The sequence below is a fragment of the Pseudomonas vanderleydeniana genome (assembly GCF_014268755.2).
GTDB classification, from domain to species: domain Bacteria; phylum Pseudomonadota; class Gammaproteobacteria; order Pseudomonadales; family Pseudomonadaceae; genus Aquipseudomonas; species Aquipseudomonas vanderleydeniana.
The window spans coordinates 1496112-1553264 of record NZ_CP077093.1 but is presented as its reverse complement, the minus strand read 5'-3'; the positions used below and the strand labels follow the sequence as shown (position 1 = coordinate 1553264).

Below are 57153 nucleotides of genomic sequence, written 5' to 3'. Positions count from 1 at the left end.
CAGGGCCTGGGCCTCGGCGGAATCGTTGAACACCTCCAACTGATGCCGATACTCGGACATGAGCCGCGCCTTCAGCTCGGCAGCCAACGCCGCCTGGGCGGCGTCCGCGGCGCCCGCCGGCTCGACCACTTCCTCGACCTCCAGGGCACGGATCGCCGCCTCGGCCGTGCGCCGCCATGCCTCGCGCACCTCGTGGCGACGGGCATCGTCCGGGCTCTGGGCGACGTCGCGCAGCAGCCACGGCAAGGTGATACAGGCGGCCACCAGCGATAGCAGGATCACCCCGGCCGCGATGAAGATCAGCAGGTCACGCTCGGGAAAATCCGTGCCCGGAGCAATCAGCAACGGCACCGACATCACACCCGCCAGGGTCACCGCTCCGCGCACCCCACCCACCGTCAACAGCCAGCACGAACGCGCCTTGGGCATCGAGGTCAATTCGCTCTTGCCGCGCCAGCGCCGCAGCAGCACCGATAGCCGCCAGATGCTCTGCACCCAGACATAACGCAACACCACCAGCACCAGGAAGATCGCCAGCACATCCAGGCAGCGATACAACAAGGTCGGCCATAGCGAGGTTTCATGACTGGCCACCGCCTTGACGATGTCCGGCAGTTGCAGCCCCAGCAGCAGGAAGATCAGGCCGTTGAAGGCAAACTCCAGGAGCGACCAGACGCTGCGGTTGAGCAGCCGGGTGCTGGTCTGCCGTGGCAACAGGTCGAGCCAGCTCTGCATCATCCCCGCCGCGACAGCCGAGAGGATGCCCGAAACACCCAGGCGCTCGGCCAGGACATAGGCGGCGAACGGCAACAGCAGCATGAACACCACGTGGGTCGCCGGATCGTCCCAACCCCGGGCAATCATCCAGGCACGCATGCGTCCGATCAGCCAGCTCAACACCACCCCAGTGGCCAGGCCGCCCACGGCCACCAACAGGAAGGTCAGGCTCGCATCGGCGAGGGAGAACACCCCGGTCACGGCCGCCGCCAGGGCGAACTTGAAGGTCACCAGACCCGAAGCGTCGTTCATCAACGCTTCACCCTGCAGCATATGCATCAATGGCGTGGGCAGGCGGTTCTGGGCAATCGCCGAGACGGCCACCGCGTCCGTCGGCGACAACACCGCGGCCAGGGCAAAGGCCACCGGCAACGGGATGGTCGGCAACAGCCAATGAATGAAATAGCCGGCACCGACCACGGTGAACAACACCAGCCCGACCGCCAGCGTCAATACTGGACCGCGCAATCGCCAGAACTCGCGCTTGGGGATACGCCAACCATCGGAAAACAGCAGCGGTGGCAGGAACATGAAGAGAAACAACTCAGGGTCCAGGGCGACGTGCAGGCCGAGGGTCGGCCAGGCCAGCGCCGCACCGGCGGCGATCTGCACCAGGGGCAGTGGCAGCGGGATCACCCGCGCCAGCAAACGCGAGACGCCGACCAGCATCAGCAGAATGAGGACGGTGTAAGCGGTTTGCATAAGGCGACTTCCCAATCGTTCAACAACCTATCCGGCAACACTCAGCCGCCAAAGTGCCATATTAACCGCTTAATCTGCCGCGCGGGCGTTGCACCAAGGTCGCAAGGGACAATCTCACGAAACAAACGGGCAGGTGCGGGTTGGCCCCGAACCGACTCGGCCATGGCATAATTACCGACTGTTCATCTCGCACATCTGCAAAAGGGGGCAATTCCCGTGACCGATACGAGCAACACATTGCGCCTTTTCGGAATCAAGGCCTGCGACACCATGAAAAAGGCTCGCACCTGGCTGGAAGAACACGCGATAACCTACGATTTCCATGACTACAAGACCGCCGGCATCGACCGCGAGAACCTGACCCGCTGGTGCAACGAGCACGGCTGGGAAGTGGTACTCAACCGGGCTGGCACCACCTTCCGCAAGCTCGACGACGCCAGCAAGGCCGATCTCGACCAGGCGAAGGCGATCGAGCTGATGCTCGCCCAACCCTCGATGATCAAGCGCCCGGTGCTCGATCTCGGCAACCGAACCCTGATTGGCTTCAAGCCAGATAGCTACGCGGCGGCCCTCAACTGAGCCAGAGTGCTCAAGGCCCCCACTCAATTTCGCAAGAGGTAACTGCATGTCCACCAATCTGTTCAGCCTGGGCTTCGGTGTCGGTACCCAGAATCGTCAAGGTGCCTGGCTGGAAGTGTTCTACGCACAGCCGCTGATCCAGCCGTCGGCCGCACTGGTCGCGGCAGTCGCGCCGGTCCTGGGCTACACCGGCGGCAACCAGGCGATCAGCTTCACCCCGGCGCAAGCCTCGCAACTGGCCGAAGCCCTCAAGGGCATCGACGCCGCGCAAGCCGCCCTGCTGACCCGCCTGGCCGAAAGCCACAAGCCGCTGGTCGCCACCCTGCTGGCCGAAGACGCACAACTGAGCTCGACTCCCGAGGCCTACCTCAAGCTGCACCTGCTGTCCCACCGCCTGGTCAAGCCGCACGGCCTGAGCCTGGCCGGCGTATTCCCGCTGCTGCCGAACGTGGCCTGGACCAGCCAGGGCGCGATCGACCTGGCCGAACTGGCCGAGCACCAGCTCGAAGCCCGCCTGCGTGGCGAGCTGCTGGAAGTGTTCTCGGTGGACAAGTTCCCGAAAATGACCGACTACGTGGTACCGAGCGGCGTCCGTATCGCAGACAGCGCGCGCATTCGCCTGGGCGCCTACATCGGCGAAGGTACCACCGTGATGCACGAAGGCTTCGTCAACTTCAACGCCGGCACCGAAGGTCCGGGCATGATCGAAGGCCGTGTCTCGGCTGGCGTATTCGTTGGCAAGGGCTCCGACCTGGGCGGCGGCTGCTCGACCATGGGTACCCTGTCGGGTGGTGGCAACATCGTGATCAAGGTCGGCGAAGGCTGCCTGATCGGCGCGAACGCCGGTATCGGCATTCCGCTGGGCGACCGCAACACCGTCGAGTCGGGCCTGTACGTCACCGCCGGCACCAAGGTCGCATTGCTCGACGAAAACAACCAGCTGGTCAAGGTGGTCAAGGCCCGCGACCTGGCTGGCCAACCGGACCTGCTGTTCCGTCGCAACTCGGAAACCGGCGCCGTGGAGTGCAAGACCCACAAGTCGGCGATCGAGCTGAACGAAGCGCTGCACGCACACAACTGATAGCGCCCCTCCCCTGTGGGAGCCGGCTTGCTGGCGATAGCCGTATCCCGGTTGTCAGAGAGACTGACTGCCGGACCGCTTTCGCGGGCAAGCCCCGCTCCTGCAAGGAGCCGCTCAACGCCGTACCTTGTAGGAGCAGGGCTTACCCGCGAAGAGGTCCTGACGATCGCCTCGATCACCGCAGGCAAACCGCGCTCCCACCACCAGGGCCCACACCATGCTGATACCCTCTCCCTGGCGCACCGACTTCCCGGCGATCGCTGCCCTGCAACGGCAGGACCAGACCTACCTGGACAGCGCCGCCACCACACAGAAACCACAAGCGCTGCTCGATGCCCTGACGCATTACTACGCCAATGGTGCGGCCAACGTGCACCGTGCCCAGCACCTGCCCGGCGCCCATGCGACCCAGGCCTTCGAGGACAGCCGGTTGAAGATCGGCCAATGGCTGGGTGCCAGCGACAGCGGCCAGGTCATCTTCACCCACGGCGCCACGTCGGCGTTGAATCTCCTGGCCTACGGCCTGGAACACCTTTTCCAGCAGGGCGACGAGCTGGTCATCAGCGCCCTGGAACACCACGCCAACCTGTTGCCGTGGCAACAACTGGCAAAACGGCGCGGGCTCAAGCTGGTGGTCCTGCCGATCAATGCCGCCGGCCTGATCGACCTCGACGCCGCGCTCAACCTGATCGGCGAACGCACCCGCCTGCTGGCCGTCAGCCAACTGTCCAACGTGCTCGGCGCCTGGCAACCACTGCCCCAGCTGCTGGCCCGGGCCAAGGCCTGTGGCGCCCTGACGGTCGTCGATGGTGCGCAAGGTGTCGTACACGGCCGCCATGACGTGCAGGCACTGGGCTGCGACTTCTATGTGTTTTCCAGCCACAAGCTCTACGGCCCCGACGGACTGGGCGTGCTCTATGGTCGCAACGAAGCGCTGCGGCAACTGCGCCACTGGCAGTTCGGTGGCGAGATGGTCCAGGACGCCGACTACCAGCACGCCAGCTTCCGCCCTGCTCCACTGGGGTTCGAAGCCGGGACGCCGCCGATCGCCAGCGTGATCGGCCTCGGCGCGACCCTCGACTACCTCGCCGGGCTGGACCAGCCAGCGGTGCTCGCCCACGAAGCGGCGCTGCATGCTCACCTGCTGCAAGGCCTGAACGTGCGCAATGGCGTTCACCTGCTGGGTGAACCGCAACTGGCGCTGGCCAGCTTCACCGTCGAAGGGGTGCACAGTGCCGACCTCGCCCACCTGCTGACCGAACAGGGCATTGCGGTCCGCGCTGGCCACCATTGCGCGATGCCGCTGATGAAACGGCTGGGGCTGACCGGAGCGATCCGTGTGTCGCTGGCGCTGTACAACGACTCCGATGATCTGGAGCGCTTTTTCGAAGCGCTGGACCAGGCCCTGGAGCTGTTGCGATGAGCTTGCCGAACGAAGCTCAGGCGGCCCTGGACAGCTTCCAGGCCGCAGCCGGCTGGGAACAGCGGGCGCGCCTGCTGATGCAGTGGGGCGAACGTCTGCCCGCGCTAGGCGAAGCCGAAAAAATCGAAGCCAACCGGGTGCATGGCTGTGAGAGCCAGGTCTGGTTGACGGGCAGCCTGCAGGACGGCCGGTGGCGATTCAGCGCCAGCAGCGATGCGCGAATGATTCGCGGGCTGGTGGCGTTGCTGCTGGTACGGGTCAATGGCCTGGGTGCCGAGGAGTTGCAGGGACTCGACCTGCCGGACTGGTTCAACCAGCTCGGACTCTCCCGACAGCTGTCGCCGTCGCGCAGCAACGGCCTGAACGCGGTGCTGCAACGGATGCGCGAACTGACCCGCCAGCCCTGAGCGGCACACGGGTTACTGCGGCCTGGCCCGCTCCGACGGCCGCCGCACACCGGCGACGAGCTTGTCCACCGCCTTGGTCGCCGCGACCATGCCGAACGTCGCCGTGACCATCATCACCGCGCCAAAGCCGCCGGCGCAGTCCAGCTTCACGCCATCACCGACAAAACTCTTCTGCAGGCAGATTCCGCCGTCCGGTTTGGGATAACGCAACTGCTCGGAGGAAAACACGCAGGGCACGCTGTAATGGCGATTGACCGTACGTGAGAAGCCATAGTTGCGGCGCAGGGTCGAACGCACCTTGGAGGCCAGCGGATCGTTGAAGGTACGGTTCAGGTCGCAGACCTGGATCTGCGTCGGATCGATCTGCCCGCCTGCACCACCGGTGGTGATGATCTGGATCTTGCGCCGCTTGCACCAGGCGATCAGTGCCGCCTTGGCGTTGACGCTGTCGATGCAGTCGATCACGCAGTCGATTTGCGGGGTGATGTATTCGGCCATGGTCTCGCGGGTGACGAAGTCCGTCACCGCATGCACCCGGCAATCCGGATTGATGCCCTTGAGCCGTTCGGCCATGACGTCGACCTTGGCCCGGCCTACCGTGCTGTCCAGGGCATGCAGCTGGCGGTTGCTGTTGCTGACGCAGACATCGTCCAGGTCGAACAGGGAAATCTCCCCGACGCCGCAACGGGCAATCGCCTCGGCCGCCCAGGAGCCGACCCCGCCCACTCCGACGATGGCCACGTGAGCCGCCTTCAGCCGTTCCAGCCCTTCAATGCCATACAACCGGGCAACGCCGGCAAACCGTGGATCTTCTGCACTCATGACCAATCACCGGAAAAATCGGCGCGCATTATAGGCCGATCGCGGGGCACAGGCACCTTCCGCCTACGAATGGCCGCTGCCAGGCGGAAAATGACAACATCTTCACAAGAAACCAGCTACAAAGACTTCAGGAAAGAACTTAAACCGGTGGCCACTGCCTAAGCTCCGCAGTGTTCTAGCACGAATCCCACGTGTAGGATGCGCGCCGCGCTGTTCAACGTTCTACTTCGGAACCCGAAATATCTATGTCATCGCGTAAATTTGGACTCAACCTGGTGGTGGTGTTGGCAATCGCCGCGCTGTTCACCGGTTTCTGGGCGTTGATCAACCGTCCGGTCTCGGCCCCCAACTGGCCGGAACACATCTCCGGCTTCTCCTACTCACCGTTCCAGCAAGGTCAGTTCCCACAGAAGGACCAGTACCCGACCGACGATGAGATGCGTCGCGACCTGGAGATCATCAGCAAGCTGACCGACAACATCCGCATCTATTCAGTCGACGGCACGTTGCAGGACATCCCCAAGCTGGCCGAGGAATTCGGCCTGCGAGTGACCCTGGGCATCTGGATCAGTCCGGACCAGGAGCGCAACGAACGGGAGATCACCCGCGCCATCGAACTGGCCAACACTTCGCGCAGCGTGGTTCGCGTGGTCGTGGGCAACGAGGCGATCTTCCGCAAGGAGATCACCGCCAAGGAGCTGGGCGTGCTGCTCGATCGGGTACGCGCGGCCGTGAAGGTACCGGTCACCACCTCCGAACAGTGGCACATCTGGGAACACAACCCGGAACTGGCCAAGCACGTCGACCTGATCGCCGCGCACATCCTGCCGTACTGGGAATTCATCCCGATGGAGAAATCCGAACAGTTCGTGCTCGATCGCGCCCGCGAACTCAAGCGCATGTTCCCGAAAAAGCCACTGCTGCTGTCGGAAGTCGGCTGGCCGAGCAACGGCCGCATGCGCGGTGGGGCCGACGCGACCCAGGCCGACCAGGCGATCTACCTGCGGACACTGGTGAACAGGCTTAACCGCCAGGGTTTCAACTATTTCGTGATCGAGGCCTTCGACCAGCCGTGGAAGGCCAGTGACGAAGGTTCCGTGGGCGCCTACTGGGGCGTGTTCAACGCCGCGCGCCAGCAGAAATTCAACTTCGAGGGCCCAGTGGTCGCCATCCCACAATGGCGTGCCCTGGCCGTCGGCTCGGTGGTGCTGGCCATGCTGTCACTGGCGGTCCTGCTGATCGACGGTTCGGCACTGCGCCAACGTGGTCGGACCTTCCTGACCTTCATCACCTTCCTCTGCGGTTCGGTGCTGGTGTGGATCGGCTACGACTACAGCCAGCAGTACAGCACCTGGTTCAGCCTGACCGTCGGTTTCCTGCTTGCCCTCGGCGCACTGGGCGTGTTCATCGTGCTGCTGACCGAGGCCCACGAACTGGCCGAGGCGGTCTGGACCCACAAGCGCCGCCGGGAATTCCTGCCGGTCGAGGGTGATTCGGACTACCGTCCGAAAGTCTCGATCCACGTGCCGTGCTACAACGAGCCGCCGGAGATGGTCAAACAGACCCTCGACGCCCTGGCGGCCCTCGACTATCCGGACTACGAAGTCCTGATCATCGACAACAACACCAAGGACCCGGCCGTCTGGGAGCCGGTGCAGGCCTATTGCGAAACCCTCGGCCCGCGCTTCCGCTTCTTCCACGTCGCACCCCTGGCCGGCTTCAAGGGCGGTGCGCTGAACTACCTGATCCCGCATACCGCCAAGGATGCCGAAGTCATCGCGGTGATCGACTCGGACTACTGCGTCGACCGCAACTGGCTCAAGCACATGGTGCCGCACTTCGCCGATCCGAAGATCGCCATCGTGCAGTCGCCACAGGATTACCGCGACCAGAACGAAAGCACCTTCAAGAAGCTCTGCTACTCCGAATACAAGGGCTTCTTCCATATCGGCATGGTCACCCGCAACGACCGTGACGCAATCATCCAGCACGGCACCATGACCATGACCCGCCGCTCGGTCCTGGAAGAACTGGGCTGGGCCGACTGGTGCATCTGCGAAGACGCCGAGCTGGGCCTGCGCGTGTTCGAGAAAGGCCTGTCGGCCGCCTATCACCACCACAGCTACGGCAAGGGGTTGATGCCCGACACCTTCATCGACTTCAAGAAGCAGCGTTTCCGCTGGGCCTACGGTGCGATCCAGATCATCAAGCGCCACACCGCGAGCCTGCTGCGCGGCAAGGACACCGAGCTGACCCGCGGCCAGCGCTACCACTTCCTCGCCGGCTGGCTGCCGTGGGTGGCCGACGGCATGAACATCTTCTTCACCGTGGGCGCCCTGCTCTGGTCGTCGGCGATGATCATCGTGCCGAACCGGGTCGACCCGCCACTGATGATCTTCGCGATCCCGCCACTGGCGCTGTTCTTCTTCAAGGTCGGCAAGATCCTGTTCCTCTACCGGCGCGCGGTCGGCGTCAACATGAAGGACGCCTTTGCCGCCGCCCTGGCCGGCCTGGCGTTATCGCACACCATCGCCAAGGCGGTGCTGTACGGCTTCTTCACCAGCAGCATTCCGTTTTTCCGCACGCCGAAGAACGCCGACAAGCACGGCTTCTGGGTAGCAATCTCGGAAGCGCGTGAAGAGCTGTTCATCATGCTGCTGTTGTGGGGCGCGGCGCTGGGGATCTACCTGGTACAGGGCCTGCCGGGCAATGACATGCGCTTCTGGGTTGCCATGCTGCTGGTGCAGTCGCTGCCCTACGTGGCCGCGCTGTTCATGGCCTTCGTTTCCTCGCTGCCGAAACCGGCCGAGGAACCCGAGCAATTGCCAGCCGCGTAAATACGCAGGAGCCGGATACCCGAGGCGACGGCTTCGCGGATAAATCCGGCTCCCACAGCCTTTGGTCGCCGTTTTGCTTTAAGATATCCGCCATTTCGAGCGCCTCTATCTTGTGGGGCCGGCTTGCCGGTTCCCATGAAAAACACCGGAGTTTTCCATGACGGCCCACGCCGAGCTTTCGCCGACCCTGCAACTTGCCTGTGATCTGATCCGCCGCCCCTCGGTGACGCCGGTCGACGCCGACTGCCAGAAGCTGATGATGCAGCGCCTGGGCGATGCGGGCTTCCAACTGGAGCCGATGCGCATCGAGGACGTGGACAATTTCTGGGCCACCCACGGTCGCCATGACGGCCCGGTGCTGTGCTTCGCCGGCCATACCGACGTGGTCCCGACCGGTCCGGTCCAGGCCTGGCAGAACGATCCGTTCGATGCACTGATCGACGAACACGGCATGCTCTGCGGACGTGGCGCCGCCGACATGAAGGGCAGCCTCGCGGCCATGGTCGTGGCGGCCGAGCGTTTTGTCGGCGACTACCCGGACCACAAGGGCTCGGTAGCCTTCCTGATCACCAGCGATGAAGAAGGTCCGGCCCATCACGGTACCAAGGCCGTGGTCGAGCGCCTGGCCGCGCGCAAGGAGCGCCTGGACTGGTGCATCGTCGGTGAACCGTCGAGTACCTCGCTGGTTGGCGACGTGGTGAAGAACGGCCGTCGCGGCTCCCTCGGCGCCAAGCTGACCATTCGCGGCGTACAGGGCCACGTGGCCTACCCGCATCTGGCGAAGAACCCGATCCACCTGGCCGCGCCCGCGCTCGCCGAGCTGGCCGCCGAACACTGGGACAACGGCAACGCGTTCTTCCCGCCCACCAGTTTCCAGATCTCCAACGTCAACTCCGGCACCGGTGCGACCAACGTGATCCCCGGCGAGCTGGTGGCACTGTTCAACTTCCGTTTCTCCACCGAATCGACCGTCGAAGGCCTGCAGCAGCGGGTCGCGGCCATCCTCGACAAGCACCAGTTGGACTGGCACGTAGACTGGGCGCTGTCCGGCCTGCCATTCCTGACCGAACCGGGTGCACTGCTCGACGCGGTGTCGTCCAGCATCCGCGAAATCACCGGACGCGAAACCAAGGCCTCGACCAGCGGCGGCACCTCCGATGGGCGCTTCATCGCGACCCTCGGCAGCCAGGTGGTGGAACTCGGCCCGGTCAACGCGACCATTCACCAGGTCAACGAACGGGTCCTGGCCAGTGATCTCGATGTGCTGACCGAAATCTACTACCAGACCCTGATCAAGTTGCTCGCCTGATGCTCACCTGCCCTCTCTGCAGTGCACCGCTGGGCGCGGTCGACAATGGCGTGGCCTGCCCGGCCGGACATCGTTTCGACCGGGCCCGCCAGGGTTACCTGAACCTGCTGCCGGTGCAGCACAAGAACAGTCGTGACCCGGGCGACAACCAGGCCATGGTCGAGGCCCGGCGCGATTTCCTCAACGCCGGGCACTATGCGCCGGTGGCCCGTCGCCTGGCCGAACTGGCGGCCGAGCGCGCACCGCAACGCTGGGTGGATATCGGCTGTGGCGAGGGCTACTACACCGCGCAGATCGCCGAGGCCCTGCCGGCAGCGGATGGCTATGCCCTGGACATTTCCCGTGAAGCGGTGAAAAGAGCCTGCCGCCGCAACCCGCAACTGACCTGGTTGATCGCCAGCATGGCGCGCATTCCCTTGCCGGACGCCAGTTGCCAGTTTCTCGCCAGTGTCTTCAGCCCGCTGGACTGGCAGGAAGCCAAGCGCCTGCTCAGCCCCGGTGGCGGCCTGATGAAGGTCGGGCCAACCAGCGGGCACCTGATGGAGCTGCGCGAGCAGTTGTATGACGAAGTCCGCGAGTACACCGACGACAAGCACCTGGCCCTGGTACCGCAAGGCATGGCGCTGCAGCACAGCGAAGTCCTCGACTTCAAGCTGCGCCTGGAGCAGCCCGCCGATCGCGCCAACCTGCTGGCCATGACCCCGCACGGCTGGCGCGCCAGCGCCGAACGTCGTGCCCGGGTGATCGAACAGGCCGAACCGTTCGAGGTCAGTGTGTCGATGCGCTACGATTACTTCGTTCTGCAATGAGCCCCATGACCCACCTCGCCAACCCCGGTTGGCGACCGCCAGAATCCGCGAATGGATTTTTCAGCAGCCGCAGCGAGGACATCCATGCGCCAGCCTGATATCGAGATTTACCTGAAAGACGCCGACGTCGACCACAAGGCGATTACCGCCTGGCTGAACGAGGCGCTCGGCCCTTGCACCGAGTGGACCCAGAAAGGCCAGACCTGGAAATGCAAGGCTGGTGGCGTACCGGTGACCTGGCTGCCCAAGGCCGTGGGCAAGTGGAACAGCCTCTACCTGGAAAGCGACCAGACCCCTTGGGACGACGATATCGCCTGTGCCCGCGCCGCCTTTGCCGCGCTGCAGGTGGAGGTGCGTTGTGCGCCAGGCAGTTGGGTCGAGGAGGAAGGCGAGGAAAGCGCCGACCGCTGGATTCGCATCAGCGCCGACGGCGAGGAAGAGATTACCTGGCGTACGGCCTGAATCAGACAAAGCCGGCACTGGCCGGATCTACGCTGGCCAGTACTGCCATGGCCGAACCTTGTGGCGAGCGGGCTTGCCCGCGCTGGGGCGCGAAGCGGCCCCAAGCCCGGCAACTGCGCTCTTACAGACGTATCGCTGCCAGCTGATTTACGGCTGCTGTGCAGCCGAGCGCGGGCAAGCCCGCTCGCCACGAGGTTGGCCCCTCACTCACGGTTACAAGCCCACCACGTCCTCGGCCTGCAGGCCCTTCTGGCCTTCCACCACCGCGTACTCGACCTGCTGACCCTCGGTCAGCGAACGATGGCCCTGGCCACGGATCGCACGATAGTGCACGAACACATCCGCCCCACCTTCACGCTGGATGAAGCCGTAGCCCTTGGCATCGTTGAACCACTTCACATTGCCTGTCTCGCGAGTTGCCATGAATCCGTACTCCATTTTTATTATTGAGTGAACCCCGCTCGTAGGGTTCTCCAAGCCTGGTCGCCAGAACTTGGGATGACATTCGCAGGTCATACCGTCGATGGCGAGTACCGGAGTATATGACAGCCCGGAAAACTCTCAATCAATATTACTTCGTTGCGTTTTTGCCGATTTTCGCCAGATACGGCACACTACGCCCCGCCCGAGCAAACGCTCGGTTCACTCCACCTGAAGCAGAAACCGTATGACCCGTTCGCCGTTCCGTCGCCTTGTGTTTGGCACCCTGCGCCGTCTCCTGTACCTGTGGGTGCGCTCGGAGACGATCAACCAGTCGTCCCTGAGCCTAAACCTCGACCGCAGCCGTCCGGTGTTCTACGTCCTGCAATCGCCATCGCTGAGCGACCTGGCGGTGGTCGACCGTGAATGCACCCGCGCCGGCCTGCCACGCCCGGTACTGCCGGTGTCGGTCGGCCCGCTGATGGAACCGGCGGCATTCTTCTACCTCACCCCGGAACCCGACTGGCTGGGCCGTCATGACAAGCGCGGCGCCCCGCCGACACTGACCCGCCTGGTCGATGCCCTGAGCCAGAACCCCGCCGAAGACGCCCAGGTCATCCCGGTCAGCGTGTTCTGGGGCCAGTCGCCGGACAGCGAATCGAGCCCGTGGAAGCTGCTGTTCGCCGACAGTTGGGCGGTCACCGGCCGCTTGCGGCGCCTGCTGAGCATCCTGATCCTCGGCCGCAAGACCCGCGTGCAGTTCTCCGCGCCGATCCACCTGCGCGAACTGGTGGAGCACAACAAGGGCCACGAGCGCACCGTGCGCATGGCCCAACGCATCCTGCGGGTACACTTCCGCAACCTGAAGACCGCGGTGATCGGTCCCGACCTGTCGCACCGGCGCAACCTGGTCAAGGGCCTGGTCAACGAGCCGCAGGTGCGCCAGGCGATCCTCGAACATGCCCAGCGCGAGAACATCCCGGCGGAGAAAGCCAAGGCCCAGGCCCTGCGCTACGGTAACGAAATCGCCTCGGACTACACCTACACCGCGATCCGCTTCCTCGAGGTGGTACTGAGCTGGTTCTGGAACAAGATCTACGACGGCATCCGCGTCAACCATATCGAAAACGTCCAGGCCGTGGCCCAGGGGCACGAGGTGATCTACGTCCCCTGCCATCGCAGCCACATCGACTACCTGCTGCTGTCCTACCTGCTGTTCCGCAACGGCCTGACCCCACCGCACATCGCCGCCGGGATCAACCTGAATATGCCACTGATCGGTAGCTTGCTGCGCCGTGGCGGTGCGTTCTTCATGCGCCGTACCTTCAAGGGCAACCCGCTCTACACGGCGGTGTTCAACGAATACCTGCACACGCTGTTCACCAAGGGTTTCCCGGTGGAGTACTTCGTCGAGGGCGGACGCTCGCGCACCGGGCGCATGCTGCGCCCCAAGACCGGCATGCTCGCCATCACCCTGCGCAGCTTCCTGCGCTCCTCGCGCATGCCGGTCGTATTCGTGCCAGTCTACATCGGCTATGAGCGGGTACTGGAAGGCCGGACCTATCTCGGTGAACTGCGCGGTGCGAGCAAGAAGAAGGAGTCGATCTTCGACATCTTCAAAGTTATCGGTGCACTCAAGCAACGCTTCGGCCAGGTCGCGGTCAACTTCGGCGAGCCGATCAAGCTGGCCGAGTTCCTCGACCAGGAACAACCGGGCTGGCGCGCTCAGGAACTGGGCCCGCAGTTCAAACCGGACTGGCTCAGCGCAACCACCAACCGCCTGGGCGAACGTGTGGCCCGCAATCTCAACGAAGCCGCGGCGATCAACCCGGTGAACCTCGTAGCCCTGGCCCTGCTGTCCACCAGCCGCCTGGCCCTGGACGACCGCGCCCTGGCCCGGGTGCTCGACCTCTACCTGGCCTTGCTGCGCCAGGTGCCGTACTCGCCACACACCACCCTGCCCGAGGGCGATGGCCGCGCGCTGATCCAGCACGTCAAGGACATGGACCTGCTCGCCGAACAGAAGGACGCGCTGGGCAAGATCCTCTACCTGGACGAACAGAACGCGGTACTGATGACCTACTACCGCAACAACGTCCTGCACATCTTCGCCTTGCCGGCGTTGCTGGCGAGCTTCTTCCAGAGTTCGTCGCGCATGAGCCGCGAACAGTTGCTGCGTTATATCCGGGCACTGTACCCGTACCTGCAGTCGGAGCTATTCATCCGCTGGTCGCTGGACGAACTGGACGATGTCGTCGACCAATGGCTCGCCGCCTTCGTCGAGCAGGGCCTGCTGCGCTTCGAGAACGGGGTCTACCTGCGTCCGGCACCGAGTTCACGCCACTTCGTGCTGCTGACCCTGCTGTCGCGAAGCATCGCCCAGACCCTGCAACGCTTCTACATGGCGATTTCGCTGCTGCTCAACAGCGGCCAGCAGAGCATCAGTGCCGAGGAGCTGGAAGACCTGTGCACGGTCATGGCCCAGCGCCTGTCGATCCTGCATGGCCTCAACGCCCCGGAATTCTTCGACAAGAGCCTGTTCCGCCACTTCATCCAGACCCTGCTCGACCTCGACGTCCTGCGGCGCGACGAAGCCGGCAAGCTCAGTTATCACGAGCTGCTCGGCGAACTGGCCGAAGGCGCGGCCAAGCGGGTATTGCCGGCGGAAATCCGCTTGTCGATCCGCCAGGTGACGCTGCACGACACCGGCCCGGAACAAAACACCGACCCCGCCTGAACCTCACCGGCAACCCCAGGCTGGCGACAGCCTGGGGGGCCACGGCCTAGCCCGCCAGAATCAGACAAACGGCCTGGCTGCGACAGACAATTCGGCAAAGCAACAGCGATCTTTCTTCGCCGAATTTACCCGGCAAACACTCGTATAGACTGGATCTTGCGTCGCCTTTGACGCGTTCGATAAGGACATCGAGATGATTGCGAAAAACGTCGTGACCGCTGTTTTCCACTTTCCGCCGGATTACACCATCCCACCCCGGGCGCAAACCCGGATCACCCTGCGCAACCGTGACACGCATGTCGTGCTCGGCACCTGGAGCAGCACCGAGCTGCCGCCACACAGCCCCTGGCGCTTTGCCTTCGAGCTGCAGCAGGACCCGCGCCACAACAGCAGGGTCGAGATCGAGTTCGACATGAGTGTCGATGGCGCCCCGCTGCTGGCCGACATCCGCTACAGCTTCAGGTGGCGACGGGACAACCAGGAAGAAGTCTTTCACCTGAGCCCACCCGGCTACCTGTACCTGAGTGCCGCGCTGGTGCCGCTGATCGGCACCGACGAAAACACCCTGGCCAGCCTGAAGCTGGTCGCCCTCAACGAACCGGGCCTGCCACCCTACATCCTCTGCGAGGAAATCACCCTGCTCAAAGGGGCGATTCCCCGCTACCTGCGCTACGACCCCAGCCGGGTCAAGCCCGGCCAGCTCTATGAAACCCAGGGCAGCTTCGGCAGCCGGCGCAAATTCACCCTGAAACCCATCCCGCGGACCGTCGTGCTGCTGAAGGAAAAGCCGCAGAACCTGACCCTCAGGGCCTGAAGAGCGGAAGTGCCTTCGATCAGCGCTCGCATCGAACCCGCCGGCCAGCTACTGTTGTCATCAGCGGACCGCCCGGCGTTCGTTTGAACGGCCCTTGCCAGGGCCTTGCGCTGCCTGCCGAGTCCGCCCGGTCATTTTTTCATTCTTCGCATAAGGAAGCTTCCCATGCTCCGTCCTTCCCTCCGTCTGGCCAGCCTCTGTGCCGGCCTGCTGATCTCCGCCAATGCCCTGGCCCTGTCGCTGGGCAGCCTGTCCCAGGGCGAAGCCTCGGGCGGGCTCAAGGACGCCCTGGCCCAGGGGGCCGTCGCCGCCGTCACGACGCTCGGCAAGCCGGGCGGCTTCAGCAATAACCCTGAAGTGAAGATCGAACTGCCGGGCAAACTGGGCAAGGTCGCCAGCAAGATGAAACAGTTCGGCATGGGCGCCCAGGTCGACCAGCTGGAAACCAGCATGAACAAGGCCGCCGAGGCAGCCATGCCACAGGCCCAGGCACTGTTGGTGGACGCGGTTAAAAAGATGACCGTGACCGATGCCAAGAGCATTCTCACCGGCGGCAAGGACTCGGCGACCCAGTACCTGGACAAGACCAGCCGCGAGCAGATCCGCGCCAAGTTCCTGCCGATCGTCAAGCAGGCCACCGACCAGGTCGGCCTGGCCCAGCAATACAACTCGTTCGCCGGGCAGGCAGCGACCCTCGGCGTGATTGACGCCAAGAGTGCCAACATTGAAAGCTATGTGACTGAAAAGGCCCTGGACGGCCTGTTCAAGATGATCGCCCAGAAGGAGGAAGGCATCCGCGCCAACCCGGCGGAAGCCGCCACCAGCCTGGCGAAGAAGGTGTTCGGCGCGCTGTAGGGGCCGAATCGGGGGAGCCCGCGAGCTGGCTCCCCCAACGATTTCATCACTCGGCTGCGGTTTTCTTCACCCGGAACCAGCCGGCATACAACGCCGGCAGGAACAGTAGGGTCAAGGCCGTCGCCACGATCAGGCCACCCATGATCGCCACCGCCATCGGTCCGTAGAACACGCTACGCGACAGTGGGATCATCGCCAGCACCGCTGCCAGCGCCGTCAATACGATCGGTCGGAAACGGCGGACCGTCGCCTCGATGATCGCCTGCCACTGCGACATGCCCGCACGGATGTCCTGTTCGATCTGGTCCACCAGGATCACCGAGTTACGCATGATCATCCCCGACAGGGCGATGGTCCCGAGCATCGCCACGAAACCGAACGGCTGGCGGAACACCAGCAGGAACAGCGTGACGCCGATCAGGCCCAACGGCGCGGTGAGGAACACCATCGCCACACGCGAGAAGCTGCGCAATTGCAGCATCAGCAGGGTCAGCACGACCACGATGAACAGCGGTACACCGGCATTCACCGAGGCCTGGCCACGCTCCGAATCTTCCACCGTTCCGCCCACGTCCAGCAGATAGCCATCCGGCAGCTCGGCGCGGATCGAATCCAGGGTCGGCATGATCTGCCTGACCAGGGTCACGGGTTGCTCCTGGCCGTAGATATCGGCGCGAATGGTCACGTTCGGCAGACGGTTACGGTGCCAGATGACGCCTTCCTCGAAGCCGTACTCCAACGTCGCGATCTGCGACAGCGCAACGCTGGCGCCATTGTCGGTGGGCACCGCCAGGCTCGACAGTGCCGACAGCTCGGTACGTTCATGCACGGTGCCGCGCAGGAGAATCTCGATCAGCTCGTTGTCCTCGCGGTACTGGCTGACGGTCGAACCGGTCAGCGAGCTCTGCAGGAAACGCGACAGGTTCGCCGTGCTCACGCCCAGCGCCCGGGCACGGTCCTGGTCGACGTTGAGGTAGACCACCTTGCTCGGCTCTTCCCAATCCAGGTGCACGTTGACCACATGGGGGTTCTCGCGCACCTTGGCCGCCACCTTGCGAGCCAGGGCCCGTACCACCTCGATATGCTCGCCGGTGACCCGGAACTGCACCGGATAACCCACGGGCGGACCGTTCTCCAGGCGCGTGACCCGCGAACGCAGCTCGGGGAACTGCTCGTTGAGGGTTTCGATCAGCCAGGTCCGCAGTTTCTCGCGGTCCTCGATGGTCTTAGCCAACACCACGAACTGGGCAAAGCTGGCCGCCGGCAACTGCTGATCCAGCGGCAGGTAGAAACGCGGTGAGCCGGTACCGACATAGGCCACGTAGTTATCGATGCCGTCATGCCCCTTGAGCAGAGCCTCCAGGCGCTTGACCTGTTCGGCGGTATTGCTCAGCGACGCGCCTTCGGCCAGCTTCAGGTCGACCATCAGTTCCAGTCGCCCGGAGGCCGGGAAGAACTGCTGGGGCACGAAGCGGAACAGCGCCACCGACGCCACGAACAACAGGATGGTCAGCATGATCACCGTCTTGCGTCGCCGCACGCACCACTCCACCAGGCGGCGTACCCGTTGGTAGAACGGCGTGGCATAAGGGTCCGGCTGGTCGGGGCCGTGCTTGGCGGCATGGATCTTCGCCAGGTCCGGCAACAGCTTTTCCCCCAGGTACGGCACGAACATCACCGCCGCGATCCACGACGCCAGCAGGGCGATGGTCACCACCTGGAAGATCGAGCGAGTGTACTCGCCGGTGCCCGACTGTGCGGTGGCGATCGGCAGGAAGCCCGCAGCGGTGATCAGCGTACCGGTCAGCATCGGGAATGCGGTGCTGGTCCAGGCGTAGCTCGCCGCCTTGAGCCGGTCGAAGCCCTGCTCCATCTTGATCGCCATCATTTCCACGGCAATGATCGCGTCGTCCACCAGCAGGCCCAGCGCCAGAACCAGCGCGCCGAGGGAGATCTTGTGCAGGCCGATCCCCAGGTAGTACATAGTGGCAAACGTCATCGCCAGCACCAGCGGGATCGCCAGCGCCACCACCATGCCGGTCCGCACGCCAAGGGAGAAGAAGCTCACCAGCAGCACGATCGCCAGGGCCTCGACCAGCACCTGGACGAACTCGCCGACCCCGGTCTTGACCGCCGCCGGCTGGTCGGAAACCTTGCTCAGGTGCATGCCCGCCGGCAGGCCTTTCTGGATGCGTGCGAACTCGGCCTCCAGCGCCTTGCCCAGCACCAGGATGTCGCCACCGTCGTTCATCGCCACGGCCAGGCCGATGGCGTCTTCACCCATGAAGCGCATGCGCGGTGCCGGTGGATCGTTGAAACCACGACGCACCTCGGCGATATCGCCGATCCGCAGGGTCCGGTCACCGACCCGGATCGGGAAGTTGCGAATCTCGTCGACGCTCTTGAAGTTGCCACTGACCCGCAGCTGCACACGCTCCGTCGGCGTTTCGAAGAAGCCCGAGGTGGAGACCGCATTCTGCTCCTGCAACGCCTGCTGCACCGCCGCCAATGGCACGCCGAGGGTCGCCAGCTTGACGTTCGACAGTTCGATCCAAACCTTTTCGTCCTGCAACCCGAGCAGGTCGACCTTGCCCACGTCCTTGACCCGTTGCAGCTGGATCTGGATACGATCGGCGTAGTCCTTGAGCACCGCGTAGTCGAAGCCGTCGCCGGTCAGCGCGTAGATGTTGCCGAAGGTGGTACCGAACTCATCGTTGAAGAACGGCCCCTGGATATCCGGCGGCAAGGTCTGGCGGATGTCGCCGATCTTCTTGCGAACCTGGTACCAGAGTTCGGGGATCTGGTCCGAGTGCAGTGAATCGCGGGCCATGAAAGTGACCTGGGACTCACCCGGGCGCGAGAACGACATGATCCGCTCGTACTCGCCGGTTTCCATCAGTTTCTTTTCAATGCGCTCGGTGACCTGCCGCGACACTTCCTGGGCCGTAGCCCCGGGCCAGCGCGTCTGGATCACCATGGCCTTGAAGGTGAACGGCGGGTCTTCGCTCTGGCCGAGCCTGGTGTAGGACATCGCTCCGACCATCGCCAGCAGCAGCATCAGGAACAGGACGATCTGGCGATTGCGCAATGCCCATTCGGAAAGGTTGAAACCCATCGGGGACTACTCCTTGGCCGCCAGGTTGACGACACGATTGGAGCGATCCACCGGACGCACCTGTTCACCTTCGTGCAAGACATGCACCCCGGCCGCGACCACCCAGTCGCTGGCGCTGAGACCCTCGAGCACCGGCACGCTTTTCTCGCCGAAGGCGCCGATCCGTACCGGGGTGCGCTTGAGCGTGTTGTCGGGCTGGACTTTCCAGACATAGGCGGCGCCGTTTTCCGCGGTGAGCGCGGACAACGGCACCGACAGCGGCACCGCACCCGCCGCCTGAACGAAGACCCGGGCACTCTGGCCCAGTTCGGCAGGGGTCTTCCCGGCATTGAAGGCGATGCGTGCGGCGAAGGTCCGGGAGCGCGGATCGGCCGCCGGCGACAGCTCGCGGATATGCCCGTTGAAACGCTGGTCCGGCTGGGACCAGAGCTCCACGGCGACCTCCTGGCCGACCTTGAAGCGTCCGAAAGCCTGCTCCGGGAAACTGATCAGCACTTCACGCTCACCGTCAGCTGCCAGGGTGAAGACGGTCTGCCCGGCCGCCACCACCTGGCCCACCTCGACCTGGCGCTTGGCGATCACCCCATCCTGCGACGCCCGCAGGACCGCATAGCCGGCCTGGTTGCTGGAGACATCGAACTCCGCCTTGATCTGCTTCAGGCGAGCTTCACCGGCACGGTAGGCATTTTCCGCATTGTCGTATTGCGAACGGCTGACCATCTGCCGGTCCAGCAGGGTCTTGTAGCGATCGCGCTCGGAGCGCACCAGGTTCAGGTTCGCCTCGGCGGCCGCAACCTGGGCCCGGGTGGCCTCCAGTTGCAGGCGCACGTCCTGCGGGTCAAGCTCCGCCAGCGGCTGGTTGGCCTTGACCCGTTGCCCCTCCTCGACCAGGCGTCGGGCCACCTTGCCACCGATGCGAAACGCCAGTTCGGGCTCGAAACGGGCGCGCACCTCGCCGGGATAACTGTCCATGGCCTGGGCCGACAACTGCGGCTGAACCACCATGGCCGGACGCACGGTGACCTGGGCGGCTTCTTCATGGCCACAGCCCACGAGGAAAAACGCTAGACTGGCGGGTAACGCAAGGGGCAGGACATAGCGGAACATGGTGGAGACCCTTCGCTAAAGAGTGCTTGAAATAATTATACTGGTCAGTATGGTATTTATACCAAACTGACCAGTCCAGTATTAAAGTGGAAAATGTCTGACAATCTTTCTGTGCCCAGCGGCCCCGGTCGCCCCAAGGACCTGGCAAAACGCCAGGCCATTCTTGAAGCGGCGAAAGATCTGTTCCTGAGTAATGGATACGCCAGCACCAGCATGGACGCGGTAGCAGCAGCGGCAGGTGTTTCAAAGCTGACGGTCTACAGCCACTTCAACGACAAGGAGACCCTGTTCTCCGCCGCGGTGGTTGCCAAGTGCGAGGCGCAGTTACCCGAACTGCTCTTCGCCCTGCCCGAGGGCGTGCCGGTCGAAACGGTACTGCTCAATATCGCCCGGGGTTTCAATCTGCTGATCAACAGCGAGGAATCGGTGAACCTGCACCGCCTGATCATGGCGCTGGGCAGCCAGGACCCCAAGCTGTCGCAGATTTTCTTCGAGGCCGGCCCGCAGCGGATGCTGACCGAGATGGAGCGCCTGCTGACCAGGGTTCATCAGAGTGGCGCCCTGGTCATCGACAAGCCGAATCGCGCCGCCGAGCACTTTTTCTGCCTGCTCAAGGGCGCGGCGAACTTCCGCCTGCTGTATGGCTGCGGCGAGCCGCTGAATGCCGAAGACAGCGAGGCGCATGTGCGCGAGGTGGTGGGGCTGTTCATGCGGGCCTATCGACCCTGAGCCATCTCGCGCAGAACACCTGTTTCCCGTGGCGAGCGGGCTTGCCCGCGTTGGGCTGCAAGGCAGCCCCAAAGCCTGGCACCGCGTGCTACCAGATCAGCCGGGGTTGCTGATTTTGGGGCTGCTGTGCAGCCCAGCGCGGGCAAGCCCGCTCACCACCGGTGTATTTCGCCTTCAGACGCCAGGTTTGAGTGCCTTCTTCGCCTCAATGTCGCCTTCCAGTCCATGGTTGGGCCTGGGCCCTTCGATGCACGGAGCCTTTGTTCATGCAGGCCTATCGGCCCTGAGCCATCTAACGCGGAACACCTGTATTCTGTGGCGAGCGGGCTTGCCCGCGTTGGGCTGCAAGGCAGCCCCAAAGCCTGGCACCGCGTGCTACCAGATCAGCCGGGTTTGCTGATTGGGGGCTGCTGTGCAGCCCAGCGCGGGCAAGCCCGCTCACCACCGGTGTATTTCGCCTTCAGACGCCGGGCTTGAGTGCCTTCTTCGGATAGATGTCGTAGCGACTCGACTTGCCTTCCAGTCCATGGCTGGGCTTGGGCCCTTCGATGCAAGGAGCCTTGCGCGGGCGCTTGACCACCACTCGGTGGGTCGCCAGCGCCAGGGCTGCCTCGAGCAGCGCCGGAGCGTCCGGATCATCCCCGACCAACGGCCGGAACAGACGCATTTCCTTCTTCACCAGGGCGGTTTTCTCACGGTGGGGGAACATCGGGTCGAGGTAGATGACCTGTGGCGGCTCTCCTTCCCAGTTGCGCATCACCTCGATGGAGTTGCCCTTGAGCAGCTGCATGCGTGACACGATCGGCGCCACCTCCGGATTATCCAGGCCACGGGCCAGGCCGTCCTCCAGCAAGGCACCGATCAGCGGCTGGCGCTCGACCAGGCTCATCTCGCAACCCAGGCTCGCCAGCACGAAGGCGTCCTTGCCCAGGCCCGCAGTGGCATCCAGCACCCGCGGACGCACGCCCTGCTGGATACCGACCGCCTTGGCGATCATCTGGCCGCTACCACCACCGTACAGGCGTCGATGCGCCGCGCCGCCCTCGACGAAGTCCACCCGCACCGGCCCCGGCGCATCCGGACCCAGCTGCTGCAGTTGCAGGCCTTGCCCGGACACCTGCAGGGCGAACTCCGCCGCAGGCTCCTGCAAGGGCAGTTGCAGGCGCTGGGCCCATGCTTGCGCCTGGGATTCAAGCCCTTCGGCCAAGGCTTCGACTCGGATCCGCACGGCCGTTTGCTGCTCACTCATGAAAAACACGCTCAAAAATTTAATGATCGGCAAAAACGGCCGATAACAGAATGATTCGGCATTTTGCCAGAGCTGGGGCCACGACCGAGAGCCATGTCAGACATTCAGCGCACATCCATAGGTTATCTGTCGCCCGTCGGCGATTACGGCCTGCGAAACTCCCAGGCACTGAGTGGCGTCAGCCACCTGTGGCAGGACTTTTTCGCCCGGGCGATGGCCGAGCAGGTGGGAGATGCGCCGAAACAGGCAGTGGCCGAGCTGCCGGTCGATGGTCCGATCGAACCGACCGCAGGCGCCGAGACACTGGCGCAGATCGTCGAGCAGTTGCACTGCGAAATCACCGACAACCCGGTGCGGCCACCGGAACCGCTGTTCCTGCCGATCGCCGAATTCGAACTCGACCTGCTGAAAAAACCGGCCCCGCCCTACCCCGACGACGAAATCATCGCCCAGCAGCGCCAACAGGATTTCGAGAGCGAATGGGTTCGCCCGATCGTACTCACGGCCGGCCAGCCCCAACCCTCGCCTGGCCCGGCACCGCAAAAACGCCCGCTGCACCTACCGATTGCCGAGCTCGAACTCGACCTGCTGCCGAAGCCGGCGCTGCCCTACGACGAACAGACCCTGGTCAAGCAACAGCAGGCCCTGGACTACGACCAGAACTGGGCGCGCCCGCTGGTGGCGCACAACCTGCGCCTGGCGGCCTGAACCGCCATCGCCCACTTCAGCCCTTGAACATCTGGTTGATCCTGCCGAACGGCATGGCCTGTTCGGCAAAACCGAAGGTGCCCTGCCCGCGGATCTCCTGCGCCGCCTGGTAGAACGCCCCGTACGCCGCCCGCGCCAGCACCGAACCGACGCTGATACGCTTGACCCCCAATGCCCCCAGGTCCGCCACCGACAACGCTATGCCACCGGACATCAGCACATTGACCGGCTTGGGCGCTACCGCCTTGACGATCGCGCGAATTTCCTCGGCCGTGCTCAGATCGGGGGCGTAAAGCACGTCGGCCCCGGCCTCGGCAAACGCCTGCAGGCGGCGGATGGTGTCATCCAGATCCCGCCGCCCGACCAGAAAGTTCTCCGCCCGAGCGGTCAGGGTGAAATCAAACGGCAGGCTGCGCGCCGCCGCCACCGCCGCCTCGACCCGCTCGACCGCCAGCGCAAAGGGGTAGATCGGCTCTTCGGGATTGCCCGTGGCATCCTCGATGGAACCGCCAACCAGGCCGACCTCGGCCGCCATCAGAATGGTCTGGGCGCACCCTTCGGGGCTGTCGGCGTAGCCGTTCTCCAGGTCCGCCGCCACCGGCAACGTCGTGGCCCTGGCAATCAGTCGGGCGTTCTCCAGGGCATCGGCCCGGCTGACCGCACCCTCGGCGTCCGGACGCCCCAGGGAAAAGGCCAGCCCGGCACTGGTCGTGGCCAGGGCTTCGAAGCCCAGCGCCGCCAGCATCTTCGCCGAACCGGCATCCCAGGGATTAGGCATCACGAAGGCCCCGGCACGCTCGTGCAGGGCCTTGAAAGCTTGGGCTCGAAGGGTTTGCGCATCCATGGGAGCAACTCCTGGCAGAAGAAACGGGAAGCGTCAGAGCAGACCGAGTTGCTCCGCAGCGGGCTCTCTGTATAGCTCAGGCAGGGCTGGCAGGCCAGGCAAACGTTCCTGCAGGCGCTCATGAAAGCGCTGCGCCAGTTTCGGCGCCAACAGGTTGTCCGAGGTGTGCAGGAAGATATAGGGCGTGCGCCCTTCCTCGATCCAGACGGCCACCTTCTCGACCCAGGGCGTCAGGAAGGACTCGTTCGCCGCCAGTTCCGGGTGACCGATGAAGCGAACCTGCGGGAACTGGGTGAAGGCGGCCGGACGGGGCGGCACCCTGGGTTTCTTCGATTGGGCATGCAGCACCGCCGGCTCGGTCGAGGTGCAACTGAACAGCGCCCGCGGATCGAGACAGATACGCTCCACCCCACGATCGAGCAACAGGCGATTGAGCATCCGCTCGGCATCGCCTTTGGCAAAGAACTCCGGATGGCGGACCTCGATGGCCAGCGGCTGCTGCAGATCATCGATGAAACCGGCCAGTTCGCTCAACCGTTGCGGCGCGAAACTCGCCGGCAATTGCAGCCATAGCGGCGATACCCGCGCGCCCAAAGGCTTGAGCAATTGCAGGAATTCCTCGGCCGCTGGCAGTTGCGCGCGCAAGTCGCCACCATGGCTGATGTCCCGGGGAAATTTGGCCGTGAAGCGGAAATGTCCTGGCATGGTCTGCGCCCAGCGTTCCACCGTGCTCGGCGCCGGCCGGGCGTAGAACGTGGTATTGCCTTCGACAGCGTTGAAGACCTGGCTGTAGAGGACGAGAAAGTCCGTCGGACGGGCGTTTTCCGGATACAGGAACTCGCGCCAGGCGTTTTCACTCCAGGACGGACAACCCAGGTAGTAGGGAATAACGGAATCGGTCATGCCACCGATTAGATCAGATATGCAGGTCCAGACCCAACACTTCCATGTCCCACTCGACGAAACCGGCGGTGGTCAGGTAGCTGGCCAGCGCGGTAGCGACGCTCCGGCTCATGGAACGGTGGAAGATCATGTCCTGCGGACGGGCCGGCAGGTTGGCCAGGCGCTCACCGGCAGCCTCGGCACGGGCAGCGACCTCGGAGAGGTCATCGCTGTCGCCGCTCAGCAGTTCCTCATCGGCATCCAGCACCACGCCGCCCTTGCGGGGCTTGCGCTTGATGGAATAGGACTGTGAGGAAACGCCGTCTATACGCATTGGTGGCATGCTCGGTATCGATGATGGCAATTTAGCAGTACTTGCCGTACGTGGCTATTGTCCAAGTGATAACCAGACCACATAACCAATAAAAGGTTTTCACACAACGCCGCCTGCGTGTGCAAAACATGACGTACGGCACATTTTTGACTGCTACGAGCGACATCCCGAGCGCCCGGCTTCAAGCTTCAGTGTAGCTTGAAAAATTTACCCTGGCTTCAGCGGGCCTTGGGGGTGGCGACCTTGTCACGCAGGTAGACCGGCTGGGCTTGGTCGGCCACGATGGCTTCACCGCGCGCCCAGGCAAAACGCGCCAGGGCCAGCAGGTCCTGGGCATCGGGCAGCATGCCGGCATCCTGGCCGCTCAGTGCGACCTTGATCCGCTCGCCATAGCCCCAGCCGGTCCCCGCACCGAACCAGGAGCCAACGGCCCCCTCCGGCAACGCCGCGACTTCCGGTGGCAATACGGCCTCGAGACCGGCCAGGCGCATCTCGCCGGCCTCTTCGCGATAGCAGCCCCAATACACCTCATCCATCCGCGCATCGATGGCCGCCGCAACCTGGCGGGCACCCTGCTCGCGCAATGCCCGTTGGGCCAGCACTGCCAGGTTGGACACCGGCAGCACCGGACGATCCAGGGCGAACGCCAGGCCCTGGACCACGCCGATGGCGATTCGCACGCCGGTAAAGGCACCCGGCCCACGTCCGAAGGCGATGGCATCCAACGCCGACAGGCCGATCCCGGCATCCGCCAGCAACTGCTGGATCATCGGCAGCAGCTTCTGCGCATGCAGGCGTGGGATCACCTCATAGTGGCTCGTCACCTTGCCGTCGTGCAGCAAGGCAACGGAGCAAGCTTCAGTCGCGGTGTCCAGGGCCAGCAAGGTGCTCATCGATGTTTCCGTCAGGTCAGAATGAAAAAGTTCGACAGTATAAACAACAACAGCCCGCAAGCGGGCTGTTGTAGAGAGGCAATGCGATGATCAGTTCAGCGCTTCGAGCACCTTGCCGGTGATCGCTTCAACCGAACCGACGCCAGCGATGTGGCTGTACTTCGGCTTGCCCTGGGCAGCCGACAGCTTCTGGTAGAAGTCCACCAGCGGCTTGGTCTGGGAGTGATAGACCGACAGGCGGTGACGAACGGTTTCCTCGGTGTCGTCCTTGCGCTGAACCAGGTCTTCGCCGGTCACGTCGTCCTTGCCTTCAGCCTTTGGCGGGTTGTAGACGACGTGGTACACGCGACCGGAAGCTTCGTGGACGCGACGGCCGGCAATACGCTGGACGATCTCTTCGTCGTCGACGGCGATCTCGACCACGTGGTCCAGCTCGACACCGGCCTGCACCAGGGCTTCAGCCTGGGGAATGGTGCGCGGGAAGCCGTCGAACAGGAAGCCCTTGGCGCAGTCGGCCTGGGCAATACGGTCCTTGACCAGCGCGATGATCAGGTCATCGGACACCAGGCCACCGGCATCCATGATGCCCTTGGCCTTGACGCCCAGCTCGGTGCCGGCCTTGACCGCGGCACGCAGCATGTCGCCAGTGGAGATTTGCGGGATGCCGAATTTCTCGGTGATGAACTTAGCCTGAGTACCTTTACCGGCCCCGGGAGCTCCCAGCAGAATGACGCGCATCGATGTGCTCCTCAATTTTTTATTTAGAAACGCTCGGATTCGCCTCTTGGGGCCAATCTCAACATATAGGGTAACAGCCGCCCAAACGGCCAAGGGCTGATCAAGATACACAGCCGACCGACCCCACACAAGCCGCCCAAAGTCGCAAGGAGTCGAGCCGACGCGACGGCACAAACCTGCTACCGCGGGTCGCAACCCGACCACAAAGTATCGAGCAGCCGGGTACGGCCATGCCTGACCGGACGGTCGTACCCACCCCTGCGCCTGCCGCTCGACCGCCCCACGACCTCAGCCGGTATTGCGCAGCCCTGCGGCGATACCCGCCACGGACACCAGCAAAGCCTGTTCCAGAGGGCTGTCCTGGGCACTTTCCTGGCGTCGCGTACGTGCCAGCAATTCGGCCTGCAACAGATGCAGCGGGTCCAGGTAGGTATTGCGCAGGCGAATGAACTCCAGGGTCTCGGGACTGTGGGCGAGCAGTTGCGACTGGCCGGTCAATCCCAGTACCACCGAGCACGCCTGCGACAATAGGTCGCGTAAGTGCGCACCCAGCGGCAGCAGCTCCGCCTCCACCAGGCGCTCGTCGTAGGATCGGGCGATATCGCTGTCGGCCTTGGCCAGGACCATCTCCAGCATGTCGATACGGGTGCGGAAGAACGGCCACTGCTCGCGCATCTGCTCGAGCAGCTTGCCCTGCCCGCGCTCCAGCGCATGGCGCAGGGCCGTCTCCCAGCCAAGCCAGGCCGGCAGCATCAACCGCGTCTGGGTCCAGCCGAAGATCCACGGAATCGCCCGCAGGCTTTCTATCCCACCCGCGCGGCGCTTGGCCGGCCGGCTGCCCAGCGGCAGGCGCCCGAGCTCCTGTTCCGGGGTCGACTGGCGGAAGTACTCGACGAACTGCGGGTTGTCGCGTACCTCGGCACGGTAGGCGCGCACGCCGTCCACCGCCAGTTCGTCCATCAGCTTGCGCCAGGCCGGTTGCGGCAACGGCGGCGGCAGCAAGGTGGCCTCGAGCACGGCCGCCAGGTACAGGTTGAGGTTCTGCTCGGCGATGTCCGGCAGGCCGAACTTGAAGCGGATCATCTCGCCCTGCTCGGTGGTGCGGAAACGCCCTGCCACCGAGCCTGGCGGCTGCGACAGGATCGCCGCGTGAGCCGGGCCACCGCCACGGCCGACGGTACCGCCACGACCGTGAAACAGCAGCAGCTCGACCTGTTGTTCGCGGCAGATCTCCACCAGCCGCTCCTGGGCACGGTACTGGGCCCAGGCCGCCGCCGTGGTACCGGCATCCTTGGCCGAGTCGGAATAGCCGATCATCACTTCCTGCGGCCCCTGCAGGCGTGAGCGATAACCGGGCAGCAACAGCAGGCGCTCCATCACCGGCCCGGCATTGTCCAGGTCGGCCAGGGTCTCGAACAGCGGCACCACGCGCATCGGCCGCAGCACCCCACACTCCTTGAGCAACAGCTGCACCACCAGCACATCGGACGCCGCGCCAGCCATGGAGATGACATAGGAACCGAGGGAGGCCGCCGGCGCCGCAGCGATCTCGCGGCAGGTCGCCAGCACCTCGGCGGTGTCCGCCGACGGCTTGAAGCAGGCAGGCAACAGCGGTCGACGGTTGCCCTGTTCGCGAATCAGGAAGGTCAGCCGGGCATCCTCATCCCAATCTTCATAACGCCCCAGGCCCAGGTAGTCGGTGATTTCGCTCATGGCCGCGGCATGCCGCGAGGAATCCTGGCGCACGTCCAGGCGGACCAGGAACAGGCCGAAGGTCACCGCCCGCCGCAGGCAGTCGAGCAATGGCCCGTCGGCAATCACGCCCATGCCGCACTCATGCAGGGACTGGTAGCACAGTTGCAACGGCCCCAGCAGTTCGTGATTGTGCTGCAGGACCTGCTCCGAAGCCGGCTGCGTCGACGCCAGCGAGTCATGCGCCCACTGCCGGGTTGCGCGCAACCGCTCGCGCAACTGCTTGAGCACCGCGCGATAGGGCTCGGCGCTGTTGCCGGCCTGGGCCCGCAGGGCTTCGCTGGCATGCTGCATCGACAGCTCAGCGGCCAGGTGATCGACATCGCGCAGGTACAGGTCGGCGGCCATCCAGCGCGCCAGCAGCAAGACTTCACGGGTCACCCTGGCCGTGACATTGGGGTTGCCGTCACGGTCGCCGCCCATCCAGGAAGCGAAGCGGATCGGCGCCGCCTCCAGCGGCAGATGCAGGCCGGTGGCGGCATGCAGGGCCTCGTCGGCCTTGCGCAGGTAATTCGGAATCGCCTGCCAGAGCGAATGCTCGATCACCGCAAAACCCCACTTGGCCTCATCCACCGGGGTCGGCCGGGTGCGGCGAATCTCCTCGGTGTGCCAGGCTTCGGCAATCAGTCGCTGCAGGCGCTGGCGGATCTGTTCGCGTTCGGCGCCGGTCAGGTCGCGATGGTCCTGCAACGCCAGTTGCGCGGCGATCGCGTCATATTTCTGGATCAGAGTGCGCCGCGCCACTTCGGTTGGGTGAGCCGTCAGCACCAACTCGATATCCAGGCGGGCCAGTTGCCGCGCCAGTGAGTCGTGATCATGGCCTTCAGCCTGCAGGCGGGCGAGCAGCTCCGGCAGGGCACGCGCCTCGAACGGTGCCGGCTGGGACTCGTCACGCCGGTGGATCAGCTGGTACTGCTCGGCGATGTTCGCCAGGTTGAGGAACTGGTTGAACGCCCGGACCACCGGCAGCAACTCGTCGTCACCGAGATCGTCGAGGCTGGCACTCAGCTCGGTACTGGCCGCATCGCTGCGATCGGCCTTGGCGCTCTTGCGAATACGCTCGATCTTGTCGAGGAACTCATCACCGTGCTGGTCACGGATGGTATTGCCCAGCAACTCACCCAGCAGGTGAACGTCTTCACGCAAACGCACATCGATATCTGACATCGGCAGGCTCTCCGGCGGACTTTGGGACGCTTCCCTGCTCCCAAGAGTGCACCACGGCGCCAAGTGCTTACAAGCCGGCAAAGCGATCACGACAAACGGAAAATTCCCAGTCGAACCTCACCGCCAACAGCTAGTCTGATGAGTGAGCAGCCCCCACCCGGGACTGATGGCCGGCCCGGCGCAGCCGCCAGCACGGTCACTCCTCCATCCCCGCCACCAGCGGGCGCCAATCGAGGTCGTTATGAAAATCCGTGAGCTGGCCCAGTACTGGGAAGAGAATGCCAAGGGTCGCCTGACCGACACCGGCTACGCCGTTCATCTGGACATGGAGGCCGCTGCCCGCCTTGCCGCAATCACCGAGATGTACCCCAAGCGCAGCCCCGAGGAGTTGCTCGGTGAACTGATCGGCGCCGCCCTGGAGGAACTCGAGGCGAGTTTCCCCTATGTCCAGGGCCAGCATGTGGTCGCCACCGACGAGGAAGGTGATCCGCTGTACGAAGACGTCGGGGCGACCCCGCGGTTCCTCACGCTGTCACGTCGCCATCTGCATAACCTGTCCTCCGGGACCGACGGATCCAAGCACTGACACACCCCCATCCTTTTCCTGCAAGCCGCGTTATTCCTGGCTCCCAGCTGAGCCGGGAATACCGCTGCGCCACGCAGAAGTTCAGTTTTTCGGCATTGACCGATCAGTCAGCATTTTTTTTGGGCGATTAGCCATCTCTGCTGAACTATTCAAAAAAGCCTCGGGTCACAGCCAGTAGCCATCACCGGAACAGCTGCTGTGATTCATGCCCGGCCAACACCGCGGGACCTGCGCTGAACCCTTCTGGACCGTGATGGGGATTGATGTTTTTCAGGAGCTATCCAATGGAGTTGAAGACCATGAAAACCAGCACAGTCACATCCTCGTTCCACCACCTGCGCGGGCTGAAACTGGCCGCCCTGGCACTGGGGACCAGCTTCATCCTGGCCGGCTGTGCCGGCAATCCGCCCAGCGAGCAATATGCGGTGACCCAGTCTGCCGTCAACAGCGCGGTCAGCGCCGGTGGCACCGAGTACGCTGCCGTGGAAATGAAATCGGCCCAGGACAAGCTCAAGCAGGCCGAACTGGCCATGCATGACAAGAAGTACGACGACGCCCGTCGCCTGGCCGAACAGGCCGAATGGGATGCCCGCGTCGCCGAACGCAAGGCCCAGGCCGCCAAGGCCGAGCTTGCCGTGAAGGATGCCCAGAAAGGCGTTCAGGAACTGCGTCAGGAGAGCCAGCGCCCCATCGTGCAGCCGGCGCAATAAGCCCTCCCGCAGCCTGAAGTTTCAACGGACAGAATAAAGGACGAACATTATGCGCAATCAACTGATGATCCCCGCCCTCCTGGCTCTGAGTGTCGGCCTGGCCGCCTGCTCCACGCCGCCCAACGCCAACCTGGAACAGGCTCGTACCAACTTCTCCGGCCTGCAGGCCAACCCGCAGGCGAGCAAGGTGGCAGCCCTGGAAACCAAGGACGCCAGCGACTACCTGGACAAGGCGGACAAGGCCTACCAGAACCGCGAGGATGAAAAGACCGTCGACCAGTTGGCCTACCTGACCAACCAGCGCGTCGAAGTCGCCAAGCAGACCATTGCCCTGCGCACTGCCGAAGCCAACCTGAAGAACGCCGCCGCGCAACGGGCCCAGGCCCGCCTGGACGCCCGCGATGCGCAGATCAAGCAGTTGCAGGACAGCCTCAACGCCAAGCAGACCGACCGCGGCACCCTGGTGACCTTCGGCGACGTGCTGTTCGCCACCAACAAGGCCGACCTCAAGTCCAACGGCCTGGTCAACGTCAACAAGCTGGCGCAGTTCCTCCAGCAGAACCCGGACCGCAAGGTGATCGTCGAGGGCTACACCGACAGCACCGGCACCGCCGCCTACAACCAGAGCCTGTCCGAACGCCGTGCGGCTTCGGTCCAGGTGGCCCTGATCAAGATGGGCGTCGACCCGACCCGCATCGTCACCCAGGGCTATGGCAAGGAGTATCCGGTCGCGGATAACGGCAGCGTCTCCGGCCGGGCGATGAACCGTCGCGTGGAAGTGACCATCTCCAACGACAACCAGCCCGTCGCGCCACGCTCCTCGGTCAGCAGCAACTACTGATCGTTCGCAGCGCCAATGAAAAGCCCCGCCTGATCCGATCAGGCGGGGCTTTTTCACATTCATGCGCCAACCGGCAGCTTACTGCTCCAGCTTGGGCGTCTCCTGGCCCATGCAGCGCACCGCCTGCTTCTTGTCGTTGACCAGCACGCCGGTCAAGCCCTTCTGCTCGGTGTCGAACAGCACCAGCACGCCATCGATGCACTGCGCCACCTGGTTGGCCGGTGTCAGCGAGACCTTGTAGTCCTCCCCCGGGATGGTCTTGAGCATGGTGAACTGGTTGAGCTCCAACGCATCCTCCGGCTTGGCGAAATGCAGGTAGCCGTAGTACCACAGGCAGCCCACGGTGCCGATGATGCTGCAGATACCGGTGATGATCAGGGGAATGGCGTTGCGTTCTTCGGTCATTGCGGGCTCTCTGGGTCAACAGTCGAATTCGGGGCAGCGGGATAATTGGGGATCTCGCCCAGACGGCGCAGGCCGTCGAAATGTTGCGGGTCCTCGAGGTAGCGCAGCATCACCTGGCGCCAGGTCGGATCGGCGAAGGTCTGCACATGCCCGCCGCGGGTCAGTTGTAGCACTCTGGGTGGCGGCGCGGCCTGATACAGGACAATACCGTTGTTCATCGGCACCAATGGATCGTCGATGCTCTGGAAGATCAGCTTGGGCACGCCGGCCAGTTGCGGCATGGCATGGATCGCGCTGTCGCCATCCGGCACCAGCCAGGACAGTGGCACCTGGAACGGCCAGGTCAGCCAGGAACTGCCCAGGGCGAATCGCCCCACCGCACGATAGCTGGCAGGCACGCCATCGAGCACCAGTGCCTTGAGACGCGGCTGGTAGCCGGGGTGCTCGACCAGGTAATGCACCGCCATCGCCCCGCCCAGGCTCTGGCCCAGCAGCACCAGCGGCTTGCCCTGGACTTCCGGCGCTCGCTCCAGCCACTGGAAAGCCGCCTCGATGTCCTGGTAGACCGCCGGCAGGCTCGGCTCGCCCTCGGACACGCCATAGCCGCGGTAGTCGACCAGCAGCACCTGGTAGCCCTGCTCCGGCAACCACCAGCTGCCGCCCAGGTGCATGGACAGGTTGCCGCCATTGCCGTGCAGGTGCAGCACCGTGCCCTTGACCGGCACTCCGGCCTTGGCCGGCAGCCACCAGGCGCGCAGGCGGGTGCCGTCGGCGGTGGTCAGGGTGACGTCGCGGTAGGCCAGGTGCGCCTTGTCCGGGGTGAACGGCAGGCCGGGTTCAGGGTAGAACAGCAGCGAGCTGCAGCCATTGAGGGCCAGGAGCAGGCAAAGGATGCCGAGGGTTCTCATCCGGTTGAAACCTCACGGAATTCAGTGGCCACGACACCGCCGGTGCAGGAGCGAGGCTTGCCCGCGAAAGCGTCAGTCAAGTCGCCCCATGTCTCCAGGGACGACCTCTTCGCGGGCAAGCCCTGCTCCTACAGGGACGGCGTAAAGTCATGGATCAGAGGATATTGGAGTAGTCCGCCTCGATCCGGTCCAGGCTCAGGTGATTGAGGAAGTTGCTGAAGCACATCCAGGCCGACAGCGCGTTCATGTCGCGGAACTGCTCCGGCAGGTATTTCGGCGGTGCCACCAGGCCCTCGTCCACCAACTGGCGCAGGGTGCGCATGTCTTCCAGGGTGGTCTTGCCGCAGAACAGCAGCGGCACCTGTTCCAGCTTGCCCTTGCGCACGGCCAGCTGGATGTAGTTGTAGACCATGATGAACCCCTTCAGGTACGACAGGTCCTTGGTGAACGGCAGCCCATTCGGCACCGAACCGCGGAACACCCGGCTGGCGTTGCCATAGCTCTCGGCCATTTCGAAGCCCTGCTCGCGGAAGAACTCGAACACCTGGAGGAAGTCCGCGCCCTGCTCGACCATGTCGATGGCGCGAGTGCGGTTGGTCAGCTTGCGCAGGCGACTCGGATAGGACGCGAAGGTGATGATTTCCATCAGGATCGCCAGGCCTTCCTGGGTCACCGTCGACGAGGGCGGGCCCTTGGACAGGAAGGTGCAAATCGGCTGGTTCAGGCCATTGAGCGTGGTACCGACGTGCACCAGCCCCTCGTGCACCTCCAGCGCCCGCACATCCCGCGAGTTGAACAGCGCATCGGCGCGGATCTTGATGTAGTCGGCTCCCGCCGCCGCATCGGCGACGATACCGTCGGACTCGAACACCCGGATGGTTTCCTCGGCCTCGCCGAACACCTTGTTCAGCCGCCGCTGCAGCATGTCGACGGCATCCTTGGCCGTCAGGGTCTTGGGTTCGTCCTTGAGGTCGCCACGACCGTCGATATTGTTCAGGTAGTCGGACAGCATCAGGCCGAGGTCGGCCAGGGTCGGGTCACCGGCGTGGAAGGCGTCGGAAGCAGCGCCGTAGAGCTCCTGGGAGATCAGTCCGAAATCCGGGGTACCACGCGCTTCGAGCATGCGCACCACCATGCGGTACTCCTTGCACATGCGCCGCATGATCTGCCCGACCGGGCTGAACTGGCCGAGCTGACGGGTGATATCGCGCTCGATGTTCTGCAGTTCGAGCTTGACCGCGCCGGAGTCGAACGACAGTGGCCGCGACGTGTAGTAGTCACGATCCACCGCCGGCATTTCCTTGCCCTTGGCCTTGAGAAAGCCCTTGCGGATGTTCTCGTCCCACTTCACCGCATCGAGCACGCGAATCGGTGTCTGCGCCAGCACAATGCGGTCGGACAGGCTGCGTATCGTCTGCTGGTACTCGTCCAAGAAAAACTCCTGATCGTTGCTGCGGTGAATGGCCGCGCCCACTAGCTTAGACGGAGGCCAGCACCAGGTGCATGTAACGGGTGAGAATCCCGAGTCGATCCTGCTCGCTCTCGGGCTCAGCCTCGTCAAGAAGGCCCTGATATTCCATCCGTCCGATAATCGCCGTCAACACTTTGGCATCCTGCTCCGGCTGCCTGGAGCCCAGCACCTGGAAGAACTGGCAGGAGCCACGCAGGAGAATCTGCTGGTGCGCGCGCACCAGCTGCGCCAGGCGCGGGTTGAGCAGCGCCTCCTGGCGAAACGCCTGCTCGGCCATCAGGTACTCGCGCCGGTTGTGCAACTGACGCTGGACATAGTCGGCGGTCAACCGGGCGATTTCATCGGCCAGTTGCGCCCGCGAGGCCGGGCTGCCATCACCGTAGGCGACCATCTCGCGCAGCAGGCCTTCGTTGTTCTCCCACAGCTTGGCCATGTAGGCCGCGCTGCGTTCGACGTATTGGGCAAAGGTATCGGTCAGCAGGTCATCGATATCCTTGAAATAGTAGGTGGTGGCCGACAACGGCACACCCGCCTCGGCAGCCACCGCACGGTGGCGCACGCCGCGGACGCCGTCACGCACGACGATCCGCATGGCTGCATTGAGAATGTCCTGTCGCCGTTGCTCACTGCCCTGTCGGCTGGCCTTGCGTCCCTGGTACTGAACGCTTTCAGCCAACGCGCTGGCTACACCAGCAGCCCCTTCTTGAGCCATTGCACGGTCCACTACAGGTATTCCTCTCTTGTAATAATCTGAAACATCAGTACCAACAGCCCATAAAAAAGCCGCCTTGCGAGGGCGGCTTTTTCAACGACGATCTTATGCTTGCGGCCGCATGTGCGGGAACAGGATGACGTCGCGGATCGACGGCGCGTTGGTCAGCAGCATCACCAGGCGGTCGATACCGATCCCTTCACCCGCCGTCGGCGGCATGCCGTACTCCAGGGCGCGGACGAAGTCGGCGTCGTAGTGCATGGCTTCGTCATCACCGGCATCCTTCTCCGCCACCTGGGCCTTGAAGCGCTCGGCCTGATCCTCGGCGTCGTTGAGCTCCGAGTAGGCGTTGGCGATTTCGCGGCCACCGATGAACAGCTCGAAGCGGTCGGTGACGTTCGGGTTCTTGTCGTTGCGACGAGCCAGCGGCGAGACTTCGAACGGGTACTCGGTAATGAAGTGCGGCTGCTCCAGCTTGTGCTCGACCAGTTCTTCGAAAATCATCACCTGCAGCTTGCCCAGGCCTTCGTGGCCGAGCACCTTGGCGCCAGCCTTCCTGGCGATTTCGCGGGCCTTGTCGACGTCCAGCAGGTCGGCTTCGGTCAGTTCCGGGTTGTACTTGAGGATCGAGTCGAACACCGACAGGCGCGCGAACGGCTCGCCGAAGTGGAACACCTTGTCGCCGTACGGCACGTCGGTGCTGCCCAGAACGGCCTGGGCCAGTTCACGGAACAGTTCTTCGGTCAGATCCATGTTGTCTTCGTAATCGGCGTAGGCCTGGTAGAACTCGAGCATGGTGAACTCGGGGTTGTGCCGGGTCGAAACACCTTCGTTACGGAAGTTGCGGTTGATCTCGAACACCCGCTCGAAGCCACCGACCACCAGGCGCTTGAGGTACAGCTCGGGCGCGATGCGCAGGTACATGCCCATGTCCAGCGCGTTGTGGTGGGTTTCGAACGGCTTGGCCGCGGCACCGCCCGGAATGGTCTGCAGCATCGGCGTTTCCACTTCCATGAAGTCGCGCTTCATCATGAAGCTGCGGATGTGGGCGATGACTTGCGAGCGCACGCGGAAGGTCTGGCGGGTTTCCTCGTTGACGATCAGGTCGACGTAGCGCTGGCGATAGCGCTGCTCGGTGTCGGTCAGGCCGTGGTGCTTGTCCGGCAGCGGGCGCAGCGACTTGGTCAGCAGGCGCACGTCGGTCATTTCGACGTACAGGTCGCCCTTGCCGGAACGGGCCAGGGTGCCCTCGGCGCTGATAATGTCACCCAGGTCCCAGGTCTTCACCGCCGCCAGGGTCTCTTCCGAGAGGGTCTTGCGGTTGACGTAGACCTGGATGCGCCCGGACATGTCCTGGATCACCATGAACGAGCCACGGTTGAGCATGATGCGACCGGCAACCTTGACCGGGATCGCCGCCTCTGCCAGCTCTTCCTTGGTCTTGTCGGCGTACTGTTTCTGCAGGTCTTCACAGTAGGCGTCGCGACGGAAGTCGTTGGGGAAGGCATTGCCCTTGGTGCGCTCGGCGGCAAGCTTTTCCTTGCGCAGGGCGATCAGGGTGTTTTCTTCCTGTTGCAGGGCTTGCGGGTCGAGTTGTTGGTCGCTCATGTCTTTAAATTTTCCATCACAGGTTCGTTGCCCCCGGCCTGCGGCCGGGGATCGCCAGCAAGCCGGCTCCCACAGTAGCGTCTTACAGCCCCTGCTTGAGGCTGGCTACCAGGTATTCATCGATGTCGCCGTCCAGCACCTTGTCGCAGTCGCTGCGTTCGATGTTGGTCCGCAGGTCCTTGATCCGCGAGGCATCAAGCACGTAGGAACGGATCTGGTGCCCCCAGCCGATATCCGACTTGGAGTCTTCCAGGGCCTGGGAAGCGGCGTTGCGCTTCTGTATTTCCTGCTCGTACAGGCGCGCCCGCAACATCTTCATCGCGGTGTCCTTGTTCGCGTGCTGGGAACGCTCGTTCTGGCAACTGACCACGGTGTTGGTCGGCACGTGGGTGATACGGACCGCCGAGTCGGTGGTGTTGACGTGCTGACCACCGGCACCGGAGGAGCGATAGGTATCGATCCGCAGGTCCGCCGGGTTGATGTCGATTTCGATGTTGTCATCGATTTCCGGCGAGACGAACACCGCGGAGAACGAGGTGTGGCGACGGTTGCCGGAGTCGAACGGGCTCTTGCGCACCAGGCGGTGCACGCCGATTTCGGTGCGCAGCCAGCCAAAGGCGTACTCGCCCTTGATATGCACGGTCGCGCCCTTGATCCCGGCGACTTCGCCGGCGGACAGCTCCATGATGGTCGCGTCGAAACCGCGCTTGTCGGCCCAGCGCAGGTACATGCGCAGCAGGATGTTGGCCCAGTCCTGGGCCTCGGTGCCCCCGGAACCGGCCTGGATGTCCAGGTAGGCGTGGTTCTGGTCCATCTCGCCGCTGAACATCCGGCGGAATTCCAGCTTCTCGAGGATTTCGCGCAAGCGCTCGACCTCGGCGGCGACATCGTCGACCGCACCCTGGTCTTCCTCGGCGGCAGCCATTTCCAGCAGGTCGCCGGCATCGCTCAGGCCGCTGGACATCTCGTCCAGGGTCTCGACGATCTGGGCCAGGGTGGCACGCTCGCGGCCCAGGTTCTGGGCGTACTCGGGGTTGCTCCAGACGCTTGGGTCTTCGAGCTCGCGGTTGACTTCGATCAGGCGCTCATGCTTTTGATCGTAGTCAAAGATACCCCCGAATAGTTTCGGAGCGCTCGGACAGGTCCTTGATACTGTTAAGGATCGGGTTGATTTCCATGGCGGGCAGCACTCGTCGGTGAACTTTTGAAAGCCGGCGAGTATAACGCAATTGTCACCGTCCCGGCAGCCCGCTTGGCGGGGCAAAGCCCGCCATCACGCCAATCCACCGCGGTCCGGCTCACTGCTGGCCGATACCCACCTGGTTGCGCCCGTTGTGCTTGGCCAGGTACAGCCCCTTGTCGGCGGCCAGGATCAGTTCCCGGCAGTGGCTGCCCTGCTGCGGGACCATGGTCGACAGGCCAATGCTGATGGTCAGCACCGAACCCTCGCTCGGCATCCGGTGCGGGATTTTCAGGCCTGCCACGCTCTGACGCAGTTTCTCCGCCACCAGCCGTGCACCACCGTGCGAGGTGTTGGGCAATACCAGCGAAAACTCCTCGCCACCGTAGCGCGCCGGCAGGTCCGAAGGCCGGCTGCTGGCCTCGCGAATCGCCCCGGCGACCTGGCGCAAGGCCTCGTCGCCCTCAAGGTGGCCGAAGCTGTCGTTATAGGACTTGAAGTAATCGACATCGATCATCAGCAGCGACAACTGCGTCTGCTCGCGCTGGGCCCGCCGCCATTCCAGCTCCAGGTACTCGTCGAAATGCCGGCGGTTGGACAGCCCGGTCAGGCCATCGGAGTTCATCAACCGCTGCAACACCAGGTTGGTGTCGAGCAACTGCTGCTGGCTCAGGCGCAAGGCGCGATAGGCGGCATCGCGCTGCAGCAGCATCATGTACGAGCGCGAGTGATAGCGGATCCGCGCCACCAGCTCGATGGAGTCCGGCAGCTTGACCAGGTAGTCGTTGGCCCCGGCGGCGAACGCCGCGCTCTTGATCAGCGGGTCTTCCTTGGTCGACAGCACGATGATCGGGATGTCCTTGGTCGCCGGGTGATTGCGGTATTCCCGCACCAGGGTCAGGCCATCCAGGCCCGGCATCACCAGGTCCTGCAGGATCACCGTCGGCTTGATCCGAATCGCATGGGCGATAGCCTGGTGGGGGTCGGCACAGAAATGAAAGTCGATGTTCGTTTCCGTGGCGAGTCCCCGGCGCACCGCCTCGCCGATCATGGCCTGGTCATCGACCAGCAGCACCATCGCGGCGTTTTCATCGGCGGGTTTGAACTCCTCCAGCTCTAAATCATTCATGCGTGGTCACCTGATTCACTGCATTCAAGCCATGCGTGCCGGTAATGAGGCTCATGTTGGAAATACCTCCAGCAAACGTGGCGCGATCCTGTTCAGTGAGCGAATCTCCACCGCGGCATCGATGGCGGCTGCCGCCTTGGGCATCCCGTATACCGCGCTGCTGTCCTGATCCTGGGCGATCGTCAGATAGCCTCGCTCACGCATCAACTTCAATCCCTGGGCGCCATCGCGCCCCATGCCGGTGAGCAGTACCCCCACCGCGTCACCCTGCCAATAGTTGGCGACACTTTCAAAGAACACATCGATCGATGGACGATAGATTTCATTCACCGGTTCGGCGGTGTAGGTCAGCGTACCGTTCTGCAGCAGGCGGATATGGTGGTTGGTCCCCGCCAGCAGCACCGTGCCGTTCTGCGGCGGCTCGCCGTCACGGGCCAGGCGTACCGGCAAGCCGCAGGAGCTGCCCAGCCATTCGGCCATGCCGGCGGCGAACACCTGGTCCACATGCTGGACCAGCACGATCGCTGCGGGGAAATTCGCCGGCAGCCCCTTGAGCAGGCTTTCCAGGGCCGCCGGACCGCCCGCCGAAGAACCGATGGCCACCAGCTTCTGGCGGTTTCCGCCATTTTCACTTGGGCCCGAAACACTGCGGACACGGCTGCCACGCTGGCCGATCAGCCAACTGATGTTGAGGATCTTGCGCAGCAGCGGAGCGGCGGCCTCACGGGGATTCCCCCCGCCAATGGCCGGCGTATCGACCACATCCAGCGCGCCATGGCCCATGGCCTCGAATACCCGGTGCACGTTCTGCTGGCGGTCGACGGTGACGATGACGATCGCACAGGGCGACTCGGCCATGATCCGTCGCGTGGCCTCCACGCCATCCATGACCGGCATGATCAGGTCCATCAGGATCAGGTCCGGCGTGTTCTCGGCGCACTGCTTCACCGCGTCGGCGCCGTTGTTCGCCACCCAGATCACCTGGTGCGCCGGCTCGAGCGCCAGGGCACGACGCAAGGCCTCGACGGCCATCGGCATGTCGTTGACGATCGCAATCTTCATCCCTGGGCGCCTCCTATCAGTTCCATTACCGCATCGAGCAGGGCGTCGTCATGAAAACTGGCCTTGGCCAGATAATAGTCGGCGCCGGCATCCAGTCCACGTCGACGGTCTTCCTCGCGATCCTTGTAGGACACCACCATGACCGGCAGGGACTGCAGGCGGCTGTCGCGACGCAACAGGGTGACCAGCTCGATACCGTCCATGCGCGGCATGTCGATATCGGTGATCAGCAGGTCGAAATCCTCGGCGCGCAGGACGTTCCAGCCATCCATGCCGTCCACCGCGACCGACACATCGTAGCCACGGTTGACCAGCAGCTTGCGTTCCAGCTCGCGTACCGTCAGCGAGTCGTCGACCACCAGCACGCGCTTGCGCGCCACTTCACTGGCCTGGCGATTGCGCCGGTCGATACGTTCCAGGCGACCGGTATTGAGCAGTTTGTCCACCGAGCGCAGCATGTCCTCGACATCGACGATCAGCGCCACCGAACCATCGTCGAGCAGCGCCCCGGCGGAAATGTCCTGGACCTTGCCCAGGCGTGGGTCGAGCGGCAGCACCACCAGGGTCCGCTCGCCGATGAAACGTTCGACCGCCAGCCCGTAGACCGCATCCCGTTCGCGGATCACCACGACCTTGAGGGTATCGCCCACACTCTCGCTGGCCGGCCGTTGCAACAACTGGCTGGCCGCAACCAGGCCGGCATGGCGGCCTTCGTGCCAGAAATGCTGGCGACCTTCCAACTGCACGATGTCTTGCGTCGGCAGGTCGAGCATCCGCTCGATATGCGCCAGCGGGAAGGCATAGGCCTCACCGCCGACCTCGACCACCAGGCTGCGCACCACCGACAGGGTCAGCGGCACTTCCAGGTGGAAACGACTGCCCTGCCCGGCCACCTGCTCCAGCACGACCGCGCCGTGCAGTTGCCGGACCATGTGCTGCACCGCATCCAGCCCGACACCGCGCCCGGACACTTCGGTGACCTTGTCACGCAGGCTGAAACCGGGCAGGAACAGGAAAGTCAGCAGTTCCTCCTCACTGAGTTGCGCGGCGGTTTCGGCCGGCGACAACTTGCGCTCGACGATACTGCGGCGCAGGCGCTCGAGGTCGACACCCCCGCCATCGTCCTGCAGTTGCAGCACCAGCAACCCGGCCTGGTGCGAGGCACGCAGGCGGATCAGCCCCTCGGCGGGCTTGCCGGCCAATACACGCTGCTCCGGGCTCTCGATACCGTGATCGACCGCATTGCGCAGCAGGTGGGTCAGCGGTGCCTCGAGTTTCTCCAGGACATCGCGGTCGACCTGGGTCTTCTCGCCCTCGATTTCCAGGCGCACCTGCTTGCCCAGGCTGCGACCGAGGTCACGGACCATCCGCGCCTGCCCACCCAGGACATCGGCGAAAGGCCGCATGCGACAGGCCAGGGCCGTGTCATAGAGGACCTGGGCCCGCTGGCCGGCCTGCCAGCCGAATTCATCAAGCTCGGCAATCTGAGCGGTCAGCATCTGCTGCGACTCGGCCAACTGGCGCCGGGCGTCAGCCAGGGCTTGCTCGGCCTCCAGACTCAGGCCCAGGTGTTTCAACTGGTCGCCCAGGCTGTCCAGCGCGCGCTGGCTGTTGCCCTGCAGGCGCCTCAGGCGTTGCAGGCCGGCCAGGTAGGGCTTGAGCCGCTGGGTTTCCACCAGGGACTTGCTCGACAGATCGAGCAGGCTGTTAAGGCGTTCGGCCGTGACCCGCAACACCCGCTCGCCGCCTTCGCCGGTGCTGCGTTTACCCGGCTGCACCGCAGGTTCGGGCTCGACCGCAGCCGCAACCGGTTCGGGCATGGGCTCGGCAGCCACAACAGGCAGGCTCGGCGCCGGTTCCACGGTCGACGCGGGCGGTGACGCGGGCGGGGCGACACGCGCACTCAGGGCCGAAGGATCGAGCAGCGTTTTCATCAACAGCAGATAGGCTTCGACATCCACCGGCCCAACGTTGGCGCTGCCCGGCGTGGCAATGCGCATGAGCATGTCGGTGCCCTGCAGCAAGGCGTCGATATGCTCGGGTTGCAGGAACAGCCGGCCCTCCTGGGCGCTGACCAGGCAATCCTCCATCACGTGCGCCACGCTCACCCCGGCATCGACGCCAACGATGCGCGCCGCGCCCTTGAGCGAGTGGGCCGCGCGCATGCAGGCCTCGAGTTGGTCGGCCTGGGTCGGGTTGCGCTCCAGCGCCAGCAGGCCGGCACTGAGCACCTGGGTCTGGGCCTCGGCCTCCAGGCTGAACAGCTCGAGCAACGACGAGTCGCGCATTTGATCGGGGGTCATGTCAGGCTCCGTGTCACGGCCGACAGCAATTGCTCTTCATCCAGCCAGCGCAGGCTGCGCCCCCTGAACGACAGCACGCCCCGGGTGTACTTGGCGCTGGCCTGCGGGCCTGCGGCGGACGCGCCATCGAGCAGGCGCTGGTCGATCGCGTGAATACCATCCACCTCGTCCACCGGCACCACCACCGGGCCGCCCTGGGCGGCAATGATCAGCATGCGTGGCATGACCCGTGCACCGGCGGTGCCGGTGAGCGTGGCATCCAGCCCCAGCAGCTCCACCAGCGACAGGCAGGCCACCAGCGCGCCACGCACGTTGGCCACGCCCAGCAGTGCTCGCGAGCGCTGGTGCGGCAATGAATGAATCGCACGCAATGGAGCGATCTCCACCAGGCAACGGGTCGCCAGGCCCAGCCACTCCTCGCCCAGACGGAACATCAGCAGGGAGCGGGTGGCGATCTCCTCGCCCTCCTGTGCCACCACCTGCTCACGACTTTCCTGGCGCAAGGTATAGCGGTCCAGCAGGCGGGTGGCGGCGGCGGAGTACACCGCGCAGTTGCGGCAGTGGATATGGTCCGCCAGCAACGGACAGGACTTGTCACCGTGAATACCGATACGGTTCCAGCAGTCGTCGATGGCCTCGGCATCTTCATGGGTCAGGTTCAAGGCTGTCAGGCCGCTCATCGTTTACGCTCACTGTCAGCCGCGCGCCCACTGCGGGCCGCGCGGTCCTGCAATCGTCGGGCACCCGCCAGATCCCCCTGGGCGGCCAGCAGGGCCGCCAGTTGCGCCAGCGCTTCAGGGTGCTGCGGCTCCAGGTACAACGCCTTGCGATAGAAACCCTGGGCCTCCTGCACGCTGCCGGCCACGTCGCTCAGCAGGCCAAGCCAGTAGAACACCTGGGCCACCGGTTCGTATTGGCGCAGGAAACTGTCACAGGCCTGGCGGGCCTCGCTGCTGCGCCCCTCGTTGGCCAGTTCGGCAATGCGCGCCAACAGGCTTGCGGCATCGCCGGACGGTGCAACCGGCCTGGCGGTAGGCGCCGGCGGCGGCGCGGGTGCCAGCACCGGACGCTGTGGCGCCCTCGGCGCGGCTACCGGGCTCGGCGGGGCGCGAACCGGCAGCGGTGGCGGCACGAAGGGCGAGGTAAACACGGCGGCGGTGGCCGCGGCCGCCTCCACCTCGTCCGGCGAGTGGCGACGAAAGGCGAACGACTGCGGTATACCAATGGAACGCATGCCCATCCGCCCCAGCAGGTTACCCTCGGCCGGGCCGATGAACAGCACACCGTCGACATGGGTCAGGCGCTTGAGAATCTCGAAGACCTGCTGCTGGGTCGGCAGGTCGAAATAGATCAGCAGGTTGCGGCAGAACACGAAGTCATAGACCTCGCCGCCCAGCAACCCGGGTTCCAGCAGATTGCCGGTGCGCAGTCGCACCTGCTCGCGCACCCGTTCGTTGACCTGGTGTCCCTCGTCGAGTGCCGTGAAATGCCGCTCGCGAAAGCCGATGTCCTCGCCGCGGAACGAGTTCTTGCCATAGATTGCACGCCGGGCCCGCTCGACCGACGCCGGGCTGACGTCCAGGCCATCGACCTTGAACTGGTGCGGTTCCAGGCCCGCATCCAGCAGGGCCATGGCAATCGAATAGGGTTCCTCGCCAGTGGAGCACGGCAGGCTGAGAACCTTCAGCGCGCGCATCCCGCGCAGTTGCTCCTGGCGCTCACGGGCCAGGCGGGCCAGGGTCGCGAACGACTCGGGATAACGGAAGAACCAGGTCTCCGGGACGACCACCGCCTCGATCAGCGCCTGCTGCTCGTCGGCCGAACCCTGCAGCCGGGACCAGTACTGGTCGGACGTTTCCATCTGCAACTGAGTGCAGCGCTGGCGTATGGCGCGCTGGATGATCAGCGGGCCGACCGAGGTGACATCCAGGCCGATACGCTCCTTGAGAAAGTCGAAGAATCGCTGGTCGGCACTCATCACGGGGCCTCGGCGGCGTCGGGAAACAGCAGGGCGCGAATCTCCGGGCTGAGCAGGTCCTTGAGGCGGATGCGCTGCACCAGGCCCTGCGCATCTTCCAGCACCGGTCCCAGGTAGGGGGCCTGCCGATTGTCCAGGCCATAGGGCTGGAAGTCCTGCGGGTTGCAACGCAGGGTATCGGTGGCCTGCTCGAGAATCAGCCCAAGCCGATAGTCGGCCGCATCCGGCCCCGGCCGGTAGTGCACCAGCACCAGCCGGGTGCTGGTACGGGCCACGGCGGGCTGGCCGAAGGTCATGGCGCTGACGTCGATCACCGGCACCATCGCGCCGCGGTGGGCGAACACCCCGGCGACCCAGGCCGGCGCATGAGCGATGCCCTTGAGTTGCAGGCACGGCAGCACTTCGGCGATTTCCACGGCCTCCAGGGCGTAGCGCTCACTGCCAATGCGAAAGACCAGGAACAGGCTGTCCCGGGTCTGCGCGCTGGCAGCGCGCTTGGCCAGCAGCTCGCTCATCAGACTTTGAAACGCGAGACGCCGCTGCGCAGGCCGACCGCGACCTGGCTCAGCTCGTCGATGGCAAAACTGGCCTGGCGCAGCGACTCGACGGTCTGGCTGCTGGCATCCCCCAGTTGCACCAGTGCGAGGTTGATCTGCTCGGCACCGGTGGCCTGGGCCTGCATGCCTTCGTTGACCATCAGCACGCGCGGTGCCAGGGCCTGCACCTGGTGAATGATCTGCGACAGCTGCTCACCGACCTGCTGCACCTCGAACATGCCGCGGCGTACCTCCTCGGAGAACTTGTCCATGCCCATGACCCCGGCGGACACCGCCGATTGGATCTCGCGCACCATCTGTTCGATATCGTAGGTGGCGACAGCCGTCTGGTCGGCCAGGCGGCGCACCTCGGTGGCGACCACGGCGAAACCGCGACCGTACTCCCCAGCCTTCTCCGCCTCGATGGCGGCGTTGAGCGACAGCAGGTTGGTCTGGTCGGCGACCTTGACGATCGTCACCACCACCTGGTTGATGTTGCCGGCCTTCTCATTGAGGATCGCCAGCTTGGAGTTCACCAGTTCCGCAGCCCCCATCACCGAATGCATGGTGTCCTCCATCCGGGCCAGCCCCTGCTGACCGGAACCGGCGAGCACCGAGGCCTGGTCGGCGGCGGACGACACTTCGGTCATGGTGCGGACCAGGTCACGGGAGGTCGCGGCGATTTCCCGCGAGGTCGCACCGATCTCGGTGGTGGTGGCGGCGGTCTCGGTGGCCGTGGCCTGCTGCTGCTTGGAGGTGGCGGCAATCTCGGTGACCGAGGTGGTCACCTGCACCGCCGAACGCTGGGCCTGGGACACCAGCGCCGTCAGCTCGGTCATCATGTCGTTGAAGCCGGTTTCCACCGAGCCGAATTCGTCCTTGCGATCCAGGTTCAGCCGGTTGCTCATGTCGCCGGTGCGCATGATCTCGAGGATCTCGACGATCCGCTGCATCGGCGAGGTGATCACCCGCATCAGCAACCAGCCGCACAGGCCGGCGGCAAGCACGGCGAGTACCAGGGAAATGATCATGCTGACCTTCGCCGACGACACCGCGGCACTGATGGTATCGGTGGCCGTGTCAGCCACGCCCTTGTTCTGGACGATGATGTCGTTGAGTTCCTTGCGCCCGTTCATCCAGGCCGGTGTCACCTGCAACTTGAACTGGCGGATCGCTTCATCGTTCTGCTTGCGCTGGTAGAGGTCGAGCACCGTGGCCAGGGCCTTGGCGTAGCTTTCGTGCTCGTGCTTGAAAAGATCGAACTGCACCTGGTCTTCTTTGGTGTAGATAGTCTTCTGGTAGTTGTCGATCTGTTCGAGCAGGCGGCTGGAGAAGTTCTTGAACTGTTCCTGGTCCGCGGCACTGATCACGCCATCGGCATTGAAGCCCAGCAACTGCTGGGTCAGCACATAGCTCTCGACCCAGGAGCTACGGATCATGGTGCTGTAGTAGACGCCGGGAATGGCGTCGCTGCGCACGCTCTCCTCGCTGGACTCGATCGACAGCAACCGGGAATAAGCGACAACAACCATCAACAACATGATCGCGATGATGACGGCAAAACTCGCGAGTATCCGTTGGCGCAGAGTCCAGTTCTTCACAATCAGTCCTCGGGAAGCATTTCAAATGGAAGGCAGTATAGCCGAGGGTGTGCCATCATTTATGCACAGGCTACGACCGGGATTACAAATGCAGGGAATATAACTTACAGGAGATTTCTAATCCTGAGCGGCGATTTGCCGACATTCTCTACAAGCCCCACCTGTGTGGTTAAAAGCGAAGTGTTGCCGTTGATGACACCGATCACTGGATCATACCGATCATGGGAACTGCTTGATGCCCGTACTGCCGAGCCTGCGTAGTCGCCTTGCACTTGCCATCGCCCTGCTGGTGAGCGTGCTGAGCTGGCTGCTGGGTTCGTTCATCGGGCATGACTCCAGTGTGCGGATGCGCGGCGAGATCGGCCAGGACCTGGCAGAAGTCTCCTACCAGATGGCCGATCGGCTGGACCGGGCCATGGCCAGCCGCTTTCACCTGCTGAGTGTCATCAGCCAGCTCAAGGTCCTGCAGGAGGCTTCCGACCCGGCGCAGATTCGCCAGTTGCTCGACCACCTGCAAGAGCAATTCCCGGACATCGCCTGGCTCGGCCTGACCGATACCGCGGGCCTGGTCAGGGTCTCCACCGGGGGCATCCTGCAAGGCACCAGCATCAGTCAACGCCCGGTATTCAAGGAGGGACGCGAGCATGTCTTCATCGGCGATGTGCACGATGCCGTGCTGCTGTCCAAACTGCTGCCCAACCCCAGTGGCGAGACCCTCAAGTTCGTCGACATCAGCCTGCCGGTCTTCAATGGCGCCAGCGGCGATGACCGCAAGACGATCGGCGTGCTGGCCGCGCACCTCTCCTGGGCCTGGGCCGAAGACATGCGCCAGTCGCTGATGCAGCCCATGCAGGAACGACGCAGAATCGAATTCTTCGTCATCGCTGCCGACCACCGGGTACTGCTCGGTCCTCGGGAAACCATCGGCCAGGTGCTGCAACTGCCACAGCTTGAAGGGCTCGGCCAGCAGCCACGCTGGGCCGTCCAGCGCTGGCCGGATGGCAATGACTACCTGACCGGCCTGGCCCTGAGCCGCGGCTACGAAAACTACAAGGGCCTGGGCTGGACCGTGGTGACCCGCCAAAGCCTCGACGAAGCCTATGCTCCCGCCAAGGCGCTGCAACGGGACATCCTGGTCTGGGGTATCGCGCTGGCGGTGATCATCGCCTTCATCGGCTGGCTGCTGGCGACCTGGTTCACCCGGCCGCTGAAGGCCATCGCCAATGCGGCCGACCGCCTGAGCCTCGGCGAATCGATGGAGATTCCGGACATCCGCGGCACCCGGGAAATTGCCCAGTTGAGCCAGTCGATCCGCCATCTGGTGGACAGCCTGAGCAACCACCAGACCGCCCTGGGCGTGATGGAGAGCCTGGCGCACCATGACGCACTGACCGGCCTGCCCAACCGCGCGGCCCTGGAGAAGTACCTGCCACGGGCACAGCAACGCAGCCAATCGCAGAACAATTGTCTGGCACTGCTGTACCTGGACCTGGATGGCTTCAAGCCGATCAACGACCAGTTCGGTCACGCCGGTGGTGATGAACTGCTCAAGGAGGTGGCCCGCCGCCTGCGCACCTGCCTGCGCGAAGGGGACATGGTAGCCCGGCTCGGCGGCGATGAATTCCTCATGGTATTGCAGGTGCCGCGCAGCGATGCGCAGAACCAGGCCCGGGTCATCGCCAACCGGGTGCTTGCCAGCCTGTCGCACTCGATCATGCTGCACCAGGTACCGGCCCGCATCGGTTGCAGTATCGGCGGCGCGGTCTGGCCGCTCGATGATCCCGACCTCAGCGACGTGCTGGGATTGGCGGACAAGGCCCTGTACCGGGCCAAGCATGCCGGCAAGGGCCAGGCACACTTCCATCAGGCGCAGGATGCGCTGTCCGATTTTCGCTAGGGCGACCCGTCACTGCAGGGCGGCCTGACGAACCTGTCGCTCCAGTTCCTGGCGCAACCCCGGATCCAGCCGCAGCTGGCGCGCCAGTTCGTCCAGGTAAGCCTTTTCCATGAAGTGCTCTTCATCCACCATCAGCACACTGGCCATGTACATTTCCGCGGCCATCTCCGGCGTGGCCGCCGCCCGCGCAACCTGGGCCGGATCCAGGGGCTTGTTCAGCTCGGCATGCAGCCACTGCTGCAATTCATGGTCGCTGCCCAGCCTGGAGAACTCACCCTCGATCAGCTCCCGCTCCCGGGCATCGACATGCCCATCAGCCTTGGCTGCGGCCACCAGTGCCTGGAGAATTGCCTGGCTATGCTGTTCGACTTGAGCCGCCGGCAGGCGATCGAGAGTCCGGGGTTCCGCCTGGGGCGCACTGGCCTGCTGGGCCTGCCAATTGCCATAGGCCTTGTAGGCGAGGACACCCAGCGCCGCCAGCCCACCGTAGGTCAGTACCGTGCCACCGACCTTGCGGGCCTTCTTGCTGCCCAGCAACAGGCCCATGGCACCGGCCGCCAGCGCACCACCACCGGCACCGGACAACAGGCTGCCCAGGTTTCCCGACATCCCCTTGTCGGCGGTCCGGCCCGGTGAACCACCAGCCTGGTTCTGCAACAGCGCCTGACCGGACTTGAGCAACTGATCGAGCAATCCGCGAGTGTTCATCGACACGCTCCGCAAACGACGAATAGGCCCACAGGTTAAAACGAGCTTTCAGACGGTGGTTGGCAAGTGTGCTTCCAGATGTTGCGTAGTTTTCGCTCAAATCCTGACTCAGCGATCAGGCTATCGATTAAAAAGATATACACTGGCGCCTCTCCATAAAAACAACTCGCCGAAAAAACCGGCAAGGGTAACGCCGCCATGATGACCCTGCGTCAGATCCGCCACTTCATCGCCGTGGCCGAGACCGGCTCGATCTCGGCCGCCGCCCAGGCGGTGTTCATTTCCCAGTCGACCCTGACCCTGGCGATCCAGCAGTTGGAACAGGAAATCGGCGTCAGCCTGTTCAACCGCCATGCCAAGGGCATGACCCTGACCCACCAGGGCCACCAGTTCCTGCGCCAGGCGCACCTGATCCTGGCCACCGTCGACAACGCCAAGCGCAGCCTGCAGCAGAGCACCGACCAGGTCAGCGGGCAACTGACGGTCGGCGTGACCAGCCTGGTGGCCGGTTACTACCTGGCCGACCTGCTGACCCGTTTCCAGCGCGCCTACCCCAACGTCGAAATCCGCGTGACCGAGGACGAACGCCCGTACATCGAGCACCTGCTGGTCAGCGGCGAGATCGACGTCGGCGTGCTGATCCTCTCCAACCTGGAAGACCGCCACGCCCTGCAGACCGAAGTCCTGACCCACTCGCCGCATCGCCTGTGGCTGCCAGCCCAGCACCCGCTGCTGGAACACGACAGCATCAACCTCGCCGACGTCGCCCGCGAGCCGCTGATCCAGCTCAATGTCGATGAAATGGACCGCAACGCCCAGCGCATGTGGCGCGGTGCCGGCCTGCAACCGCGCACCAGCCTGCGCACGGCCTCCACCGAGGCGGTGCGCAGCCTGGTGGCGGCCGGGCTCGGCCTGTCGATCCAACCGGACATGACCTACCGGCCCTGGTCGCTGGAAGGCGACATCATCGAAGCCCGACCGATCGCCGACCTGAGCCACACCCTCGATGTCGGCCTGGCCTGGCGCCGTGGAACCGCCCGACCGACGCTGGTCGATCCGTTCCTCACCGTCGCCCGCGAACAACCACCGGGCGGACGCAAGCCATCGATTTAATCGAACGCTACTTTCAATATTAAGTATTTGTCGACCTCTGCTCCGGCCACTAGTCTCTTTCCATCCATCTAGAGAAAGGCCGGACTCCAGCTGCAAGGGAAGCTCCATGGCCACACAAGAAAAGAGAACTCGCAAAATGGCTGGCGCGCACCCGACCCCGTTGTTCACCTCGTTGCTGATCGACGGTGAACTCGTTGCAGGTCAAGGTTTCGTCGAACCGATCCTCAACCCGGCCACGGGCGAGGTCATCACGCAGATCGCCGAAGCCAGCACCGAGCAGGTCGAAAGCGCGATCCTCGCCGCCCACCGGGCATTTGCCGGCTGGTCGCGGACCACTCCACAGCAACGCTCGAACACCCTCCTGGCGATTGCCGACGCGGTGGAGAAGAATGCCGACCTGCTGGCCCGCCTCGAATCGCTGAACTGCGGCAAGCCGCTGCACCTGGCACGCCAGGACGACCTGAGCGCGACGGTCGATGTGTTCCGCTTCTTCGCCGGCGCGGTGCGCTGCCAGACCGGGCAACTGTCCGGCGAATACCTGCCGGGCTACACCAGCATGGTCCGCCGCGACCCGATCGGCGTGGTCGCCTCCATCGCGCCGTGGAACTACCCGATCATGATGGCCGCCTGGAAGATCGCCCCGGCCCTGGCGGCCGGCAACACACTGGTGTTCAAGCCGTCCGAGCACACCCCGCTGTCGATCCTGGCCCTGGCCCCGACCCTGGCCGAGCTACTGCCGGCGGGCGTGATCAATATCGTCTGTGGCGGTGGCGAAGGTGTCGGCAGCCACCTGGTCAGCCACCCGAAGGTACGCATGGTGTCGCTCACCGGCGATATCGTCACCGGGCAGAAAATCCTCCAGGCCGCCGCGAAAAGCGTCAAGCGCACGCACCTGGAACTCGGCGGCAAGGCCCCGGTGATCGTCTGCAACGATGCCGATATCCAGGCGGTGGTCGAGGGTGTGCGCAGCTACGGCTACTACAACGCCGGCCAGGACTGCACCGCCGCCTGCCGGATCTACGCCCAGGCCGGCATCCATGACCGCCTGGTCGCCGAACTCGGTGCGGCGGTCGCCAGCCTGCGCTTTGCCGGCAAGCGCGATGCCGACAACGAGATCGGCCCGCTGATCAGCACCCGCCAGCGTGACCGCGTCGCCAGCTTCGTCGAGCGCGCCCTCGGCCAGCCGCATATCGAACGGGTGACCGGTGCGGCGGTGCACTCCGGTCCCGGCTTCTATTATCAGCCAACCCTGCTCGCCGGCTGCAAGCAGAGCGACGAGATCGTCCAGCGCGAGGTGTTCGGCCCGGTCGTCACGGTGACCCGCTTCGACGAGCTGAGCCAGGCGGTGGACTGGGCCAACGATTCGGAATACGCCCTGGCTTCCTCGGTCTGGACCCAGAACCTGGACAAGGCGATGCAGGTCGCCTCGCGCCTGCAATACGGCTGCACCTGGATCAACAGCCACTTCATGCTGGTCAGCGAAATGCCCCACGGTGGCCTCAAGCGCTCCGGCTACGGCAAGGATCTGTCCAGCGATTCGCTGCAGGACTACAGCGTGGTGCGCCACATCATGGCGCGCCACGGCCAACACCTGTAACACGCACTACCCTAACAAGAAGCCGCCAGCGGCATGCACTACCCCGTTCGACTGCCCCGACCATAATTAAAGAAGAGGGAAAACCGATGTTCGCGCACAAGACCGCACTGCTCAGTGCACTGACCACCGCCCTGCTGGCCAGCGCCAGCGTCCAGGCCGCCGAACCGCTGAAAGCCATCGGCGCCGGCGAAGGCCAACTCGATATCGTGGCCTGGCCGGGCTACATCGAACGCGGCGAGAGTGACAAGGCCTACGACTGGGTCACGGGCTTCGAAAAGGAAACCGGCTGCAAGGTCAGCGTGAAGACTGCCGCCACCTCCGATGAGATGGTCAGCCTGATGGCCAAGGGCGGCTACGACCTGGTCACGGCCTCGGGCGATGCCTCACTGCGCCTGATCGTCGGCAAGCGTGTACAACCGATCAACCCGGAACTGATCCCGAACTGGAAGAACCTCGATGCGCGGCTGAAGGACGCACCGTGGTACGTGGTCAACAAGCAGACCTACGGCACGCCCTACCAGTGGGGCCCGAACGTGCTGATGTACAACACCAACGTATTCAAGCAGGCCCCCACCAGCTGGGGCGTGGTCTTCGAAGCGCAGAACCTGCCGGACGGCAAGCCGAACAAGGGCCGCGTGCAGGCCTATGACGGCCCGATCTACATCGCCGACGCGGCGCTGTACCTCAAGTCGGCCAAGCCGGAACTGGGCATCCAGAACCCTTATGAGCTGACCGAGACCCAGTACAAGGCCGTGCTCGACCTGCTGCGTGCCCAGCAGCCGCTGATCCACCGCTACTGGCACGATGCGACCGTGCAGATGAGCGACTTCAAGAACGAAGGCGTCGCCGCCTCCAGCTCCTGGGGCTACATGGTCAACGGCCTGCAGGCCGACAAGCAGCCAGTGGCCTCGACCATTCCCAAGGAAGGCGTGACTGGCTGGGCCGACACCACCATGCTGCACGCCGAGGCCAAGCACCCCAACTGCGCCTACAAGTGGATGAACTGGTCGCTGCAACCCAAGGTCCAGGGTGACGTGGCAGCCTGGTTCGGTTCCCTGCCGGCCGTGCCTGCGGCGTGCAAGGAGAGCGAGCTGCTCGGCGCCGAAGGCTGCAAGACCAACGGCTTCGAGACCTTCGACAAGATCGCCTTCTGGAAAACCCCGCAGGCCGAGGGCGGCAAGTTCGTGCCCTACAGCCGCTGGACCCAGGACTACATCGCGATCATGGGCGGCCGCTGAAAGTCATTCCGGGGCTACTGCGCGTCGACCCGCCGCGCCCGGGCAGTGCTCGCATCCTCACGTACCTGGGTACGCTCCGGGTGCTGCGCGCTGGCCGGACACGACTGATCGACGCTCGCTACGCCCCACAACGACTTTATGTATTCCAGGCCTTGCCAGGCAAGGCTGACTCTCGAATGACAGTTTTTCAGAAGTCCAGGCCGGGCCGCTGCGGCGACCCGTGCCTTCTTGGAGCACCGCACCATGACGCTTGCAGTCCAGTTCACCCACGTTTCCCGTCAGTTTGGCGAAGTGAAGGCCGTTGACCGGGTTTCCATCGATATCCAGGACGGCGAGTTCTTTTCCATGCTCGGCCCCTCCGGCTCGGGCAAGACCACCTGCCTGCGCCTGATCGCCGGTTTCGAACAACCCAGCGCCGGCTCGATCCGCATCCACGGCGAGGAAGCCGCTGGGCTGCCACCGTACCAGCGCGACGTGAACACCGTGTTCCAGGACTACGCGCTGTTCCCCCACATGAACGTGCGCGATAACGTCGCCTACGGCCTCAAGGTCAAGGGCGTCGGCAAGAGCGAACGCCTGCAGCGCGCCGAGGAAGCCCTGGCCATGGTCGCCCTGGGCGGCTATGGCGAGCGCAAGCCGGTGCAACTGTCCGGCGGCCAGCGCCAGCGCGTGGCCCTGGCCCGTGCGCTGGTCAATCGCCCACGGGTGCTGCTGCTCGACGAACCCCTCGGCGCGCTGGACCTCAAGCTGCGCGAACAGATGCAGAGCGAGCTGAAGAAGCTGCAGCGCCAGCTCGGCATCACCTTCATCTTCGTCACCCACGACCAGACCGAAGCCCTGTCGATGTCCGACCGCGTGGCGGTGTTCAACAAGGGCCGCATCGAGCAGGTCGATACCCCGCGCAACCTCTACATGAAGCCGGCCACCGCCTTCGTCGCCGAATTCGTCGGCACCTCCAACGTGATCCGTGGCGAGCTGGCGCGGCAACTGGGTGGCAGCGACCTGCCCTTCTCGATCCGCCCCGAACACGTGCGCTTCGCCGAAGGCCCGGCGCAGGGCAACGAGGTCGAGGTCAGTGGCGTGCTCCACGACATCCAGTACCAGGGCAGCGCCACCCGCTTCGAGCTGAAGCTGGACAATGGCCAGAGCCTCAACATCAGCCAGCCCAATACCCAGTGGCTGGACACCAGCGCCCGCCACCAGGCCGGCCAGCGCCTTACCGCGCGCTGGGCGCGCGAAGCCATGATCCAGCTGGCGAGCGAGGTGTGACATGAGCAGCCTGGCCCTGACCCCGACGACGGCCAGTCCGTCGCCCATGCGCAGGTTCTCCAACCTGCTCTACCGCCGCCCCAACTTCTACCTGGCGCTGCTGCTGGTACCGCCACTGATCTGGTTCGGCGCGATCTACCTCGGCTCACTGCTGACCCTGCTGTGGCAGGGCTTCTACACCTTCGACGACTTCACCATGGCGGTCACCCCGGACCTGACCCTGGCGAACTTCGCCGCGCTGTTCAATCCGGCGAACTTCGACATCATCGTGCGGACCCTGAGCATGGCGGTGGTGGTATCGATCGCCGCCGGGATCGTCGCGTTCCCGATCGCCTACTACATGGCGCGCTACACCAGCGGCAAGACCAAGGCGTTCTTCTACATCGCGGTGATGATGCCGATGTGGGCCAGCTACATCGTCAAGGCCTATGCCTGGACCCTGCTGCTGGCCAAGGGCGGCGTCGCCCAGTGGTTCGTCCAGCACCTGGGCCTGGAACCGCTGCTGCAGTTCGTACTGGGCATTCCCGGTGTCGGTGGCAGCACCTTGTCGACCTCGCACCTGGGGCGCTTCCTGGTGTTCGTCTACATCTGGCTGCCGTTCATGATCCTGCCGATCCAGGCCTCGCTGGAACGCCTGCCGCCCTCGCTGCTGCAAGCCTCCGCCGACCTCGGGGCGAAGCCGCGCCAGACCTTCATGCAGGTGATCCTGCCACTGTCGGTACCCGGCATCGCCGCAGGCTCGATCTTCACCTTCTCGCTGACCCTGGGCGATTTCATCGTGCCGCAACTGGTAGGCCCGCCCGGCTACTTCGTCGGCAGCATGGTCTACGCCCAGCAGGGGGCCATCGGCAACATGCCCATGGCGGCCGCCTTCACCCTGGTGCCGATCGTGCTGATCGCCGTCTACCTGTCCATCGTCAAACGCCTGGGGGCCTTCGATGCACTCTAAGTCAGAAAAGCACGGGGATAGAGCGTCCCTGGGCCTGCGTATCGCGGCCTGGGGCGGGCTGGTGTTCCTGCACTTCCCGATCCTGATCATCTTCCTGTACGCCTTCAACACCGAAGACGCGGCGTTCAGCTTCCCGCCCCAGGGCTTCACCCTGAAGTGGTTCAGCGTGGCCTTCTCGCGGCCGGACGTGCTGGAAGCGATCAAGCTGTCGCTGCAGGTCGCGGCGATCGCCACGCTGATCGCCATGGTCCTCGGTACCCTGGCCTCGGCGGCCTTGTATCGCCGAGAGTTCTTCGGCAAGCAGGGCATCTCGCTGATGCTGATCCTGCCGATCGCCCTGCCGGGGATCATCACCGGTATCGCCCTGCTGGCGACCTTCAAGTCGCTGGGGATAGAACCCGGCATGTTCACCATCGTCGTCGGGCACGCGACCTTCTGCGTGGTGATCGTCTACAACAACGTCATCGCCCGGCTGCGGCGCACCTCCCACAGCCTGATCGAGGCGTCGATGGACCTCGGGGCCGACGGCTGGCAGACCTTCCGCTACATCATCCTGCCGAACCTCGGCTCGGCGCTGCTGGCCGGCGGCATGCTGGCCTTCGCCCTGTCGTTCGACGAAATCATCGTCACCACCTTCACCGCCGGGCACGAACGCACCCTGCCGATCTGGCTGCTCAACCAGCTCAGCCGGCCACGGGACGTACCGGTGACCAACGTGGTGGCAATGCTGGTGATGCTGGTCACCATGCTGCCGATCCTCGGCGCCTACTACCTGACCCGTGGTGGTGAAAGCGTGGCCGGCAGCGGCAAATAACCCGATCAACGACCGGACACATGACCGGCTGTGGGAGCAGGATTTATCCGCGAAAAGGATCTCGAATCCTCTGAAAGGCTTCGCGGATAAATCCGGCTCCCACAGTCGAGTGGCGGTTCCAACTGTTCCATGAGGACATCGACATGCAAACCAAACTGCTGATCAACGGCCGTCTCGTCACTGGCGAAGGCCCTGCCCAACCCGTACTCAACCCGGCCCTGGGCCAGGTCCTGGTGGAAATCCCGGAAGCCAGCGAAGCCCAGGTCGATGCCGCCGTGCGCGCCGCCGACGCGGCCTTCGACAGCTGGTCGCAGACCGCACCGAAGGACCGTTCGCTGCTGTTGCTCAAGCTCGCCGACGCCATCGAGGCCCATGGCGAGGAATTGGCGAAGCTGGAGTCGGACAACTGCGGCAAGCCACTGAGCGCGGCACTCAACGACGAGATCCCGGCGATCGCCGACGTGTTCCGGTTCTTTGCCGGCGCCAGTCGCTGCCTGACCGGTTCGGCCGCTGGCGAATACCTGCCGGGCCACACCTCGATGATCCGGCGCGACCCGGTGGGCGTGATCGCCTCCATCGCCCCGTGGAACTACCCATTGATGATGGTCGCCTGGAAAATCGCCCCGGCCCTGGCTGCCGGCAACACCGTGGTGCTCAAGCCTTCGGAACAGACCCCGTTGACCGCCCTGCGCCTGGCCGAACTGGCCGCCGACATTTTCCCGGCCGGTGTGCTGAACCTGGTGTTCGGCCGTGGCCCGAGCGTCGGCAGCCCGCTGGTGACCCACCCGAAAGTGCGCATGGTGTCGCTGACCGGCTCGATCGCCACCGGTTCGAACATCATTTCCAGCACCGCCGACAGCGTCAAGCGCATGCACATGGAACTGGGCGGCAAGGCGCCAGTCATCATCTTCGATGACGCCGATATCGATGCCGCCGTCGAGGGCATCCGCACCTTCGGTTTCTACAACGCCGGGCAGGACTGCACC

At 64.3% G+C, this 57153-nt stretch carries 50 protein-coding genes (2 of these 50 running past the window's edge); 24 read left to right on the top strand and 26 right to left on the bottom strand.

The window, feature by feature from the left end; translation table 11 throughout:
- Positions 1-1479, bottom strand: partial view of a Na+/H+ antiporter gene (locus HU752_RS06900; protein ID WP_186682134.1) — the 5' portion only. Its footprint begins 168 nt before the window's first position; the window shows 1479 of its 1647 coding nt (coding positions 1-1479); it begins with the start codon at positions 1477-1479; its stop codon lies off the left edge, out of view.
- A gap of 270 nt (positions 1480-1749) precedes the next feature.
- Between HU752_RS06900 and HU752_RS06895 the strand changes: the two genes are divergently transcribed.
- From HU752_RS06895 to HU752_RS06880, 4 genes are all read left to right on the top strand, one after another.
- Positions 1750-2058, top strand: a complete 309-nt coding sequence (locus HU752_RS06895; protein WP_437182332.1) for an arsenate reductase — start codon at positions 1750-1752, stop codon at positions 2056-2058.
- Positions 2059-2104: 46 nt separating this feature from the next.
- On the top strand, positions 2105-3139 hold the full coding sequence (gene dapD, locus HU752_RS06890; protein ID WP_186682138.1) for a 2,3,4,5-tetrahydropyridine-2,6-dicarboxylate N-succinyltransferase: 1035 nt from the start codon (positions 2105-2107) through the stop codon (positions 3137-3139).
- 217 nt (positions 3140-3356) lie between these two features.
- On the top strand, positions 3357-4562 hold the full coding sequence (locus HU752_RS06885) for an aminotransferase class V-fold PLP-dependent enzyme (protein WP_186682140.1): 1206 nt from the start codon (positions 3357-3359) through the stop codon (positions 4560-4562).
- Positions 4559-4969, top strand: coding sequence for a SufE family protein (locus HU752_RS06880; RefSeq protein ID WP_186682142.1), 411 nt, complete (start codon positions 4559-4561; stop codon positions 4967-4969). The genes HU752_RS06885 and HU752_RS06880 overlap by 4 nt, the downstream gene beginning before the upstream one ends.
- Positions 4970-4981: 12 nt before the next feature.
- Here the strand turns inward: HU752_RS06880 and tcdA are convergent, their stop codons facing one another.
- Positions 4982-5791, bottom strand: coding sequence for a tRNA cyclic N6-threonylcarbamoyladenosine(37) synthase TcdA (tcdA, locus tag HU752_RS06875; protein WP_186682144.1), 810 nt, complete (start codon positions 5789-5791; stop codon positions 4982-4984).
- Positions 5792-6036: 245 nt separating this feature from the next.
- On the opposite strand from tcdA, the gene HU752_RS06870 reads away from it, so the two are divergent.
- The 4 genes from HU752_RS06870 to HU752_RS06855 all read left to right on the top strand — a co-directional run bounded on the left by HU752_RS06870 (position 6037) and on the right by HU752_RS06855 (position 11208).
- Complete coding sequence (locus HU752_RS06870) at positions 6037-8628, top strand: glycosyltransferase (protein WP_186682146.1); 2592 nt, start codon at positions 6037-6039, stop codon at positions 8626-8628.
- 157 nt (positions 8629-8785) lie between these two features.
- Positions 8786-9937 carry a succinyl-diaminopimelate desuccinylase gene (gene dapE, locus HU752_RS06865; RefSeq protein WP_186682148.1) on the top strand — a complete coding sequence of 384 codons (1152 nt, stop codon included), beginning with the start codon at positions 8786-8788 and terminating at the stop codon, positions 9935-9937.
- Complete coding sequence (locus tag HU752_RS06860; RefSeq protein WP_186682150.1) at positions 9937-10746, top strand: putative RNA methyltransferase; 810 nt, start codon at positions 9937-9939, stop codon at positions 10744-10746. The genes dapE and HU752_RS06860 overlap by 1 nt, the downstream gene beginning before the upstream one ends.
- Before the next feature lie 84 nt (positions 10747-10830).
- Positions 10831-11208: a hypothetical protein gene (locus HU752_RS06855; protein WP_186682152.1), complete on the top strand. Its 378-nt coding sequence runs from the start codon at positions 10831-10833 to the stop codon at positions 11206-11208.
- Positions 11209-11421: 213 nt separating this feature from the next.
- Here HU752_RS06855 and HU752_RS06850 read toward each other — a convergent pair whose 3' ends face one another.
- The gene (locus HU752_RS06850; protein ID WP_017905023.1) at positions 11422-11631 is read right to left on the bottom strand and encodes a cold-shock protein; all 210 of its coding nucleotides are present in this window, start codon (positions 11629-11631) and stop codon (positions 11422-11424) included.
- A 244-nt stretch (positions 11632-11875) separates the two neighbouring features.
- Between HU752_RS06850 and plsB the strand changes: the two genes are divergently transcribed.
- From plsB to HU752_RS06835, 3 genes are all read left to right on the top strand, one after another.
- Complete coding sequence (plsB, locus tag HU752_RS06845; protein WP_186682154.1) at positions 11876-14365, top strand: glycerol-3-phosphate 1-O-acyltransferase PlsB; 2490 nt, start codon at positions 11876-11878, stop codon at positions 14363-14365.
- A gap of 193 nt (positions 14366-14558) precedes the next feature.
- The gene (locus tag HU752_RS06840; protein WP_186682156.1) at positions 14559-15179 is read left to right on the top strand and encodes a hypothetical protein; all 621 of its coding nucleotides are present in this window, start codon (positions 14559-14561) and stop codon (positions 15177-15179) included.
- A gap of 165 nt (positions 15180-15344) precedes the next feature.
- Positions 15345-16034, top strand: coding sequence for a DUF4197 domain-containing protein (locus HU752_RS06835; protein WP_186682158.1), 690 nt, complete (start codon positions 15345-15347; stop codon positions 16032-16034).
- A 46-nt stretch (positions 16035-16080) separates the two neighbouring features.
- On the opposite strand, the gene HU752_RS06830 is transcribed toward HU752_RS06835, so the two are convergent.
- Positions 16081-19149 (bottom strand): efflux RND transporter permease subunit, encoded by a 3069-nt coding sequence (locus tag HU752_RS06830; protein ID WP_186682160.1) that lies wholly within the window; start codon positions 19147-19149, stop codon positions 16081-16083.
- A gap of 6 nt (positions 19150-19155) precedes the next feature.
- Positions 19156-20256: an efflux RND transporter periplasmic adaptor subunit gene (locus tag HU752_RS06825; RefSeq protein ID WP_186682162.1), complete on the bottom strand. Its 1101-nt coding sequence runs from the start codon at positions 20254-20256 to the stop codon at positions 19156-19158.
- Positions 20257-20349: 93 nt separating this feature from the next.
- Here HU752_RS06825 and HU752_RS06820 point away from each other — a divergent pair, with 93 nt between their 5' ends.
- Complete coding sequence (locus tag HU752_RS06820) at positions 20350-20985, top strand: TetR/AcrR family transcriptional regulator (protein ID WP_186682164.1); 636 nt, start codon at positions 20350-20352, stop codon at positions 20983-20985.
- Between the two features lie 460 nt (positions 20986-21445).
- Here HU752_RS06820 and HU752_RS06810 read toward each other — a convergent pair whose 3' ends face one another.
- On the bottom strand, positions 21446-22234 hold the full coding sequence (locus tag HU752_RS06810) for a class I SAM-dependent methyltransferase (protein WP_186680837.1): 789 nt from the start codon (positions 22232-22234) through the stop codon (positions 21446-21448).
- A gap of 93 nt (positions 22235-22327) precedes the next feature.
- Here HU752_RS06810 and HU752_RS06805 point away from each other — a divergent pair, with 93 nt between their 5' ends.
- Positions 22328-22942 carry an energy transducer TonB gene (locus HU752_RS06805; RefSeq protein ID WP_186680839.1) on the top strand — a complete coding sequence of 205 codons (615 nt, stop codon included), beginning with the start codon at positions 22328-22330 and terminating at the stop codon, positions 22940-22942.
- A 16-nt stretch (positions 22943-22958) separates the two neighbouring features.
- Here the strand turns inward: HU752_RS06805 and HU752_RS06800 are convergent, their stop codons facing one another.
- The 6 genes from HU752_RS06800 to ppc all read right to left on the bottom strand — a co-directional run bounded on the left by HU752_RS06800 (position 22959) and on the right by ppc (position 29552).
- Complete coding sequence (locus tag HU752_RS06800; protein WP_186680841.1) at positions 22959-23786, bottom strand: isocitrate lyase/PEP mutase family protein; 828 nt, start codon at positions 23784-23786, stop codon at positions 22959-22961.
- A gap of 33 nt (positions 23787-23819) precedes the next feature.
- A complete protein-coding gene (locus tag HU752_RS06795; protein ID WP_186680844.1) occupies positions 23820-24689 on the bottom strand; it encodes a DUF72 domain-containing protein in 870 nt (289 codons plus the stop codon).
- Positions 24690-24702: 13 nt separating this feature from the next.
- Complete coding sequence (locus HU752_RS06790; RefSeq protein WP_186681226.1) at positions 24703-25002, bottom strand: hypothetical protein; 300 nt, start codon at positions 25000-25002, stop codon at positions 24703-24705.
- A gap of 218 nt (positions 25003-25220) precedes the next feature.
- Positions 25221-25895, bottom strand: coding sequence for a tRNA (adenosine(37)-N6)-threonylcarbamoyltransferase complex dimerization subunit type 1 TsaB (tsaB, locus tag HU752_RS06785; protein WP_186680846.1), 675 nt, complete (start codon positions 25893-25895; stop codon positions 25221-25223).
- Positions 25896-25985: 90 nt separating this feature from the next.
- Complete coding sequence (adk, locus tag HU752_RS06780; RefSeq protein WP_186680848.1) at positions 25986-26633, bottom strand: adenylate kinase; 648 nt, start codon at positions 26631-26633, stop codon at positions 25986-25988.
- A 288-nt stretch (positions 26634-26921) separates the two neighbouring features.
- Positions 26922-29552, bottom strand: coding sequence for a phosphoenolpyruvate carboxylase (gene ppc / locus HU752_RS06775; protein ID WP_186680849.1), 2631 nt, complete (start codon positions 29550-29552; stop codon positions 26922-26924).
- A gap of 241 nt (positions 29553-29793) precedes the next feature.
- On the opposite strand from ppc, the gene HU752_RS06770 reads away from it, so the two are divergent.
- From HU752_RS06770 to lptF, 3 genes are all read left to right on the top strand, one after another.
- Positions 29794-30138 carry a pilin assembly protein gene (locus tag HU752_RS06770; RefSeq protein ID WP_186680851.1) on the top strand — a complete coding sequence of 115 codons (345 nt, stop codon included), beginning with the start codon at positions 29794-29796 and terminating at the stop codon, positions 30136-30138.
- 284 nt (positions 30139-30422) lie between these two features.
- The gene (locus HU752_RS06765; RefSeq protein ID WP_186680853.1) at positions 30423-30848 is read left to right on the top strand and encodes a DUF4398 domain-containing protein; all 426 of its coding nucleotides are present in this window, start codon (positions 30423-30425) and stop codon (positions 30846-30848) included.
- Between the two features lie 49 nt (positions 30849-30897).
- Positions 30898-31689 (top strand): lipotoxin F family OmpA-related lipoprotein LptF, encoded by a 792-nt coding sequence (gene lptF / locus HU752_RS06760; protein ID WP_186680855.1) that lies wholly within the window; start codon positions 30898-30900, stop codon positions 31687-31689.
- Between the two features lie 78 nt (positions 31690-31767).
- On the opposite strand, the gene HU752_RS06755 is transcribed toward lptF, so the two are convergent.
- The 13 genes from HU752_RS06755 to HU752_RS06695 all read right to left on the bottom strand — a co-directional run bounded on the left by HU752_RS06755 (position 31768) and on the right by HU752_RS06695 (position 46582).
- The gene (locus tag HU752_RS06755; protein WP_186680857.1) at positions 31768-32094 is read right to left on the bottom strand and encodes a PA3694 family proteiin; all 327 of its coding nucleotides are present in this window, start codon (positions 32092-32094) and stop codon (positions 31768-31770) included.
- Entirely contained in the window at positions 32091-33002 is a 912-nt protein-coding gene (locus tag HU752_RS06750; protein ID WP_186680859.1) for an alpha/beta hydrolase, read from the bottom strand. Before HU752_RS06750 ends, HU752_RS06755 begins: the two co-directional genes overlap by 4 nt.
- Positions 33003-33156: 154 nt before the next feature.
- Positions 33157-34434: a flavohemoglobin expression-modulating QEGLA motif protein gene (locus HU752_RS06745; protein WP_186680861.1), complete on the bottom strand. Its 1278-nt coding sequence runs from the start codon at positions 34432-34434 to the stop codon at positions 33157-33159.
- 46 nt (positions 34435-34480) lie between these two features.
- On the bottom strand, positions 34481-35197 hold the full coding sequence (locus HU752_RS06740) for a TetR/AcrR family transcriptional regulator (protein WP_186680863.1): 717 nt from the start codon (positions 35195-35197) through the stop codon (positions 34481-34483).
- Positions 35198-35290: 93 nt separating this feature from the next.
- Positions 35291-36793, bottom strand: a complete 1503-nt coding sequence (gene lysS, locus HU752_RS06735) for a lysine--tRNA ligase (RefSeq protein ID WP_186680865.1) — start codon at positions 36791-36793, stop codon at positions 35291-35293.
- An 82-nt stretch (positions 36794-36875) separates the two neighbouring features.
- A protein-coding gene (gene prfB / locus HU752_RS06730) for a peptide chain release factor 2 (protein WP_186680866.1) occupies positions 36876-37971 on the bottom strand; the annotation gives its coding sequence in 2 pieces (ribosomal slippage) (positions 36876-37898 and positions 37900-37971; 1095 coding nt in all).
- Positions 37972-38091: 120 nt separating this feature from the next.
- Positions 38092-39102: a response regulator gene (locus HU752_RS06725; protein ID WP_186680868.1), complete on the bottom strand. Its 1011-nt coding sequence runs from the start codon at positions 39100-39102 to the stop codon at positions 38092-38094.
- Positions 39103-39153: 51 nt separating this feature from the next.
- Positions 39154-40164, bottom strand: a complete 1011-nt coding sequence (locus tag HU752_RS06720; RefSeq protein ID WP_186680870.1) for a chemotaxis response regulator protein-glutamate methylesterase — start codon at positions 40162-40164, stop codon at positions 39154-39156.
- The gene (locus HU752_RS06715; protein WP_186680871.1) at positions 40161-42467 is read right to left on the bottom strand and encodes a hybrid sensor histidine kinase/response regulator; all 2307 of its coding nucleotides are present in this window, start codon (positions 42465-42467) and stop codon (positions 40161-40163) included. The genes HU752_RS06720 and HU752_RS06715 overlap by 4 nt, the downstream gene beginning before the upstream one ends.
- Entirely contained in the window at positions 42464-43147 is a 684-nt protein-coding gene (locus HU752_RS06710; RefSeq protein ID WP_186680873.1) for a chemotaxis protein CheW, read from the bottom strand. The genes HU752_RS06715 and HU752_RS06710 overlap by 4 nt, the downstream gene beginning before the upstream one ends.
- Positions 43144-44445, bottom strand: a complete 1302-nt coding sequence (locus HU752_RS06705; protein WP_186680875.1) for a CheR family methyltransferase — start codon at positions 44443-44445, stop codon at positions 43144-43146. The genes HU752_RS06710 and HU752_RS06705 overlap by 4 nt, the downstream gene beginning before the upstream one ends.
- Positions 44445-44960, bottom strand: a complete 516-nt coding sequence (locus HU752_RS06700) for a chemotaxis protein CheW (RefSeq protein ID WP_186680877.1) — start codon at positions 44958-44960, stop codon at positions 44445-44447. Before HU752_RS06700 ends, HU752_RS06705 begins: the two co-directional genes overlap by 1 nt.
- Positions 44960-46582 (bottom strand): methyl-accepting chemotaxis protein, encoded by a 1623-nt coding sequence (locus HU752_RS06695; protein ID WP_186680878.1) that lies wholly within the window; start codon positions 46580-46582, stop codon positions 44960-44962. The genes HU752_RS06700 and HU752_RS06695 overlap by 1 nt, the downstream gene beginning before the upstream one ends.
- A 235-nt stretch (positions 46583-46817) precedes the next feature.
- Between HU752_RS06695 and HU752_RS06690 the strand changes: the two genes are divergently transcribed.
- Positions 46818-48479 carry a diguanylate cyclase domain-containing protein gene (locus tag HU752_RS06690; protein ID WP_186680880.1) on the top strand — a complete coding sequence of 554 codons (1662 nt, stop codon included), beginning with the start codon at positions 46818-46820 and terminating at the stop codon, positions 48477-48479.
- Between the two features lie 9 nt (positions 48480-48488).
- Here HU752_RS06690 and HU752_RS06685 read toward each other — a convergent pair whose 3' ends face one another.
- A complete protein-coding gene (locus HU752_RS06685) occupies positions 48489-49187 on the bottom strand; it encodes a tellurite resistance TerB family protein (RefSeq protein ID WP_186680882.1) in 699 nt (232 codons plus the stop codon).
- A gap of 198 nt (positions 49188-49385) precedes the next feature.
- On the opposite strand from HU752_RS06685, the gene HU752_RS06680 reads away from it, so the two are divergent.
- From HU752_RS06680 to HU752_RS06650, 7 genes are all read left to right on the top strand, one after another.
- Complete coding sequence (locus tag HU752_RS06680) at positions 49386-50300, top strand: LysR family transcriptional regulator (RefSeq protein WP_186680884.1); 915 nt, start codon at positions 49386-49388, stop codon at positions 50298-50300.
- Between the two features lie 106 nt (positions 50301-50406).
- Positions 50407-51897: a gamma-aminobutyraldehyde dehydrogenase gene (locus HU752_RS06675; RefSeq protein WP_186680886.1), complete on the top strand. Its 1491-nt coding sequence runs from the start codon at positions 50407-50409 to the stop codon at positions 51895-51897.
- 86 nt (positions 51898-51983) lie between these two features.
- The gene (ydcS, locus tag HU752_RS06670; protein ID WP_186680888.1) at positions 51984-53135 is read left to right on the top strand and encodes a putative ABC transporter substrate-binding protein YdcS; all 1152 of its coding nucleotides are present in this window, start codon (positions 51984-51986) and stop codon (positions 53133-53135) included.
- A gap of 243 nt (positions 53136-53378) precedes the next feature.
- Complete coding sequence (locus HU752_RS06665) at positions 53379-54404, top strand: ABC transporter ATP-binding protein (RefSeq protein WP_186680890.1); 1026 nt, start codon at positions 53379-53381, stop codon at positions 54402-54404.
- Position 54405: 1 nt separating this feature from the next.
- Positions 54406-55353: an ABC transporter permease gene (locus HU752_RS06660; protein WP_186680892.1), complete on the top strand. Its 948-nt coding sequence runs from the start codon at positions 54406-54408 to the stop codon at positions 55351-55353.
- Complete coding sequence (locus HU752_RS06655) at positions 55343-56167, top strand: ABC transporter permease (protein WP_026145328.1); 825 nt, start codon at positions 55343-55345, stop codon at positions 56165-56167. The genes HU752_RS06660 and HU752_RS06655 overlap by 11 nt, the downstream gene beginning before the upstream one ends.
- Positions 56168-56310: 143 nt before the next feature.
- On the top strand, positions 56311-57153 hold the 5' portion of the coding sequence (locus HU752_RS06650) for a gamma-aminobutyraldehyde dehydrogenase (protein ID WP_186680893.1). Its footprint extends 582 nt past the window's final position; only the first 843 of its 1425 coding nucleotides appear in the window; its start codon is at positions 56311-56313; the stop codon falls past the right edge of the window.

Excerpts from the sequence above, each read along its gene's own strand:
- HU752_RS06895 (WP_437182332.1), top strand. The coding sequence starts at position 1,750 with ATGAAAAAGGCTCGCACCTGGCTGGAAGAACACGCGATAACCTACGAT.
- dapD (WP_186682138.1), top strand. The coding sequence starts at position 2,105 with ATGTCCACCAATCTGTTCAGCCTGGGCTTCGGTGTCGGTACCCAGAAT.
- HU752_RS06885 (WP_186682140.1), top strand. The coding sequence starts at position 3,357 with ATGCTGATACCCTCTCCCTGGCGCACCGACTTCCCGGCGATCGCTGCC.
- HU752_RS06880 (WP_186682142.1), top strand. The coding sequence starts at position 4,559 with ATGAGCTTGCCGAACGAAGCTCAGGCGGCCCTGGACAGCTTCCAGGCC.
- tcdA (WP_186682144.1), bottom strand. The coding sequence starts at position 5,791 with ATGAGTGCAGAAGATCCACGGTTTGCCGGCGTTGCCCGGTTGTATGGC.
- HU752_RS06870 (WP_186682146.1), top strand. The coding sequence starts at position 6,037 with ATGTCATCGCGTAAATTTGGACTCAACCTGGTGGTGGTGTTGGCAATC.
- dapE (WP_186682148.1), top strand. The coding sequence starts at position 8,786 with ATGACGGCCCACGCCGAGCTTTCGCCGACCCTGCAACTTGCCTGTGAT.
- HU752_RS06860 (WP_186682150.1), top strand. The coding sequence starts at position 9,937 with ATGCTCACCTGCCCTCTCTGCAGTGCACCGCTGGGCGCGGTCGACAAT.
- HU752_RS06855 (WP_186682152.1), top strand. The coding sequence starts at position 10,831 with ATGCGCCAGCCTGATATCGAGATTTACCTGAAAGACGCCGACGTCGAC.
- HU752_RS06850 (WP_017905023.1), bottom strand. The coding sequence starts at position 11,631 with ATGGCAACTCGCGAGACAGGCAATGTGAAGTGGTTCAACGATGCCAAG.
- plsB (WP_186682154.1), top strand. The coding sequence starts at position 11,876 with ATGACCCGTTCGCCGTTCCGTCGCCTTGTGTTTGGCACCCTGCGCCGT.
- HU752_RS06840 (WP_186682156.1), top strand. The coding sequence starts at position 14,559 with ATGATTGCGAAAAACGTCGTGACCGCTGTTTTCCACTTTCCGCCGGAT.
- HU752_RS06835 (WP_186682158.1), top strand. The coding sequence starts at position 15,345 with ATGCTCCGTCCTTCCCTCCGTCTGGCCAGCCTCTGTGCCGGCCTGCTG.
- HU752_RS06830 (WP_186682160.1), bottom strand. The coding sequence starts at position 19,149 with ATGGGTTTCAACCTTTCCGAATGGGCATTGCGCAATCGCCAGATCGTC.
- HU752_RS06825 (WP_186682162.1), bottom strand. The coding sequence starts at position 20,256 with ATGTTCCGCTATGTCCTGCCCCTTGCGTTACCCGCCAGTCTAGCGTTT.
- HU752_RS06820 (WP_186682164.1), top strand. The coding sequence starts at position 20,350 with ATGTCTGACAATCTTTCTGTGCCCAGCGGCCCCGGTCGCCCCAAGGAC.
- HU752_RS06810 (WP_186680837.1), bottom strand. The coding sequence starts at position 22,234 with ATGAGTGAGCAGCAAACGGCCGTGCGGATCCGAGTCGAAGCCTTGGCC.
- HU752_RS06805 (WP_186680839.1), top strand. The coding sequence starts at position 22,328 with ATGTCAGACATTCAGCGCACATCCATAGGTTATCTGTCGCCCGTCGGC.
- HU752_RS06800 (WP_186680841.1), bottom strand. The coding sequence starts at position 23,786 with ATGGATGCGCAAACCCTTCGAGCCCAAGCTTTCAAGGCCCTGCACGAG.
- HU752_RS06795 (WP_186680844.1), bottom strand. The coding sequence starts at position 24,689 with ATGACCGATTCCGTTATTCCCTACTACCTGGGTTGTCCGTCCTGGAGT.
- HU752_RS06790 (WP_186681226.1), bottom strand. The coding sequence starts at position 25,002 with ATGCGTATAGACGGCGTTTCCTCACAGTCCTATTCCATCAAGCGCAAG.
- tsaB (WP_186680846.1), bottom strand. The coding sequence starts at position 25,895 with ATGAGCACCTTGCTGGCCCTGGACACCGCGACTGAAGCTTGCTCCGTT.
- adk (WP_186680848.1), bottom strand. The coding sequence starts at position 26,633 with ATGCGCGTCATTCTGCTGGGAGCTCCCGGGGCCGGTAAAGGTACTCAG.
- ppc (WP_186680849.1), bottom strand. The coding sequence starts at position 29,552 with ATGTCAGATATCGATGTGCGTTTGCGTGAAGACGTTCACCTGCTGGGT.
- HU752_RS06770 (WP_186680851.1), top strand. The coding sequence starts at position 29,794 with ATGAAAATCCGTGAGCTGGCCCAGTACTGGGAAGAGAATGCCAAGGGT.
- HU752_RS06765 (WP_186680853.1), top strand. The coding sequence starts at position 30,423 with ATGGAGTTGAAGACCATGAAAACCAGCACAGTCACATCCTCGTTCCAC.
- lptF (WP_186680855.1), top strand. The coding sequence starts at position 30,898 with ATGCGCAATCAACTGATGATCCCCGCCCTCCTGGCTCTGAGTGTCGGC.
- HU752_RS06755 (WP_186680857.1), bottom strand. The coding sequence starts at position 32,094 with ATGACCGAAGAACGCAACGCCATTCCCCTGATCATCACCGGTATCTGC.
- HU752_RS06750 (WP_186680859.1), bottom strand. The coding sequence starts at position 33,002 with ATGAGAACCCTCGGCATCCTTTGCCTGCTCCTGGCCCTCAATGGCTGC.
- lysS (WP_186680865.1), bottom strand. The coding sequence starts at position 36,793 with ATGAGCGACCAACAACTCGACCCGCAAGCCCTGCAACAGGAAGAAAAC.
- HU752_RS06725 (WP_186680868.1), bottom strand. The coding sequence starts at position 39,102 with ATGAATGATTTAGAGCTGGAGGAGTTCAAACCCGCCGATGAAAACGCC.
- HU752_RS06720 (WP_186680870.1), bottom strand. The coding sequence starts at position 40,164 with ATGAAGATTGCGATCGTCAACGACATGCCGATGGCCGTCGAGGCCTTG.
- HU752_RS06715 (WP_186680871.1), bottom strand. The coding sequence starts at position 42,467 with ATGACCCCCGATCAAATGCGCGACTCGTCGTTGCTCGAGCTGTTCAGC.
- HU752_RS06710 (WP_186680873.1), bottom strand. The coding sequence starts at position 43,147 with ATGAGCGGCCTGACAGCCTTGAACCTGACCCATGAAGATGCCGAGGCC.
- HU752_RS06705 (WP_186680875.1), bottom strand. The coding sequence starts at position 44,445 with ATGAGTGCCGACCAGCGATTCTTCGACTTTCTCAAGGAGCGTATCGGC.
- HU752_RS06700 (WP_186680877.1), bottom strand. The coding sequence starts at position 44,960 with ATGAGCGAGCTGCTGGCCAAGCGCGCTGCCAGCGCGCAGACCCGGGAC.
- HU752_RS06690 (WP_186680880.1), top strand. The coding sequence starts at position 46,818 with ATGCCCGTACTGCCGAGCCTGCGTAGTCGCCTTGCACTTGCCATCGCC.
- HU752_RS06685 (WP_186680882.1), bottom strand. The coding sequence starts at position 49,187 with ATGAACACTCGCGGATTGCTCGATCAGTTGCTCAAGTCCGGTCAGGCG.
- HU752_RS06680 (WP_186680884.1), top strand. The coding sequence starts at position 49,386 with ATGATGACCCTGCGTCAGATCCGCCACTTCATCGCCGTGGCCGAGACC.
- HU752_RS06675 (WP_186680886.1), top strand. The coding sequence starts at position 50,407 with ATGGCCACACAAGAAAAGAGAACTCGCAAAATGGCTGGCGCGCACCCG.
- ydcS (WP_186680888.1), top strand. The coding sequence starts at position 51,984 with ATGTTCGCGCACAAGACCGCACTGCTCAGTGCACTGACCACCGCCCTG.
- HU752_RS06665 (WP_186680890.1), top strand. The coding sequence starts at position 53,379 with ATGACGCTTGCAGTCCAGTTCACCCACGTTTCCCGTCAGTTTGGCGAA.
- HU752_RS06660 (WP_186680892.1), top strand. The coding sequence starts at position 54,406 with ATGAGCAGCCTGGCCCTGACCCCGACGACGGCCAGTCCGTCGCCCATG.
- HU752_RS06655 (WP_026145328.1), top strand. The coding sequence starts at position 55,343 with ATGCACTCTAAGTCAGAAAAGCACGGGGATAGAGCGTCCCTGGGCCTG.